The 57,671-nt window shown below is 49.4% G+C and carries 52 protein-coding genes and 1 pseudogene (1 of these 53 only partly in view); 21 read left to right on the top strand and 32 right to left on the bottom strand.

The genetic code is table 11. From position 1 onward, the window contains the following. The 4 genes from EL645_RS05420 to EL645_RS05405 all read left to right on the top strand — a co-directional run. Window positions 1-647, top strand: partial view of an LON peptidase substrate-binding domain-containing protein gene (locus EL645_RS05420; RefSeq protein WP_161977139.1) — the 3' portion only. It extends 7 nt beyond the left edge of the window; the window shows 647 of its 654 coding nt (coding positions 8-654); its start codon lies beyond the left edge, outside the window; the stop codon is at window positions 645-647. Window positions 648-759: 112 nt separating this feature from the next. Next, window positions 760-1,128, top strand: coding sequence for a hypothetical protein (locus tag EL645_RS05415; RefSeq protein WP_126549077.1), 369 nt, complete (start codon window positions 760-762; stop codon window positions 1,126-1,128). Window positions 1,129-1,412: 284 nt separating this feature from the next. Continuing rightward, the gene (locus tag EL645_RS05410; protein WP_126549076.1) at window positions 1,413-3,404 is read left to right on the top strand and encodes an aldo/keto reductase; all 1,992 of its coding nucleotides are present in this window, start codon (window positions 1,413-1,415) and stop codon (window positions 3,402-3,404) included. 219 nt (window positions 3,405-3,623) lie between these two features. Continuing rightward, window positions 3,624-4,877: an MFS transporter gene (locus EL645_RS05405; protein ID WP_246035283.1), complete on the top strand. Its 1,254-nt coding sequence runs from the start codon at window positions 3,624-3,626 to the stop codon at window positions 4,875-4,877. A 78-nt stretch (window positions 4,878-4,955) separates the two neighbouring features. On the opposite strand, the gene fusA is transcribed toward EL645_RS05405, so the two are convergent. After that, window positions 4,956-7,016, bottom strand: a complete 2,061-nt coding sequence (gene fusA, locus EL645_RS05400; RefSeq protein WP_126549074.1) for an elongation factor G — start codon at window positions 7,014-7,016, stop codon at window positions 4,956-4,958. 649 nt (window positions 7,017-7,665) lie between these two features. Between fusA and EL645_RS40705 the strand changes: the two genes are divergently transcribed. The 3 genes from EL645_RS40705 to EL645_RS05390 all read left to right on the top strand — a co-directional run bounded on the left by EL645_RS40705 (window position 7,666) and on the right by EL645_RS05390 (window position 11,020). Next, window positions 7,666-7,911: a hypothetical protein gene (locus EL645_RS40705; protein WP_218031744.1), complete on the top strand. Its 246-nt coding sequence runs from the start codon at window positions 7,666-7,668 to the stop codon at window positions 7,909-7,911. Continuing rightward, a complete protein-coding gene (glyA, locus tag EL645_RS05395) occupies window positions 7,872-8,960 on the top strand; it encodes a serine hydroxymethyltransferase (RefSeq protein WP_218032041.1) in 1,089 nt (362 codons plus the stop codon). Before EL645_RS40705 ends, glyA begins: the two co-directional genes overlap by 40 nt. 263 nt (window positions 8,961-9,223) lie before the next feature. Then, window positions 9,224-11,020 carry a serine/threonine protein kinase gene (locus EL645_RS05390; protein WP_126549073.1) on the top strand — a complete coding sequence of 599 codons (1,797 nt, stop codon included), beginning with the start codon at window positions 9,224-9,226 and terminating at the stop codon, window positions 11,018-11,020. Window positions 11,021-11,081: 61 nt separating this feature from the next. Here EL645_RS05390 and ligA read toward each other — a convergent pair whose 3' ends face one another. The 6 genes from ligA to EL645_RS05360 all read right to left on the bottom strand — a co-directional run bounded on the left by ligA (window position 11,082) and on the right by EL645_RS05360 (window position 21,164). Continuing rightward, on the bottom strand, window positions 11,082-13,169 hold the full coding sequence (gene ligA / locus EL645_RS05385; RefSeq protein ID WP_126549072.1) for an NAD-dependent DNA ligase LigA: 2,088 nt from the start codon (window positions 13,167-13,169) through the stop codon (window positions 11,082-11,084). A gap of 55 nt (window positions 13,170-13,224) precedes the next feature. Beyond that, complete coding sequence (locus tag EL645_RS05380; RefSeq protein WP_126549071.1) at window positions 13,225-13,515, bottom strand: putative quinol monooxygenase; 291 nt, start codon at window positions 13,513-13,515, stop codon at window positions 13,225-13,227. Between the two features lie 226 nt (window positions 13,516-13,741). Further along, window positions 13,742-14,833 (bottom strand): phospholipase D-like domain-containing protein, encoded by a 1,092-nt coding sequence (locus EL645_RS05375; protein ID WP_126549070.1) that lies wholly within the window; start codon window positions 14,831-14,833, stop codon window positions 13,742-13,744. 228 nt (window positions 14,834-15,061) lie between these two features. Continuing rightward, the gene (locus EL645_RS05370) at window positions 15,062-17,320 is read right to left on the bottom strand and encodes a sodium-translocating pyrophosphatase (RefSeq protein WP_126549069.1); all 2,259 of its coding nucleotides are present in this window, start codon (window positions 17,318-17,320) and stop codon (window positions 15,062-15,064) included. 253 nt (window positions 17,321-17,573) lie between these two features. Continuing rightward, window positions 17,574-19,226 (bottom strand): putative manganese-dependent inorganic diphosphatase, encoded by a 1,653-nt coding sequence (locus EL645_RS05365; RefSeq protein ID WP_126549068.1) that lies wholly within the window; start codon window positions 19,224-19,226, stop codon window positions 17,574-17,576. A gap of 393 nt (window positions 19,227-19,619) precedes the next feature. Beyond that, window positions 19,620-21,164 carry a M28 family peptidase gene (locus EL645_RS05360; protein ID WP_161977138.1) on the bottom strand — a complete coding sequence of 515 codons (1,545 nt, stop codon included), beginning with the start codon at window positions 21,162-21,164 and terminating at the stop codon, window positions 19,620-19,622. A 213-nt stretch (window positions 21,165-21,377) separates the two neighbouring features. On the opposite strand from EL645_RS05360, the gene EL645_RS05355 reads away from it, so the two are divergent. Further along, complete coding sequence (locus EL645_RS05355) at window positions 21,378-22,211, top strand: EsaB/YukD family protein (RefSeq protein ID WP_161977137.1); 834 nt, start codon at window positions 21,378-21,380, stop codon at window positions 22,209-22,211. Continuing rightward, window positions 22,139-22,798 (top strand): WD40 repeat domain-containing protein, encoded by a 660-nt coding sequence (locus EL645_RS05350; RefSeq protein ID WP_161977136.1) that lies wholly within the window; start codon window positions 22,139-22,141, stop codon window positions 22,796-22,798. Before EL645_RS05355 ends, EL645_RS05350 begins: the two co-directional genes overlap by 73 nt. A 163-nt stretch (window positions 22,799-22,961) precedes the next feature. On the opposite strand, the gene EL645_RS05345 is transcribed toward EL645_RS05350, so the two are convergent. Next, window positions 22,962-24,080 (bottom strand): polyprenyl synthetase family protein, encoded by a 1,119-nt coding sequence (locus EL645_RS05345; protein ID WP_126549064.1) that lies wholly within the window; start codon window positions 24,078-24,080, stop codon window positions 22,962-22,964. Window positions 24,081-24,156: 76 nt separating this feature from the next. Beyond that, window positions 24,157-24,651: a hypothetical protein gene (locus EL645_RS05340; RefSeq protein ID WP_126549063.1), complete on the bottom strand. Its 495-nt coding sequence runs from the start codon at window positions 24,649-24,651 to the stop codon at window positions 24,157-24,159. A gap of 310 nt (window positions 24,652-24,961) precedes the next feature. Here EL645_RS05340 and folP point away from each other — a divergent pair, with 310 nt between their 5' ends. Both folP and EL645_RS05330 read left to right on the top strand, forming a co-directional pair. After that, a complete protein-coding gene (folP, locus tag EL645_RS05335; RefSeq protein WP_126549062.1) occupies window positions 24,962-25,840 on the top strand; it encodes a dihydropteroate synthase in 879 nt (292 codons plus the stop codon). Window positions 25,841-25,855: 15 nt separating this feature from the next. Then, window positions 25,856-27,274: a bifunctional folylpolyglutamate synthase/dihydrofolate synthase gene (locus tag EL645_RS05330; RefSeq protein ID WP_161977135.1), complete on the top strand. Its 1,419-nt coding sequence runs from the start codon at window positions 25,856-25,858 to the stop codon at window positions 27,272-27,274. 58 nt (window positions 27,275-27,332) lie between these two features. Here EL645_RS05330 and EL645_RS39080 read toward each other — a convergent pair whose 3' ends face one another. The 3 genes from EL645_RS39080 to EL645_RS05320 form a co-directional block, all read right to left on the bottom strand. Continuing rightward, window positions 27,333-27,509, bottom strand: a complete 177-nt coding sequence (locus EL645_RS39080; RefSeq protein WP_161977134.1) for a hypothetical protein — start codon at window positions 27,507-27,509, stop codon at window positions 27,333-27,335. A gap of 17 nt (window positions 27,510-27,526) precedes the next feature. Then, on the bottom strand, window positions 27,527-28,930 hold the full coding sequence (locus tag EL645_RS05325; RefSeq protein WP_126549060.1) for an asparagine synthase-related protein: 1,404 nt from the start codon (window positions 28,928-28,930) through the stop codon (window positions 27,527-27,529). A gap of 64 nt (window positions 28,931-28,994) precedes the next feature. Then, window positions 28,995-29,267 (bottom strand): hypothetical protein, encoded by a 273-nt coding sequence (locus tag EL645_RS05320; RefSeq protein WP_126549059.1) that lies wholly within the window; start codon window positions 29,265-29,267, stop codon window positions 28,995-28,997. Window positions 29,268-29,827: 560 nt separating this feature from the next. Here EL645_RS05320 and EL645_RS05315 point away from each other — a divergent pair. After that, window positions 29,828-30,886: a C39 family peptidase gene (locus EL645_RS05315; protein WP_126549058.1), complete on the top strand. Its 1,059-nt coding sequence runs from the start codon at window positions 29,828-29,830 to the stop codon at window positions 30,884-30,886. 347 nt (window positions 30,887-31,233) lie between these two features. Here the strand turns inward: EL645_RS05315 and EL645_RS05310 are convergent, their stop codons facing one another. From EL645_RS05310 to EL645_RS05300, 3 genes are all read right to left on the bottom strand, one after another. Further along, window positions 31,234-32,073 (bottom strand): PIG-L deacetylase family protein, encoded by an 840-nt coding sequence (locus EL645_RS05310; protein ID WP_126549057.1) that lies wholly within the window; start codon window positions 32,071-32,073, stop codon window positions 31,234-31,236. Window positions 32,074-32,100: 27 nt separating this feature from the next. Then, on the bottom strand, window positions 32,101-32,886 hold the full coding sequence (locus tag EL645_RS05305) for a lipoate--protein ligase family protein (protein ID WP_126549056.1): 786 nt from the start codon (window positions 32,884-32,886) through the stop codon (window positions 32,101-32,103). 295 nt (window positions 32,887-33,181) lie between these two features. Further along, window positions 33,182-33,652, bottom strand: a complete 471-nt coding sequence (locus EL645_RS05300; protein WP_126549055.1) for a MerR family transcriptional regulator — start codon at window positions 33,650-33,652, stop codon at window positions 33,182-33,184. Between the two features lie 651 nt (window positions 33,653-34,303). Between EL645_RS05300 and EL645_RS05295 the strand changes: the two genes are divergently transcribed. The 4 genes from EL645_RS05295 to efp all read left to right on the top strand — a co-directional run bounded on the left by EL645_RS05295 (window position 34,304) and on the right by efp (window position 37,167). Next, window positions 34,304-34,819 carry a hypothetical protein gene (locus EL645_RS05295; protein ID WP_126549054.1) on the top strand — a complete coding sequence of 172 codons (516 nt, stop codon included), beginning with the start codon at window positions 34,304-34,306 and terminating at the stop codon, window positions 34,817-34,819. Window positions 34,820-34,869: 50 nt separating this feature from the next. Further along, complete coding sequence (locus EL645_RS05290; protein WP_136625169.1) at window positions 34,870-35,100, top strand: hypothetical protein; 231 nt, start codon at window positions 34,870-34,872, stop codon at window positions 35,098-35,100. A gap of 309 nt (window positions 35,101-35,409) precedes the next feature. After that, window positions 35,410-36,462, top strand: coding sequence for a THUMP domain-containing class I SAM-dependent methyltransferase (locus EL645_RS05285; protein ID WP_126549052.1), 1,053 nt, complete (start codon window positions 35,410-35,412; stop codon window positions 36,460-36,462). Window positions 36,463-36,600: 138 nt separating this feature from the next. Then, complete coding sequence (gene efp, locus EL645_RS05280) at window positions 36,601-37,167, top strand: elongation factor P (RefSeq protein WP_126549051.1); 567 nt, start codon at window positions 36,601-36,603, stop codon at window positions 37,165-37,167. A gap of 135 nt (window positions 37,168-37,302) precedes the next feature. Here the strand turns inward: efp and EL645_RS05275 are convergent, their stop codons facing one another. The 10 genes from EL645_RS05275 to gltX all read right to left on the bottom strand — a co-directional run bounded on the left by EL645_RS05275 (window position 37,303) and on the right by gltX (window position 45,485). Then, window positions 37,303-37,533, bottom strand: a complete 231-nt coding sequence (locus EL645_RS05275; protein ID WP_126549050.1) for a hypothetical protein — start codon at window positions 37,531-37,533, stop codon at window positions 37,303-37,305. A 76-nt stretch (window positions 37,534-37,609) separates the two neighbouring features. Continuing rightward, window positions 37,610-38,038, bottom strand: coding sequence for a diacylglycerol kinase family protein (locus tag EL645_RS05270; protein WP_126549049.1), 429 nt, complete (start codon window positions 38,036-38,038; stop codon window positions 37,610-37,612). After that, on the bottom strand, window positions 38,035-38,271 hold the full coding sequence (gene ybeY / locus EL645_RS43945; RefSeq protein WP_218031743.1) for an rRNA maturation RNase YbeY: 237 nt from the start codon (window positions 38,269-38,271) through the stop codon (window positions 38,035-38,037). Before ybeY (EL645_RS43945) ends, EL645_RS05270 begins: the two co-directional genes overlap by 4 nt. Beyond that, window positions 38,268-38,606: an rRNA maturation RNase YbeY gene (ybeY, locus tag EL645_RS43940; RefSeq protein WP_126549047.1), complete on the bottom strand. Its 339-nt coding sequence runs from the start codon at window positions 38,604-38,606 to the stop codon at window positions 38,268-38,270. The genes ybeY (EL645_RS43945) and ybeY (EL645_RS43940) overlap by 4 nt, the downstream gene beginning before the upstream one ends. A gap of 197 nt (window positions 38,607-38,803) precedes the next feature. Next, window positions 38,804-38,986: a 30S ribosomal protein S21 gene (gene rpsU / locus EL645_RS05255; RefSeq protein ID WP_126549046.1), complete on the bottom strand. Its 183-nt coding sequence runs from the start codon at window positions 38,984-38,986 to the stop codon at window positions 38,804-38,806. 197 nt (window positions 38,987-39,183) lie between these two features. After that, window positions 39,184-40,362: a lysylphosphatidylglycerol synthase transmembrane domain-containing protein gene (locus EL645_RS05250; RefSeq protein ID WP_161977133.1), complete on the bottom strand. Its 1,179-nt coding sequence runs from the start codon at window positions 40,360-40,362 to the stop codon at window positions 39,184-39,186. 551 nt (window positions 40,363-40,913) lie between these two features. Then, window positions 40,914-41,864, bottom strand: coding sequence for a UDP-glucuronic acid decarboxylase family protein (locus tag EL645_RS05245; RefSeq protein ID WP_126549044.1), 951 nt, complete (start codon window positions 41,862-41,864; stop codon window positions 40,914-40,916). Between the two features lie 352 nt (window positions 41,865-42,216). Beyond that, a complete protein-coding gene (locus tag EL645_RS05240; RefSeq protein WP_161977132.1) occupies window positions 42,217-42,855 on the bottom strand; it encodes a CPBP family intramembrane glutamic endopeptidase in 639 nt (212 codons plus the stop codon). Window positions 42,856-43,022: 167 nt separating this feature from the next. Beyond that, complete coding sequence (locus tag EL645_RS05235; protein WP_126549042.1) at window positions 43,023-43,679, bottom strand: DUF6483 family protein; 657 nt, start codon at window positions 43,677-43,679, stop codon at window positions 43,023-43,025. A 282-nt stretch (window positions 43,680-43,961) separates the two neighbouring features. After that, window positions 43,962-45,485 carry a glutamate--tRNA ligase gene (gene gltX, locus EL645_RS05230; RefSeq protein ID WP_126549041.1) on the bottom strand — a complete coding sequence of 508 codons (1,524 nt, stop codon included), beginning with the start codon at window positions 45,483-45,485 and terminating at the stop codon, window positions 43,962-43,964. Between the two features lie 119 nt (window positions 45,486-45,604). Here gltX and lysA point away from each other — a divergent pair, with 119 nt between their 5' ends. Together lysA and EL645_RS05220 are read left to right on the top strand one after the other, a co-directional pair. Next, window positions 45,605-46,933, top strand: coding sequence for a diaminopimelate decarboxylase (gene lysA / locus EL645_RS05225; protein WP_161977131.1), 1,329 nt, complete (start codon window positions 45,605-45,607; stop codon window positions 46,931-46,933). A 56-nt stretch (window positions 46,934-46,989) separates the two neighbouring features. After that, window positions 46,990-47,625, top strand: a complete 636-nt coding sequence (locus EL645_RS05220; protein WP_126549039.1) for a hypothetical protein — start codon at window positions 46,990-46,992, stop codon at window positions 47,623-47,625. Here the strand turns inward: EL645_RS05220 and EL645_RS05215 are convergent. Further along, window positions 47,622-48,158 (bottom strand): bifunctional nuclease family protein, encoded by a 537-nt coding sequence (locus tag EL645_RS05215; protein WP_126549038.1) that lies wholly within the window; start codon window positions 48,156-48,158, stop codon window positions 47,622-47,624. The two genes, EL645_RS05220 and EL645_RS05215, sit on opposite strands and share 4 nt — an antisense overlap. 345 nt (window positions 48,159-48,503) lie before the next feature. Between EL645_RS05215 and lexA the strand changes: the two genes are divergently transcribed. The 3 genes from lexA (at window position 48,504) to EL645_RS05200 (ending at window position 51,467) form a co-directional block, all read left to right on the top strand. After that, entirely contained in the window at window positions 48,504-49,148 is a 645-nt protein-coding gene (gene lexA / locus EL645_RS05210; RefSeq protein ID WP_126549037.1) for a transcriptional repressor LexA, read from the top strand. Between the two features lie 344 nt (window positions 49,149-49,492). Then, a complete protein-coding gene (locus EL645_RS05205) occupies window positions 49,493-50,530 on the top strand; it encodes a hypothetical protein (RefSeq protein WP_126549036.1) in 1,038 nt (345 codons plus the stop codon). Between the two features lie 97 nt (window positions 50,531-50,627). Further along, window positions 50,628-51,467, top strand: coding sequence for a DedA family protein (locus EL645_RS05200; protein ID WP_246035282.1), 840 nt, complete (start codon window positions 50,628-50,630; stop codon window positions 51,465-51,467). Window positions 51,468-51,587: 120 nt separating this feature from the next. Here the strand turns inward: EL645_RS05200 and EL645_RS05195 are convergent, their stop codons facing one another. From EL645_RS05195 to EL645_RS05165, 6 genes and pseudogenes are all read right to left on the bottom strand, one after another. Next, window positions 51,588-52,460, bottom strand: coding sequence for an aldo/keto reductase (locus tag EL645_RS05195; protein WP_126549034.1), 873 nt, complete (start codon window positions 52,458-52,460; stop codon window positions 51,588-51,590). 234 nt (window positions 52,461-52,694) lie between these two features. Further along, window positions 52,695-53,150, bottom strand: coding sequence for a hypothetical protein (locus EL645_RS05190; RefSeq protein ID WP_136625168.1), 456 nt, complete (start codon window positions 53,148-53,150; stop codon window positions 52,695-52,697). Between the two features lie 156 nt (window positions 53,151-53,306). Continuing rightward, entirely contained in the window at window positions 53,307-54,485 is a 1,179-nt protein-coding gene (locus EL645_RS05185) for an AI-2E family transporter (RefSeq protein WP_126549032.1), read from the bottom strand. A gap of 488 nt (window positions 54,486-54,973) precedes the next feature. Further along, window positions 54,974-55,174: a hypothetical protein gene (locus EL645_RS05180; RefSeq protein WP_126549031.1), complete on the bottom strand. Its 201-nt coding sequence runs from the start codon at window positions 55,172-55,174 to the stop codon at window positions 54,974-54,976. Between the two features lie 770 nt (window positions 55,175-55,944). Beyond that, window positions 55,945-57,224 (bottom strand): annotated as a pseudogene (locus EL645_RS05175) (MFS transporter). Then, a complete protein-coding gene (locus tag EL645_RS05165) occupies window positions 57,221-57,514 on the bottom strand; it encodes a hypothetical protein (protein ID WP_126549028.1) in 294 nt (97 codons plus the stop codon). Before EL645_RS05165 ends, EL645_RS05175 begins: the two are co-directional and overlap by 4 nt. Window positions 57,515-57,671 lie beyond the last annotated feature (157 nt).

Below are 57,671 nucleotides of genomic sequence, written 5' to 3'. Positions count from 1 at the left end.
CAACCGCAATTGAATTGCCTTTATTTCCTTTGAATGTAGTTCTCTTCCCTGGTACGGTCCTACCATTACATATTTTTGAGCCTCGGTATCGACAGATGGTGATGGATTGTCAAAAGGAAGATAAGCCGTTTGGTGTGGTGCTGGTAAAAGCTGGTAGCGAGTTTATGCGGGAAGAAGCTTATGAAATTGGAACTCTGGCTGAAATCCACAATCTCCGTTCACTTGAAGATGGTGGCTATGATCTGATGGCCGTTGGCATTCGACGTTTCCGTATTGTCAGCCAGCATCGTGAAAAGCCATATTTATCAGGTCTGGTTGAGCCGTATGAGGATGAGTACGAGCCGGAAGAGAATCTGGCGCATGCGGTTCAGCAAGTCCGTAGCTTGTTTGAAACCTACCTGGATATGCTCTTGAATTCACCTGATGAGAGCGATCTACACGCCAATCTCCCCGAGGCGCCTGAAGAGCTTTCGCATTTCATCGCTTACTTTCTAGAAATTGAAGATGCTAAGAAGCAGCACTATCTGGAACTTACCTCAACTCAACAACGTCTGAATGAAGAGATTACAGCCCTGCGTCGCGAGGTTCCATTTATGCGCCAGTTGCTTTTCAAACAGCCCGATGACGATCGCACTATGCTAAACTAAGACAGGACCAGCGATGTAAATGATATGTATGGTGTATAGTTGCTTGTGAGGTGAAGCGGTCTCTTTCTATTAGCAGAGTGAGCGCACTGACATGAAAGTGAGTAGACGAAGTATGACTGAATATAATCAATTTCGGCAACGGTTGGATGTTGTTTTGCGCACATTAGATGTTACTAAAGTGCGAGAATTTTTGACGGCGGAAGGCCATTGGGGTGATAGCGCACCTGCCGATCCCGAGTTCGCGATGTGGATGATGATTGCGGGCGGCCCGACCCTCAAAGATTTGCATCCCCGGGCGAAAGAATGGTTAATGACGCATGGACATAGCAGTGAGGCGGAGGCAGTCTTTGGTAAAGGACCATCCTCGCGCAAAGGAAATCAAGGAGCGCGCAGCTCAAAGGGTGGTAGTAATGCTAAGCGCCCGCCTCAGTATAAAAGCAAGCGTTCGGATTCCCCGTCCCGCTCATCACATCAAAAATAGAGCCTATTCTTTGCTACATACAATTTGACGCACAGACTGATTTCGTGATATAACCATCCAAAACAAGTCAAAAGCCGAATATTTCATTCGGAATAGGTAGTGAAAGTAAAATGCATAGATCAAGGTTGATCCTGTATTTTTGCCTGTTTGACTTGATCATACTGTGGTGTAACCAGGATTGGTGCAGATTGGGATATGTATTTGTGTTGATTGGAGTGGATGCCACAGATATGACGAGATTGACACATTGATCATCAGGGTTCACATTGGTTTGGAGGATTATCATGAGTCAAACGCTAACCTGGGGTATCCTTGGCGCTGGACGCATTGCGGGCATCTTTGCGCAAGGCCTGGCAAGCTCAAAGACAGGAACACTTCTGGCCGTTGGAAGCCGTACCCAGGAAGCCGCCGATCGTTTTGGAGACAAATGGAATGTGTCTCGGCGTTATGGTAGCTATGAAGACTTGCTTGCCGATAGTGATGTGCAAGCTATTTATATTTCAACTCCTCATCCGATGCATGCTGAATGGGCGATTAAGGCCACTGAGGCCGGGAAACATGTGTTATGTGAAAAGCCTATCGCTCTCAATCATGCCGATGCTATGGCAATTATTGAATCAGCACAGCGCAATGATGTTTTTTTGATGGAAGCCTTTATGTATCGTGGTCATCCCCAGATTGCTAAGGTGGTGGAATTGATTCGTGGTGGGGCGATTGGGGATGTGCGGGTCATTCAGGCAACCTTTGCTTTTAATGCTGGCAATAATCTGGAAGGTCGCCTGTTAAATGATAAACTTGGTGGCGGCGGTATTTTAGATGTTGGCTGCTATTGTGCCTCCATCGCTCGCCTGGTGGCTGGGGCTGCTATTGGCAAACCGTTCGCTGATCCAACGCGCGTTACCGCTACTGGCCATATTGGCGAAGCCAGCCATGTGGATGAATATACTGTAGCCTCGCTCGCCTTTCCTGGCGGTATTGTAGCCCAACTTATGACCGGTGTACGCGTTAATGCCGAGAATGAAGTGCGCATCTATGGTTCAGAGGGTTCGATCACTTTGCCAACACCCTGGAATCCGGGGGCAGGCCAGACTACCAAAGTTATTGTGAAGCATAACGGTGAGGTGACCGAGCATAGCTTTGAAACCCAGGATCTCTATGGAGCGGAAGCTGATACGGTGGCGGCACATCTGGCCGAGCGTCAATCGCCAACCATGAGTTGGGAAGATACGCTGGGCAATATACGTACCCTGGATCAGTGGCGCGCTGCGCTTGGCCTGAGCTATCCATCCGAACAGCCACAGGGACCCGATCAACAACTCCCGGTTCATAAACGAGCTCTGGCTGTGCGGCCACAGCATATTATGAAATATGGCAGTATTGCTGGCGTAGAGAAGCCTGTGTCGCGCCTGGTGATGGGCGTGGATAACCAGACCAGTTGGCCGCATGCCTCCGTGATGTTCGATGATTTCTTTGAGCAGGGTGGCAATTGTTTCGACAGCGCCTACATTTATGGTGGTGGCCTGTGTGAAAAGATGCTGGGACAATGGATCAAAAATCGTGGCCTGCGCGATCAGGTGGTGATACTGGACAAAGGGGCGCATACACCTCATTGTAATCCTCAGGCCCTTACCTCTCAATTCTTGCAGAGCCTGGATCGCTTGCAGACCGATTATGTCGATGTCTACATGATGCATCGTGACAACACTGACATTCCGGTGGGCGAGTTTATCACTGTTCTCAATGAGCACAAGAACGCTGGACGCATGCGTGCGTTTGGCGCCTCTAACTGGTCGATTGAGCGTTTGCAAGAGGCCAATGATTGGGCAGCAGCCCACGGCTTAAGTGGTTTCTCCGCCATGAGCAATAACTTTAGCCTGGCACGTATGGTTGATCCTGTCTGGGCTGGCTGTATTGCCGCCTCCGATGCGAAATCGCGTGCCTGGTTAGAGCAGACCCAGATGCCGATCATGCCCTGGTCGAGCCAGGCCCGTGGCTTCTTTACCGGTCGAGCGCATCCAGATGATCATTCAGATGCCGAACTGGTGCGTTGCTGGTATAGCGAAGACAACTTCAAGCGCCTGGAGCGTGTGAATCAAATGGCACAGGAGCGCGGGGTCTTGCCAATTAATATTGCCCTCGCCTATGTCCTGAACCAACCATTCCCCACATTCCCCTTGATTGGCCCACGCCTACTGTCTGAGACGCGCACTTCACTGCCTGCTTTGACTGTGGAGTTGACACCAGAAGAGCTACGCTGGCTGAATCTAGAGGATTAGAAATCCACTGCATAGCTATTAGCTTGATCCCATGTGTCATCCAGAAGAACAACTGGATGATGCATGGGATTAATTGCAACTTATATCTAAAAAGGCTCGGGTGCTGGCACGCCTGAGCCTTTTTGGCCCTCTAAGTTGGAAGAGATGCAATAAAATGGGGTCTTTTTTTTGTTGTATTGAAGTTGATGGATGTTGCATATTGAGGAAGGAATTTATGGCTTGGATAAAGAGCTAATCGACGTAAGAAGTCCTGATGTGGCTGAAGAGTCGCAGGAGCGCGCGCCTGCGACAGTTATGAATAGAAAATTAGTATTGATTATGGCGGCTGCCTGCGCAGCCTCGGTCGCTAATCTATATTATATACAACCATTACTGGCAAATATGGGCCGTGAGTTCGCTGTCTCGGCCAATCAAATGGGAATTATTGCAACGATGAGTCAGGTTGGTTATGCCTGTGGTCTGTTATTTATTATTCCATTGGGAGATAAATATAATCAGCGGAAGTTGATCGTAGGCATGTTGATTGCGGTCACCCTGGCTTTAATTGTCATGGCCAGTGCTCCATCAATCTTGCTAGTAGGGGTTGCCAGTTTCCTGGTTGGTGTGACTACCGTAGTCCCGCAATTAATTATCCCTTATTCAGCCAGCCTGGCTCCCGTAAAGGCTCGTGGACAGGTTGTTGGCACCGTCATGAGCGGCCTGTTGATAGGTATCTTGCTGGCACGTACTGTCAGTGGTCTGGTGGCAGCCCATTTTGGCTGGCGTGCTATGTATTGGATCGCGGCAATCATGATGATCCTGCTTGCCGTGCTTATGCGTGTCCTTTTGCCAGATGACCGTGCGCAGAAAGGCTCTATGAGCTATCCACAATTGCTGCGTTCATTGTGGGGACTGGTGCGAGACGAGCCGGTGTTGCGCGAGACAATGTTCTTTGGTGCATTGGCCTTTGCTGCATTCAGTGTCTTCTGGGTTGCGCTCTCATTCTTCCTGGCGACCCCGCCCTATCACTTTGGGAGTGAAGTCGCTGGCTTGTTTGGATTGGTGGGAGTGGCCGGAGCGTTGGCAGCTTCATTTGTCGGAAAGTTTGCCGATCGCCGCGATCCACGCCTGGCCAATGGTATGGGTCTGGTAATTATTCTTGTCTCTTTTGTGATCATGTGGCTGACCGGGCAGTGGCTCTTTGGTTTGATTGTAGGCACCATTTTGCTCGACCTGGGTACCCAATCCAATCAGATCTCCAGCCAGGCGCGCGTCTACAGTTTACAGCCCGAGGCACGCAACCGTTTGAATACCGTCTATATGTTTGTCTACTTTATCGGTGGTTCATTAGGTTCTATTCTGGGCACCGTTGGCTGGAGTATGGCGCAATGGAATGGTGTGTGCGCAGTGGCCTGCCTGCTGATCCTGATCGCCCTTGCTTTTTATGTACTCAATACACGTAGTATGCGTCAACATCTGCGTAGCGTGCGCTAAAGATGGAAATGCCGCATAGGAAGCGAGAACGGTACTTTCTCCAACTAAAGAAAGTACCGTTCTCGCTTCCGAGACTAATTATTTGTGGGCTGCCTCTTCTTGTTTCTTGTGCTGTGCGAGTATATCCTGCTGGACGTTTGCCGGCACCTCGGCATATTGGGCAAACTCCATGCTAAAGGAGCCGCGTCCCTGGGTAATAGAGCGCAGATCGGTGGCATAATGCAGCATCTCCGCCTGTGGAACGGCGGCCGTGATACGCTGCATCCCATTTTCAAGCGATTCCATGCCCATGACATGGCCACGTTTGGTGTTTATGTCGCTCATAACATCGCCCATATTTTGTTCCGGCACCTCAATGGTCACATTCATGATTGGTTCAAGGAGCACAGGATTAGCCTGAGGCACGGCCTCTTGCATCCCCAGTGAGGCCGCAACCTCAAAGGACTGTGCAGACGAGTCAACTGGATGGTATTTGCCATCTACCAGGGCCACCTTGACATAAACCATTGGATTTCCGGATAGAAAGCCACGCTTGAGCGATTCGCGAATGCCTTTTTCGACGCCAGGAATAAATTGACCGGGCACCACACCACCTACGATCTTATCCTCAAACACAAATGTGTGCTCACTATCGCGTGGCAAAGGCTCGATCTCCAGCCACACATCGCCAAATTGTCCATGTCCACCACTCTGACGCTTATGGCGGCCGTTAGCGCGGGCCTTTTTACGAATGGTCTCACGATACGAGATTCGTTGATCATGTGTCAGAAGGTCGACCGCGTATTTACGTTTCATGCTTTCGACCAGGATTTGAATATGGGTTTCGCCCATACCGGAAAGCAGTACTTCAGCGGTCTCGGGATCGCGTGAGACGCGGATGGTGCGATCTTCCTCAACGATGCGCCCCAGGGCATTACTCATTTTATCCAGATCAGCCTGGCTATGCGGCACAACCGCAACTGTATAGCAGGGCAGTGGTAGGTTAATGGGGTCCAGGGATTTTGTGGTCTCTTTACTACTGGTTAGCGTATCACCGGTATGGCTATTTGACAGCTTGGCGACCGCGCCAAAGTCTCCGGCAGGAACTTCTGTCGCAGGCTCTTGTGTCTTCCCATGTTGGATGACCAGCTGGCTCATACGCTCATCAGCTTTGGTCTGTGCATTGGTGAGGTGCATATCCGATTTGAGCGTCCCGCTAAAGACGCGGAAAGAAGAAATAGTACCTACCTGAGCATTGGCGGTTTTGAAGACAAAGGCGGAGACATTGTTACCAAAGGCGGCTGTGTCTTCAGCCACCACATCCAGGGGACTGGGAACATAATTCACTATGGTATCCAGTAACGTCTGGACACCAATATTTTTGCCAGCCGAGCCACATAAGACTGGAATAATCGTGCCGGTATGGGTGCCTTTCTTAATGACAGAATTGATTTCTTCAGTGCTGAGTGTGGCGCCATCCAAAAATTTCTCCATGATGGCGTCATCGCTCTCCACAGCAGCCTCGATTAATTGGTCGCGATACGCTGTGATTTGCGCATCTAGTTCAGCGGGAACTGGAATTTCTTGTACTTGATTGCCACCCTCAAATGTATAGCCTTTGCGTGTTACCAGATCAACCACGCCTCTAAAAGTTGCCTGCTCTCCAATGGGGATTTGTAGTGCAACAACCTTCATGCCAAATTGATCGCGCAGCGAAGCCAGGGCCTGTTCAAAATAGGTATTCTCGCGGTCGAGTTTATTGACCAGGACGATACGAGGAAGTTGGCGTTCATCGGCATAGTGCCAGGTAAGTTCGGTACCTACTTCGACCCCTTTTTCTGCAGTGACCACCATCAGGGCCGCGTCGGCAACGCGCAGGCCCGCCTTCACCTCACCAACGAAATCGGGGTAGCCGGGAGTGTCAATAAAATTGATCTTATGATCTTTCCACTCAACTGGCAAGACTTTAACCTGCAAGGACATGCGTCGTTTCATTTCTTCGGGATCATAGTCGACGACGGATGTCCCCTCATCTACTTTGCCCTGGCGAGTCACTGCACCACTATCAAATAATGCAGCATCAATGAGGGAGGTTTTGCCAGCTCCAACGTGAGAAATGAGCGCTACGTTGCGAATATGTTCCGCCTGATAAACCTTCATAAAACCCAATCCTCCTGAGTTTCTACGCAGCAATGGCCTGGATTAGACGAATGCGGAGGAGGTCTGCCATAGACCAGACCACCGGTGCGATGCGGCCACGCGAATGGCTGTTTGCGGTACAGAGAAAAAGTTGTGCACTTATCCCTTCTCATTTCGTAGGTGTAGACCTAGTATATCAAAATTATGCAACATGTTCAACTGCACATCAAATCACAGTATCGTGATATATCTGCCGTTATTTTCTGTGTTTTTACTTATTTGCTGTACAGTTTATTTTATGGGCATGTGCAACAGCCCTGACTTTGCCTCTGGGCAAGGTAGCCGACCTGTATTTCTACTGGCACAACGTCCTATGCTTTATATATCAAGGAATATTCGTATTTTGATAGATCTACTAATTTATCAAAACGAGAAATATATGCCTATGATCTTCTCCATCCATTGTATATATTTGTACCTTGTTTTTAATATCATCGGCAGGCTCTCTTTAACTATTTAATGGTCGAGTGAGTGGCGTTGACGATGGCTTTTAAGTAGTCTGTTAGAGGGCCTGTTATTGTCGTCTGTAATGGTATTTTTTCATGAAAATGGTGTGCTATACTGAAAACATATTTGTTCGATGTGGTTAGCAGAAGGGAGTTTTTATATCATGACAATTGACATACATGACATTGAGGCTATTATTCAACAACAGGATACATGGCGTCAGACGCTGGCAATCAATTTAATTGCCAGCGAAAATACTCCGAGCGAGGCGGTGCGGCGGGTACAGACCTCTGATTTTATGGGGCGCTATGCAGAGGTCATCCTAATGAGGGTGATCAGGTCAATCGCTATTATCAGGGCACGCGCTATATCGATCAAATTGAGCGCATGGCCGAGCAGGAATTGCTGACACTGTTTGGTGCCAGGCAAGCGGACGTGCGTCCGATCAGTGGTAACGCGGCAAATACCGCCCTGGCCCTGAGCATCCTGCGTGGTGGCGATACCGTCATTGCTAATTCGACCGACGCAGGTGGACATATCAGTCATGGCGCGGTGGGTGTGTTTGGACGTCGTATCCAGAGCCGTGGCCAATCGCTCAAAGTCGGTGGTGAGCATTCCATTCAGCTCCATTATCTACCGTTGACCGAAGATCGCTATCACGTAGATGCTCAGAAGACGATTGAGCTGATCGATCAGCTCAATCCACAACTGGTCATTCTAGGAAAGAGCCTGTTCTTATTTCCAGAACCGGTCTCAGAGATAGCAGCTTTCTGTAAAACAAAAGATATACCAGTCCTCTATGATGGAGCCCACGTGCTGGGATTAATTGCTGGCGGTCAGTTTCAGTCGCCATTACAAGAGGGTGCAACCTGGATGACCGGAAGTACTCATAAAACCTTTCCAGGTCCTCAGCGTGGTATTATTTTGTCAAACCTGAGTGATGCCGCCGCCATCAAAAAATACTGGCAGCCCGCCGACCGAGGCGTTTTCCCAGGTTCATCGAGCAACCACCATCTGCATACGCTTCCCGCCTTACTGGTCGCGACCCGTGAGATGCAGCGTTATGGACGTGAATATGCCGCCCAGATCGTGCGTAATGCACAGGCCCTGGGTCGTAGCCTGGATGAATTAGGCACACCGGTTGAAGCCCGTGAATTTGGTTATACCCAGAGCCATATGATCGCGGTCAATGTCGCTCAATGGGGTGGAGGAGTCGCCGTAGCCAAACGCCTTGAGGAGAGCGATATCATCCTGAATTATAATATGATCCCTGGTGATGCTGATCCACGTAATCCTTCGGGTCTGCGGATCGGAGTTCCCGAGATGACGCGCTTTGGCATGGATGAGCGGGCGATGGGTGAGCTAGCCCAATTGATTCACGAGAGTGTACGCGGCAAAAATGTCAAAGAACAGGTCAATGCGTTGCGTGCCCGCTACGTTGAAATGAAATACGTCTGATTCAGTAACTTACAGACAAGCGATAAGGCAGGCGAAATACCCGCGGTGCTTGAGTATGGAGTGAGCAGGCAACTAAGTCACCTGCTCACTCCATATACAGAGGCGAATTCGTTAACCCGCCGGGTTATTATATTCAGATACTTGATTGGCAGGCAAATAATAGCTAGATACTGCGTCTATGGAGGTAAGAGGGTAGCAGGTGAGGATACCAGTAGTTTGTATGTGTTAGCAGATAGAACAAGTCAAAGAAGTGGATATTTTTCATGGAAAGTAGTGATCACCTCATCGGTAAACAGCTCGGGACCTGTGTGCTGGAGCGTGTAATTGGCTCTGGTGGGATGGGGATGGTCTATCTTGCTCACCAGACACGTCCAGTACGTGATGTAGCAGTCAAAGTTTTAAGATCAGGAGCTGGCATATATTCTGAAGCCCACCAGGAATTTCTGGCGCGTTTTCGCCGTGAAGCCAATGTTATTGCTCAGCTTGATCATGTGAACATTCTGCCGATCTATGAGTATGCAGAGCAAGATGGATTAGCCTATCTCGTGATGCCGTATCTTAAGGGCGGCAGTCTACGTACGTTACTGGAGGAGAAGGGCCGTCTATCCCCTTTAGAGGCATTTAAGTATATCGAGCAGGCAGGCTCCGCCCTGCAATATGCCCATGAGCATAAAATTGTGCATCGCGATATTAAGCCAGGCAATATGCTCTTTCATGCGGATGGCCGCCTGGTGCTGGTTGATTTTGGTATTGCGCGCATTACGCGGGATAGTAGCGTTAGCGACCTTTCAGATCCCTCTTTGACGGCGGTTGGCCAATTCCTGGGTTCCGTTGAATATATGGCGCCTGAAATGGTACAGGGACGTAATGTTGATTATCGTGCTGATATCTACGAATTAGGGATCGTGCTTTTCCAGATGCTCACTGGCCGAGTCCCTTTTCAGGGTGGCTCTCCTCTCTTTATTGCCGCCATGCATATCAACGATCAGCCCCCATCCCTGTTACAATTGGACCCTACTATTTCGCCGGCTCTTAATGCCGTGGTCCAGAAAGCTATCGCTAAGGACCCGGCGGCTCGCTATCAATCCGCACGTGAGATGGTAGAGGCCTTGCGCCAGGTCCTTGGCATCTCTAATGCCCTGTCGCAGGGATTATATACAGAACTGTCGACTCCAACCTCGCGCCCCCTCTCTGGTGCAGGTAACTCTTATCCAAATAATTATCCTGTCTCGACCTCGCTACCCCCTGGTTCAAATTATGCTCCTGCTAATGTGCAACGGCCGGGTTACTCGCTCAATACCCCTTATAATAGCCTACCCAATGAGGCGGCATCTTATCAATCCAATAACCTTCAAGGTGGTGCTGTCTACACGCAGCCTGCTGGACCAGGGCAAACTCCCCATGGTAATCTCTCTTACCCCGTCGCCTCCAATGCATATGATCAATTCCAGAGAGGGCAGCACTATGAGCCGCAGGAAGTCGATACGGCTTTCCATCAGTACCTGGAGCCACGTAAGCCTTCGGCCTGGCCAGGCTGGTTGCTGGCGATCTTTATTGTCGTAGCACTATGTGTGGTTGGTGTTATCTTTGGTCCACGCGTTATTGCGAGCTTGTCCGGGCAGGCCTCTCAGCCAGTGGTGACCCAAACGCCAGCGCCTACGAATACTCCAGCGCCTTCACCCACCCCCCAGCCAACTGCTACCCCTACTGCGGCAACTGTGACCGCCGATAACGCCAGGAATTTGGTAACGAGCTATTTTGATGACATTAATCAAAGCAATTATCAGGATGCTTATAATCATTGGACAAAAGCCTATCAAGATGCTCACCCATATGACCAATTTTCTGCTGGTTTTACACAGACCCAACATGATGATGTCACCATTACTGATGTCTCTCCAATCGATAATGGCAATTATAAGGTGAGTGTTATCATGAATAGCACCGAGGTAGATAGTAGCGGTGCAACGGTGGTGAAGAAATTTCAGGGTGCCTATGTGGTAGGACTGGAGCAGGGCGCGCCTCACTTCTTGCCCGCATCTCGCTTGTTACCAGCCTGAATAATCATCAAAAGTAAAAGGAGGGATGCGGCCCGGACGGCCGCATCCCTCCTTTTTGTGCTTAAGCTTCAGCATGCTCGTTGAGTAGATTAACCAACCACTCCTCATCGTGAATGGCGACGCCAGATTTTTGTGCTTTTGCCAGTTTAGAACCTGGATCCTCGCCAACGATCAGGTGGGTGAGTGATTTACTGACGCCGGTCGCGATCTTGCCACCCAGACGTATGAGTGCCTCTTCCGCCGCTCCGCGCGTCATCGCCTGGAGGCGTCCGGTCAGCAAAAATGACTGGCCTACCAGGGGTCCAGTGATCTCAACTCGCTCTTCTTCCAGCGTGAGGCCTGCGGCACGCAGCCGTTCTATCAGGGCCAGGTTATCAGTATCTTGTAACCAGCTATAGACGCTCTGACCGATCTCAGGCCCAACGCCGGGCACTTTAATGATCTCTTCAGCACTGGCTTGCTTCAAGGCATCAATGTTGCCAAAAGCACTGGCCAGCAACTGGGCCGATTTCTCGCCGATATAGCGAATATTCAGACCGAAGAGGACGCGCCAGAAAGGTCGTTTTTTACTGGCCTCAATGGCGGTAAGCATATTGTCCGCGCTCTTCTTTTTCACGCCCTCAAGGGCTAGAAGTTGCTCCTCGGTCAGGTGATAGAAGTCCGAGAGGGTTTTAATGTAACCGGCATTGACAAGCTGCTCAGACATCTTCTCGCCGATTGATTCGATATCCATCGCGCCCTTGGAGACAAAGTGTATCACGCTTTGCAGAATGCGTTCTGGACATTCTTTATTGGGGCAGTAGGCCATAGCCTGATCTGGAATACGAATAATGGGTGTGTCACAGAAAGGACAGCGCTCAGGCAAATGATAGACCTCTTCCTGCCCGGTGCGCCGTTCTACAACTGGTTTGACGACCTGGGGAATGACCTCACCAGCGCGTTGGACCAATACCCAGTCGCCGATACGTAAGTCCTTGCGCTGGATATCGCCCTCATTATGTAGCGATGCCCGCGAGACCGTCACGCCGCGGATATTGATTGGTTCCAGCACTGCCCAGGGGTTGAGCGAGCCAGTGCGACCAACGTTCACGCGGATGTCCAGGAGTTTTGTTGCTACCTGGATGGGTGGATATTTAAAGGCGATCGCCCAGCGTGGGTCACGGGCAACGGTTCCCAGTTCTTCCTGGTGGGATAGATCATTGATCTTAATAACCACACCATCGATTTCATAGGGCAGATTAAAGCGCTCTTTCTCCCATTTATTGCAATACGCCATAACATCTTCTAGATTATGGACTAATTGCACATTTGGATTGACGGGGAAGCCCCATTCTTTAAGCAGCTCTAGCGTCTCCCAGTGGCTATTGATGCGCATCCCCTCAACGTAGCCAATCTGATAGCCAAAGAAGCTCAGGTTGCGCGTGGCGGTAATGCGTGGATCTTTCTGGCGTAGTGAACCGGCCGCAGCGTTGCGGGGATTCGCAAATAAACGCGTATCACTCATGTCTTCATTGAGCTGTTCAAAGCTCTTGATTGGCATATAAATCTCGCCACGCACCTCAACTTTAGGCGGCACGCGCTTGCCGCGCAATTTATGGGTGATAGTGCGGATAGTACGCACATTGGGCGTCCAATCCTCACCAATCAGGCCATCGCCACGCGAAGCGCCGGTTACCAGTCGTCCCTGCTCATAGGTCAGGGCCATCGCCAGGCCATCGATTTTTAGCTCACAGACATAACTAAAAGTCGCATTAGGCAAAATATTTTGTGCTCGCCTGTGCCAATCCAGGAGCTCCCGTTCACTACGTGCATTTGCCAGGCTGAGCATTGGTACAGGATGTAAATGTTGGGGAACATCCTGGACGGGACCTGCACCCACACGCTGCGTGGGGGAGTCAGGTGTCTGTAGCTCAGGATTTTCACGTTCGATTCGTTGGAGCTCAATCATCAATTGATCGTACTCGGCATCTGTCAACACTGGATTGTCATTGACGAAATATTGATAATTCGCCTCTTCAATCCGATGTCGCAGCTCCGCTACGTGGGCTTCTAGCTGTTCCTCCTCATCCTTCCCCTCCGCTGGTTCCAACGAATGCGCAGCATATTCTATCTGCTCGTTCTCTGCTCGCCCATCATGGACATCTGACATACTCTTTTCTCCTGCCAAAAGTTTTTGTATCGTGCCTTGTCTATACTAATTCTTTTTAGTAAGCTTGATAGTGGTAAACTTCTGGATTTTCTTCAAACAGGCCGCTAATAGGGGCGCGCCACTGTGCGAACAGGGGGCCATTGCGAAAATCGTTGACGTGGGCTTCAAGTGAAGACCAGACAACGCTAAGCATATAGCGTCCTGGTTTTTCAACGCAACGGGTCGCGTTGGCTGAAATGCATTCTGGATGTTGTCGAATAAACTCGATGCCCTGGATAATACCTTGACCTAGCTCTTCTTCTTTGCCGGAAAGTGCGGTAAAAACAGCGACTTCAGTAACCATCATAAAACTCCTTGCACTAAGAATGTTGGAGCAGATTTTTGCTCCAAACCGCTAAAATTTTGTGTGAAGTGTGTTATCAAGCTATTAGTAGCTGACATCCTGGTTGCTGGATGTATCCTATCATGATCTATAAGATCATGTCCATTATAATTATGGCTATAACAGGGCTCTCCGCTTCACTTCTTTTGCTACCCACGGCGCTCAAACATTGATATTTATGGTGTAGTGATCAGGCTGCTTGAGATGTGGACCAGTCGGTTTGAAATGTGCGGCCTAAAGCCATGAGGACTGCTGCGTCTGAGACAACAATGCCGAGCTCACGATTTTTATCAAGGGAAGCTGTAGAGATATTCTCCGAGCCAACAAAGGCCTTTTGCTGATCGATAATAATGATTTTCGCGTGCATATAGAGACGCTGATCCTGCTTTACCTGTACCCCAGCTTGCTTGATAATAGAGATGCCTTCACTATTGCTATCGCTGGAAGACGAAGCGGGTAGAATTACCTGAATATGAACACCGTGGCTGGCAGCTGTGGTCAAGGCCTGCTCTACCTGACTATCCTGCATTTCTTCAGCTTCAATGGCGAGAGATTTTTTTGCGCCGCGGATCAGCGCCAGGAAGGTCGCATGCGAGTTTAGTGGACTGACGACCAGGCGTGGATTATTTAGTTTAAACGGTTGGCGATTCCAGTCAGCCGTAAAGATATCCTGTACCGTCTTTACATCCTGGGCATTGGTATCGATGATGCCGTATTCACGATTGAGGGTATATTTGCTGTTACCCAGGGCCGCGTTGGTAAAATTGCTGGTCATAATAAAGGCCGTCTGCCCATCGATAATCATCCCTTTTTCATGGGTTAAAGCGAAATCCGGGCTGGTAGCCTGCGTTTTAATGCCGGCCGCCTGTAATTGATCCATGGTCTGTGTCGGCGAAACCGAGCCGCTCCCATAGGGATGCGTCTCTAATATAACGCGCACATCAAGCTGACGGTGGGCCGCATTTTCCAGGGCATTGATAACTTTTTTATCTGTCAACAGATACATTTCTAGCCAGACCGACTTCTGTGCGCCATTAATAGCCGTGGTGATGACCTGTTCTCCTGCATCAGGTTCAATATACAGCTTAACGCCCTGCGCTCCTGATTTAGCATTAGAGCTGCTTATAGCGGTCACATTCGAGTTTGTCTGGGTGGCAGTCCCACCGATACTTATGGTAACCGACTGTGATGTACAGCCTGCCAGTGTCAGACAAAGTAGCAGACATAAAAAGAGCCACCGGGGTTGATATGTCTTCTGCTGGAACAATGAATGATCCATCATTCCTCCTTTTTATATTTCGTATATTGCCTCAATGATTTATATGCCGGGGCGGATGTACAAAGCGGAAAATATAGTGATTTGTCTCGTAAAAAAGGAGAGGCCCTGACCTCTCTTTACATGAGTTAACGAATTGGGGGAATTTTTCGCTGCAAATCAGGCAAAATAAAGGCGTTCCTGGTGCTCTTTTCTGAGCATCAGGAACGTCTCATGAAGCGATTGAGGTTAGGATTAAGGGTGGAGCGCGATAAACAACGGTGCGAGTACCAGGGTAATAGTGCTTAAAAGCTTGATTAGCACGTGTAGCGAAGGACCGGCTGTATCCTTGAAAGGATCACCGACCGTATCGCCAACCACGCTGGCTTTATGGGCTTCACTATTCTTACCTAATACCGTGCCACTGGGATCATTGCGATCTACCATCTCGCCATCTGCATTCACACGCAAATAGCCAGCCTCGATATATTTTTTCGCATTATCCCAGGCGCCGCCGCCATTGTTAAGGACCAGTGCCAGCACGACACCGCCCATCGTCCCTACCATTAGTAAGCCCGCCTCTGCCTGAGGACCTAGAATAACGCCAATCAGAACAGGCGTGAAGACAGCCACAATACCTGGTAGAATCATGGCCTTTAGAGCACCACGCGTACTGATATCGACACAACGGGCATAGTCAGGATCGACCCGATCCTCTACCCGTTCCGCCATGATTTTAGGATTCTCGCGGAACTGTCGACGCACCTCCTCGATCATGCGTTTGGCCGCATCTCCTACAGCGCGAATAGCCAGGGAGCTGAAGAAGAAGATCAAGGTCAGGCCGATGAGGGCCGCAATGAAGACCTCAATATTGGCGAGGTCAACGCGGTACACCGACGGTGATTTCTTATAGGAGTAGAGTACATCCAGATATGCACTGAAGAGCAGGAAGGCTGCCAGGGCGGCCGAACCAATGCCATAACCTTTGGTCAGGGCTTTGGTCGTATTGCCCACGCCATCCAGTGCATCAGTGATATCGCGGACCGACTCTGCTTCACCACCCATCTCGGTAATGCCACCGGCATTATCGGTGATGGGGCCAAAGGTATCCATGGAAAGGATATAGGCACAACTCATCAGCATGCCCATCGTCGCCACAGCTGTTCCGAAAATACCGCCAACGTTGATGACGCCAGGGTTGATCGCGGTACTGATAGGAATAGTTACCTGGCTGCCGCAGAAGAATGAGAGTCCCAGCGCAGCCGCGATGGCCAGAACTGGTAATGCGGTACACTCAAAAGCGACCGCCATGCCAGTAATGATGGTTGTAGCTGGTCCGGTTAGTGTAGAACCGGCAATCTCACGTACTGGACGCCAGGTGCCAGCGGTGTAATACTGGGTAATATAAACAAAAGCAATACTCAGAAGGATACCAACGGTACCGGCCAGGCCAAACCAGACCCAGGCAGGCAGCGTGTTAGAGTGTACTGCTTGACCGCCGAGCATCAAGTAGCTGCCCAGGAAGACTCCAATCACCGAGATCGCACAGGTGATATAGTAGCCGATATTGAGCTGCTTCATCGCGATTTCGCCAGGATCGCGCCCGGCCGCTTTGTCTGGTTCAATTACTACAGCTGGTCTGATGTAGAGGAGACCAATCGCGGAAGCAATCAAGCCAAAGGCACGTACCACCAGGGGGAAGAGAATCCAGCCAGGATTCTTGGTGGCCAGGTAGAGTGCGACACCCAGGATCATCGCACCAATATTTTCGGCCGCCGTCGACTCGAAGAGATCGGCTCCACGACCGGCACAGTCACCAACGTTATCGCCCACCAGGTCGGCGATGACCGCTGGATTGCGCGGATCATCCTCCGGGATGCCCGCTTCGACTTTACCTACCAGATCGGCTCCTACATCGGCCGCTTTGGTATAAATTCCACCACCCAGCTGCGCGAAAAGCGCCACAAAGCTAGCCCCAAAACCAAAGCCAACGATCAGGGAAGGCACCTTATCGATGCTATTGCCGATACTGTAGAGCAAAAAGATGAAGGATACACCCAGTAGAGAGAGGGCCACTACCAGGAAACCCGAGACTGCACCTCCACGTAGCGAAACCATCAAGGCTTCGCCCAGGCTGCGGGTGGCGGCACTGGCCGTGCGGCTATTAGATTTTACCGCAACATACATGCCAATGTAACCAGCAACGCCTGAACAGAGTGCGCCGATTAGAAATGCTATCGCCGTGCGCCATGCAAGATCAAACTTCGTGGCAGCGTCTCCATTACTGAGGAGGTAGAGAACAGCTGCGACGACTACCGCGGCCACCAGTGAAAGAAGAGCGATGGTGCGATACTGACGGTTAAGAAACGCCATGGCCCCTTTAAAAATGGCGTTTGCTACCTTTTGCATGGCAGGGGTACCTGTATCTTTGCGCAATACATAACTGGCCAGATAGCCAGCGAAGACCACAGCAAGAACCCCTACTACGATTGGAACCCAGATATAGTTGCTCACGACAAAAATGTCCTCCTTATAACAAGGTAAGAAGTTCGTTGCGTATCAACGTTGATAGCAGGGACATCGTGACCGAACCATGGTAGAAGTAAACTATTGGATTCTAACTACAAAACGTAACTTACTGAGTACTGCGGTGTTGTTTGTTAAATTTTAGCAAATAGTTACTTCTACCTAACAAGGAGTATCCAAGTCGTATCATAGTGTAACATAGCCGATGTCACATGGCAAGAGTACAAGCTTTATAAGTTAATTAACGCACGTTTGTTGTTTCCGTGAGTAGTGATTCAATGCGGGTAAGCTGGGGCACTACCTGTTTCTTGCGCGATACCAGACCTTCGACTACAATAGACCCGCCGTCAGGCTCTAGAGGTCGATTGAAAGCTTCGGCTACCGCCTGTTCACCACCACTGATCAACAAATGACAACGCATATTAATAATGTCGACAATCATAAAGAGAAATGAAACGTAGCTCCGCTCTTGCGCGATATGCTTCATCGTTTCTTTGAGCTCATCCATGCGCGACTCAATGCTGGCCGGGCTAGCGGTCTCAACGGTACCAACTGCGAATTTATGATCATGGACCGTGAATTCTTTGAAGTCTGAGGTAATCAAAGCCTCCGCAGGCTTCTCGGTCAGATCCTGAGCAGCGGCGGCAAAGATCTCTTGCCCATACTTCTCGATATCTTCACCGGCGATGGCAGCCAGTTCGGCCGCGACCCGCTCATCGCGCGCGGTGCAGGTGGGAGAACGCAGAATCAGGGTGTCGTAAAGCAAGCCAGCCAATAACAGGCCCGCCACATCTTTTGGTATCTCGACATCGGCCTCATGATAGAGACCAACAATAATCGTACCCGTACAACCGACCGGTTCAGCACGGAAAAGAATTGGTTTACTGGTATGTACATCAGCGATCCGGTGATGATCGATAATACCGAGCAATTCAGCCTCTTCGATACCATCGACAGCCTGTGACTGTTCATTATGATCGACCAGGTAAACGCGTTTTGGGCGCGCCTTAATTAAATCTGTACGCGAGATATAACCTACCAGTTTACCCTGATTATCCACGACCGGCATAGAGCGCAAGCGTGCCAGCGTTGGCTGGACATCACTCATATGATCGTCGGGATGGCAAAATGTAAACTCGCGATTCATAATCTCTTGTGTTCTAATACTCAGATTGATCAAGCGAATGGCGGTAAAAGTATGGTGGGCTGTACTGATGACCATTACCCCATGCTGACGTGCTGTATGCAGTGTGCGCTCCGAGACCAGTAAATCACCGGTAATCACCAGGGCGGCCGCGCCCGACTCAATGGCCATAATCTGAGCATCTTCCCGGTCACCAATAATTACCAGGCAGCCAGGCTCAACATAATCGACCATGGTCTCGGCTTCCATTGCCCCCACCAGGACACGATTGCCCAGCTGGCGACGACCCTCAACCAGTACGCGGCCTTTAAGTACACGTACCAGGTTATCGCGGATTAGCGGAATGCGATTGAGGGACAACGGGTCCAGATCATTGAAGAACAATTTGGCCAGGTCATCATGCGCAATCATACCTTTAACATAATTATTTTCATCAACGACAGGCATGGATCCCCGATTGTGTTCCTGGAGCAATTGTCCGGCCTCAAACACTGGCTGATCGACATACACAGAAATAATGCCGCGCCGCATAACGTCACGTACCTGCAAATTGACATCTTCAAGTGCTTCTGGTGCTTCCACATGGAAGCGATCAAGTACAAAGCGAATTTCGGGCTTCAGGTCGCCGTGGCGTGCTGGAATGGCTTGCTCTTCTCCCTGGGCGCGTAACAGATACGCATAAGCATAGGCAGAAGCGACAGAATCCATATCAGAATTTTTATGTCCCATTACATAAATTGGTTTTGTCATACAGTAGATCTCCGGCTTAGGGTCGAGTTGCTTTTCGTTATTTTTTTGCGGGCAATTTCAGGTGACCTTATGGTCAACCTACGTCTATTATGAATAGCGTCGTCAAGCTTTCCTGTGTATTTCATCCATACCTCTCAATGTTGTTGCCTACGTTTGAGCAAGACGACGCTACCAATGATACCAGGAATTAGCAAAAGCACCAAGGCGATTGCCAGTAAGAGGGAAGGTTCAGGTATCATAGACTCTTTTTTTCCTGATGGCAAGGGGCTGTGACTGTCGGCGGTGCTTGATTTTTCTCCGCACTTGTTGGCCCAGCCGTCAAAGCCGCCGACCAGAGCGAATCTGGTGTTAGCTGTACCTTATCTGATAACGTTGCATCTGGTACTGGCAGTTTCACCAGTGTATTCGTGGGGGAATGCCCGTTGCATAATAACGATCATACTGGTTTGGATAGATTGGATTATGGGTGCCCACAATAAGGTTTTTGGTTATACGTTGAACGATATGATCCGAGGTAACAGTCAGGCCAAGCGTATAGTTACCGTTGGTAGTGTAGGTATGATGTACAACCAGGCCACTTGCGTTCTTGCCATCGCCAAAGTCCCAGTTATAGGTAAGGGACGCATTTTTCGTGCTCAACTGATTGGTCTGGGCTGAGAACAGAAGCTCCTGTCCAGTCTGAATCCTATTAATATCACTGATAGCTATCAGTGGGTTCTCATTGCTGGCAGTTTCCCCCAGCATAGATGGCTGCTGCAACATCCAGGTTGTGAGCATAGTCGGTAGCGCCAACGCTAACGTCAGGGCGGCGGACTTCGTTGAATTGCCCGAGGCAAAGGTATTCATTAGTTGAATGGTGTCAGTGGGCTGATCATAGGGATAAGAAGCTGTAGGAGCATCGGGATCATAATATGTTGAGTTTCCCACAAAGGTTGCGCAGGGAATGCCTGCCTGGGTGAAAGGGACCTGGTCACTGGAACCGACCTGGTCATCCTCCTGTTTAACGTTGCTCAGCTGATCAGGTGTAAAGACAGGTTGTGCTACATCCTGTTTATTCCGGTCATGGTAGGTCAGGCTTTGTAAGCCTAGAGCACGTATTTGTTGGAAAACGGCCGGTACGGCCCTGGCCATCAACGCCCTGAATTGCTTGATCTGCTCACGTTGGGGACCCGCGATAGGCGATAGCTCGATATAGAATGGCATCAATGCATTTTGCAGTTGCCCCAGGTAACGTAGAGGATAGGCAATCCCGTTTTGCTCCTCATTGAACATCGCTACAATGTTTTTGATATCCCCATTTACGGTAGCATTAACATAATGATAAGAGCCGTAGAGTCCCTGCTCTTCGGTATCAAACAATACAAAGCGCAAGGTACGTTGAGGCGCGACATGTTGTTGCTGCCAGTAGGCTCCCATAGCTTTAGCGATGCCCAGCTCAATAGCGCAACCACTGGCATCATCGTTAGCCGATTGTGTAGAGGTGGCCATACCATCATAATGACAACCAATAATAATTACCTGCTCTGGATGGACTGCTCCGGGGACCGTGACTTCGATGTTGGCGGCTGGCGTCGTGCTGGGACGGTCACGCCAGCCACGAATATGAAAGTTATCGCGATAGGCCGTGCTCCCAAAGCCCTGTAAGTCGTGTAAAATCTCCTGTGACCAATAGTTGGCGAACTCATCGTGTCCATTGGTGCTGGTTGAGAGTTGCTTGTCATAGCCAGATTCACGATGCTGGAAGCGCGTGGCCATGGTGTAAAGTTGGTTGTAAATATAATCAGGCTCTACCAGTGGCAGTGCCTGGTTGGTGGATTGTATTAATTGTTGGCCTGCTAAATTATGGGCATAGACCAGATTACTATTTACCGTTGCAGATAATGTGCCGCCGAGAAGGAGTATGGTACAGATAAAAGCCTGTAGAACCCGGTAGCTCATGCAATGTCTCCTGATTAAGTATATTTGAGAATGTGTATCCTTATCATACCACAGAAGCCGACCACTATTTCCGCACGTTTGCTTCATCTTTCTTACTGTTGAGATGCCTGATGTCCACTTCAAGCTCCACTAGCCCTTTTTACTTATAAAGGTGAAAAACGAAGAATGACCATGATACACTGTTATAAGAGAAAGATGGATCGGGGTATAGAGATGCAAAAATCTGAGATTCTAATAGAGCAAGATACGTTAGGCACTGCACGCCCGGTAGTAGTGGCGATGGATGTTCCTATATCTATGCTGCTACCGAAATTGGTTGAAATTTTAAAATTGCCGCAGTCTGACCTCTTTGGTAAGCCGCTTATCTACACTTTACGTCACGCGGCCAGTGGCCGTATCCTTGCTAAGGATAAAACATTGACGGAAGTGGGAATTCTTTCTGGCATGCGTTTGATGTTGGATTCTTCGATAACTGAGAGTATCCCGGTGCCCATTGCCCCGGTGGCTTCTAATCTGAAGCCAAGGCCAGCTTCGCCTTTTAATCCCATTGATCCCTCTTTGCATACCTCAGATACACTCTCTGATAATGCTCTTACCCCAGCCTTAACGCGTAACCAGACAGGCCATACACCCGATACCGGGTCTATCAAGAAGCGCAGCAATCTTTCCAGGCGAACATTTCTGGCCGCCTTTGGAACCTTGTGTGGAGTGGGTGGTATAGGGGTTGGCTATGCCGCGTATCGCGGTGTGTTTAATTCTGCTCCTGCATCAAAAACCACCACTACCACACATATTGTAAAGCATACTGCAGCAGCCCCCAAAGCTCCTGTGGTGCATACTACAACCCTGAAGGAGCGCCTGACTTTTAATAAGCATCAGCAAACTGTCCGCACTGTAGCCTGGGCCCCAACCGGGAACATGCTGGCCAGTGGCTCCGATGATACCCATGTTTTTCTCTGGATATGCAGGGTAACGTGCAGCAGGATATTAATCATCCTGCTGCAGTTAAAGCCCTCGCCTGGTCGCCAGACGGTGTTCACCTGGTGACAGGAGCCAATACGCAGGTAGCTTTTTGGAATGCCACTAATGGGAAGCAGTTGGCCCGCTCAACGCATCGCCATGCCCAGATGGTTACCGGCCTGGCCTGGTCCGCTCAGAATCCCATGCAGGTAGTCTCTGTAGGCGCTGATAAACGTGCTGTGGTCTGGGATGGCCAGCAGTATCGCGCGCTTCTGACTTACCAGGCCCATACCAATGCCATTGCGGCTGTCTCCTGGAGTACTGACGGTAAAACGGTCGCCACATCCTCTGATGGGGGGGCTGTGCGCATCTGGGATGCAATGAAGGGTATGGATATCCATGGGTATTATTACGATGCTCAAATTCCGATGCGCACGCTGGCCTTCGCTCCTGATGGTGTCCAATTGGCAGTAGGTGGGGATGATGGTATTGTCCGCATCTGGCATGCTCTGACCTGTACTAATAATAATGGGCAGATATGCCAGGACGTTCCGCAGCGTCTCCATCTGGCCAATGTCCCTATCCGGTCGGTTGCCTGGTCGCCAGATGCGCGTTTCCTGCGGTCGGCACAAATGATGGTACGTTTACCTTGCTGCAAGCCACGCAGGGTATGAAGCAGATCTTCCAGAAGAAATTAGCGAATACCGTGCATAGTATTACCTGGGCACCTACCAGTAAGCAGGTCGTCACAGCCACTGGCAATCAAGTCATACTCTGGGATGTCATATAACACCCTGATTGAGGTATCTATCGATGTTATACGACATCCAGATTTTTTTAGTGGGCTACTGTCTCGACAAATTGCACCATTGTGCGCATATCTTCAATGGCGCGTGTAGCAACTGAGCTACTGATGGGTGGAATATTATTGAGAGCCTCGTAAGCGGCATCGCAATATTTTTGTAAAAAGGTACGGCAATAGGCCTGGGTCTGCGTGCGCTCGAAGATAGCCAGTACCTGTGCTACTTGCTCACTGCCAACGGGATCTGTTTGCTGATAAATAGCCTGCAGGGTCTGAAGATCCTGTGGATTGGCATGTTCGAGGGCATGGAGGATAGGGAGACTCTTCTTACGTCGATAGATATCACCGGCCTGAGTTTTTCCCAACTCGGCCGCCGAAGCCCAGACGCCCAGCAGATCGTCTCGTACCTGGAACGCGACCCCAATTGCCTGACCAAAGCTGGCCAGTCGTTGAATCGTCCCTTTATCACGGGTACCAATCATCGCACCCATCTCAGCTGAACAGCGCATCAAGGCAGCGGTTTTACGACTGATCATATCGATATACATCGAGACCGAAATATCCTGCCGTTGCTCAAAGCTAATATCCAGGTATTGTCCTTCGGCGATCTCTAATACTGTGCGATCCAGGATGGCGCCTAGGTGGGCCGCAATGTCGCCTTCCACACCATTTTCCAGTACACCCCACAGGGCGAAGCGGGCCAGGCCAAACATGCCATCGCCTGTATTAATAGCCTGAGGAACGCCCCAGATTGTCCACATGGTGGGACGATGACGGCGTTCGGTATCTCCATCTTCGATATCATCGTGAATGAGAGAAAAATTATGGGTTAGCTCAACCGAGACCGCTGCGGCCAGAGCGCGTTGTAAATAGCTATCGTCGGTTATGGTTGTGCCATCGGTTAAGCCCCAGGCGCCAGCGGCCTCATAGGCCAGTAAGAGCAGGGTTGGCCGCAATAGCTTACCAGGATTGCTCCTGGTGGGGGTTAGCTGAGCATCTACCCAGCCCAGATGGTAGCGCATTTGCCCATAATAAGCATCCAGGGCCGCGACCCCGGATTCACTCGCGACTTTGTTCAGTGTCGCTCGCAATGCTGCATCAATCGAACGCTGATGCCTGAGCAGCGTAGACTGTAGAGTTGTCGATAAGACCATGAATATGATGATACGAGATGGTATAGCGCGTATTCGCTATGCGCCCTCGTCCCCTTTCTCTCCTCAGAATTTGTATTTATGGGTGCAAATAGAAGAAAACCCCAGCAGCTATTGTGCCAACCACCACAACTGCACGAGTTAAGCCTCGAATGCCCCCGATGCGACTGAGCGGTGAGCACATATCGCAGTAACGATTGATATATTGATAGCGGTGTCCCCGCAATCCTTCGCGTGAGATAATGACATCCTCATCTTTGCTCTGTGTATGCAGGTCGTCGCAGATGTAGCGACCGCAGCCACGGCAAGTAGATTGATCCACATAGTGGGTAGTTTTAGATAGAGACCACTGATCTGGATAAACCTGTGTACCACAAACATAACAAACCTGCGTTTGTGATAATTTCATCTGCTTTTCAGCACAGGGAGAATGCTGTTGTTTTGGGAAATGTTCCTGACAGAAGCACATATGACAATCTGGACAGCGTCCAAGCGCCTCTTCACTGCATTCATGACAACGGCGGGCGGCGTTCACGCTTCTCTGATATTGTTTGGCTTCATTGGCTTTTGGCATACTTTTTTCTTCTTCCCATGTCGCTATTATATGATCACGTGGTGGTGGTGATCGATATCTGTACAATAAGATGCCTGAATTTGTGCATATAGGTAGTATAGCACTGGTCGATCTGTGTGATATAACGAATCAGATGGCTAACTCGTTGCCGACAAGCCTGAAAGACCTATAGATGTCGTTTCATGGCTGCCACTATCTCCTGTTTTTATTTATCGTATGCTGATGGATTTTGATAGAGTGTTGCCCTCTACTTGAGAGACAGAGTATGATGGTGAAAGTTTTTTGACAGCACAAAAGGATGGTTTCACCGATGGCTATTTCGACAACTGCAGTTTTTCCTCCAACGCAGTGGGCCAGCCATAGTATTATCTGGGGACAACAGACCTATGTAATGGGTATCGTGAATGTAACTCCAGATTCTTTTTCTGGCGATGGCTTGCATCAAGGTGGGGATTGGATTGAACGGGCTGTAGCACAAGCTCAACAATTTGTGGCCCAGGGGGCACTAGTTATAGATGTCGGTGGTGAATCAACGCGCCCCCATGCGGATACAGTGACTACGGAACAGGAAATCGCGCGCGTGCTCCCGGTTATCCAGGCCTTACGCGCGCAATTGCCAGACCAGATTATTATTTCAATTGATACCTATAAAGCTAAGGTGGCGGCCAGGGCCCTGGAGGCAGGCGCTAACCTTATCAATGACATCTGGGGACTCAAGCATGATCCTGCGATAGCTGACGTGGCACGTTCACACGGCGTGCCGGTGGTCCTGATGGCGAATATGCGCGGTTACCAGAAGCACGAGATTGTTAGTGACGTGACGCGTTTTCTGGCCGCCGCTATAGATCGTGCGCTGCAGGCTGGTATTCCCTGGGAACATATTATTATTGATCCCGGCATTGGCTTTGGCACCACCCCGGAGGAAAATCTGACCTTATTGCGTCGTCTGGGTGAATTGCGTGCCCTGGGGCGACCGCTCTTATTGGGCACATCGCGTAAATCCACTATCGGTCAGGTGCTGGGTGGATTGCCACCTGAAGAGCGTCTGGAGGGGACCGCGGCCACGGTTGCGCTGGGTATCGCTCAGGGAGCAGATATTGTACGGGTGCATGATGTGCACGAAATGATGCGGGTCGTGAAAATGAGCGATGCTATTATACGTGGCACATTTCAGCGGCCGGAGGCATAAATTGGGAGGATTATTGTGAATTATAAAGAGGCCTTGAATTATATTTATAGCTTTACTGATTATGAGCGTAGTGGCAAATATACCAGAGATCGTAATGAAAATATCCTGCGCGAAGTTGAACTGTTAAAGAGGCTGGGGAATCCTCACTTACAGTATACTAACACCTTGATCGCTGGCACAAAAGGCAAAGGTTCAACGGCTGCATATATTGAGCGTGTCTTACGCGAAGCCGGTCTGCGTACTGGCCTCTATACACAACCAGACCTGCATACCTTTCGTGAGCGCTCACAGACGAATGGCCGCCTGATAAGTGAACAGGAACTGGCGGACCTGGTACCAGAGATACGGGCCGCGGTTGAGCAGATCGAAGCCAGCCAGGAGTATGGTCCTTTTATTACCTACGAGATTGGTACCGCGCTGGCCCTGTTATATTTTGCCCGCCAGCAGGTTCAGCATGCCGTGGTTGAGGTGGGTCTGGGTGGACGCCTGGATGCAACCAATGTCACACAGCCTCTCGTGTCCGTAATTACTTCTATTAGTTATGACCACATGAGTATCCTGGGTGATACATTGACCAAAATTGCCACCGAGAAAGCTGGCATTATCAAACCCAACGGCCTGGTGGTCACTTCGGCCCAGGCTCCAGAAGCTCTGGTTGCTATTACCGCCATCGCACGTCAGCGTAACGCACGTATCGTACGCATTGGTGCTGTGGGCGAAGATCCTGCCCAGGTTGAGGTGGCGGCTGGTAGCGTTCCAGGGCTCGATTACCGCTATCAAATTCACGAGCAGCGTGAGAATGGGCAGCGCTTCTCCATTCAAACGCCTGCAGGAGTTTATCGCGACCTGGAAACGCCACTGGTTGGAGAACACCAGGTGGAAAACGCTACCGTGGCGGTGGCGACCCTGGAAGAATTGCGCAAAAAAGGTATTGAGTGGGATGAGCAAGCCTTGCGTAAGGGTCTGGCCGCCGTTCACTGGCCCGCCCGCATTCAAATAGTGGGGCATGAGCCCACCATAGTTGTTGATGGGGCGCATAATGCCGATTCTATGCATAAATTGTTGCTTGCTTTGCGCTCAACTTTTGAGCCTCATCGCCTGATCTGCGTGCTGGGTGTGAATAAAGATAAAGATATCGCGCATATGTTACAAGAACTGGCCGAGGTGGATGCTATAATCTTGACCCATGCGGATAATCCGCGTGCAATGCGGCCAGAGGAATTGCAGACTTTATTGCTTCAATATGCGCCCAATGTGCCTGTACACCTGGCCGAGACCTGTGAGCAGGCTTTAGATCTGGCCACTGACCTGGCTGAAACATCGGACCTGATCTGTGCGACCGGTTCGCTGTATCTGGCCGGTGAAGCCCTGCGCTGGGCCGCTGAGCATGGTGATGCTCGGGCTGCGTCAGAGATTGAAGGGAGAGATCATTAGTTATAATATGCAGGAAATGTTTTTGTCATTTCCTGCATATTATAACTAAAAATATTTCTTATGCCCAGGAATCGATGTTGAAGAGCTGGCTGAGCAGCTGGGTGGTAAAGATGAAGATGAGGGCTCGCGCCGCGGCTGGCTCTTTTGCTGCGCGCTGCTGGATGCTCTGCACGAGCTCAGGTTCGAAGAGTCCAAGCTGCTGGACGGCGGCTGGAGCAAGGGTATGGGCAAACAACTCACCATCGCTATCTATCAGGTGTGTAAGGGACGTAGTTGGATAGTGAGTGGTAGTGTATGTGGCTTGTCTGGTAAACCAGGCACATAACGTTGCAATAAGGTATCTATAGCCGTCGTGGTGACTGGATTGTTGGTAAGCAAGGGGGAGATATTGATCAGGGATGTCATGACCCGTGCGTTTAAATAAGGTGAACGTAGCGCCATGCGTTCCTGAATTGCCAGCTGGTGAAATGGATATACCAGCACATCCGCCAGCTTCAACTGCAGGTCCAGATAATATAGGCCTTGAACAGCATTATTGTATTGCTGGGCTTTCCGTTGTAGCTTGCGGGCGCGCAAGGTATCTTCCCAATGCTCAGTTTGCTGCAGCAACTGACTGGCTGCCGGTGACCATAGCTGCTTGCCGATGGCTTGTTGATGTGGATTTTGTTGTTGACGATAACTGGCCAGCAGATCTTCTGGGATAAGAGGCGCTAGCTGACTGGCGGTTAATCCCAGTAGCGTTTGAGCGCCGCTGCCACTGATCGCGACGCGGGCCCCCGTTTCTATCGCGGTGGTGTGTAATAGTTGATGAATAGCCAGGGAACGACTATCGCAACAGGGTGCTTCCAACCCCAATAGCATAGCCTGCCAGAAGGCGGGTTGATCTACCCCGGTGATTGCCAGTAACGACAAGTCGTACTTATCGGCAACACTTTGTACCTCTTTCCACCCTTTGCCCGTCATAGAGCGGCTAGTGTTCAATGTAGTGCTGGCAAATCCATGCCTTTTCTGCCGGGCACTCAGTGCTGTTGCAAGCGCAGAAGCTCGGCTTCCACTGAGCAAGGCCACCACTTCTTCATGGGATGGTAAAAGGTCCTGACTGCTCTGGTTGAGCAAGGCATCCAGTTGTTCCAGGGAGTCGGAAGCAGCATCGGGCGTCTCAAAAGAGAAATCACTGGCGCTATTGACGACAGTTTTGGCGTGTTGCCAGCGTAGGATTGAACCCGCCGGTACCATATGAATATCTTTAAACGCCGTCCATGGGGCGGGAATCGAGCCATATTGCCACAGCGCTTCCAGGGCCGCGACATGCAAGCGTCTGGGTGCTCCAACCGCAAGCAGTGCTTTTATCTCGCTGGCAAAGAGTAAATTGCCCTCTGCGGGCCAATTCTCAATATAAAAAAGTGGATGCATGCCCGAGAGTGGTCGGCGATAAACCAGTGTACGTCGATCGGGTACCCAATCCAGCACTGGTGACTCTTTTGACTGCTGCGCATAGGCAGTATCGGCAAATGCGATCAATCCCGCGCCAGGATGGATAGTATAGGCTGGCTCACCACCATGGTGTGCCAGCACTTCTCCCATCGCTGTGAGCGTCTGCTCAATCACCTCTTGTGGTACCTGTTCGCCAGTTAACCAGCCTGCGAGTACGGGCATAGCTTGCTTGCCTCTCTTTCTCTACGCGCTCGTTGTATTAAGTTTTCCCGGGCAGGAATGCTGCTTAGCGAGTATTGGTCAATGGAATATCTGAGCGACGTATCCATTTTTTGTTAAAATAGACATAGGTATCGTCGCGATCATAATACTCATTGGTTAGATCGCACTCGGTCCACTCGCCTTTGGTACCTTCATTGGCCAGTTTTTTTACCACCTCATTAATGACCTCTGGACCCTCTGTGCGGTCCACATTGGGGAACTGCTCATCATTTACTTCGCCATCAAGCTCGATCGCCTGTTTATTCTGGGTTCCACGCAGAATATAGTATACGTACATGGTCTTTCCCTCTCTTCTCTCAACCTCTGGTGAACTTGCGGTTTCAGCCATTAAGATTTTTTGTAACTACAACTTGCTCGCGCAAACTGATCGCAGATAAATATATCCGCGTCATCATATCATGATCTTACGCTGCTGTTAAGATAAAGTCCGGACGTTTTTTCAATCAGATTATTGAGATAGCATGCGATTGCTATACTCTGCAGTAATGATTTGCCCGCTAAATATTTACCAGGATATTAATATTTTTTAATATAGATCTCCGCATTTTGTTGTAATTCTGATAGCATACACGCGTTTTGTATGTTATAATATTAGAGCTTTACATCGATTTAAAGCCAGTAGCGAGGCGGCTTCGGACAATAGCTGAGGTGTTGACTTACATCCGGGCTATTCAGGTTGAACGTAATACATTTATCATATAGGGTAGTACATTTAGACATGCCGAAAAAGATATGATATGGCGTTTCATTCTATAGCATGTCTGATATCGTCGCTGTCTCAAAAATTGTACATCGTGCTTTTCAATTGCATACATTTTTACACTTAGGGAGCTGTTAATGATTATTGTCCTGCTCACGCTGTTGGCTATTGCTCTTACGCTAGTAGTTGCAGGATTATTCCTCTCACCAAGAACTAATGCCGTTGAGCGAAACGGGGTCTCCTCATATGCTTCTCGGGAAGCGACGCGGGCGCGCATGTCTCGCCGCAGCAATAGCAGCCAGGCTTATGGGGTTGATAGCGGTCTAAAGCGGTCACAGCCGCGCCGGGCCGCACGTTTAGCACAGCCCCAGGTGCGTATGAATTACGGAGCCTATGAGATGGTTGAGCCTGTTGCTCCTGTGGCAGGTGGTTGGACCCAGATTTTTGCTTTACTGAATGTAAAGCAGCTGATCCAGTCCCGCCGTGGAGAACCGACTCCCTGGTTAGGTATCTGTTTGATTCTGATCGCATTATTTGGCGTTGGCATGATAGCGATACGGCCACTGTTGTTTGCACCCTCAAGTACCATTCCTTCTATTTGGAGCGTGATTACCTCTGAGTCCTCAACCGCGCCAAAGCCCAATGCTGTTTCAAAGCCAGCTAATCCAGCCCAGCCATTATTTGTAGGTGTGGTGGGGGCTTCAAAGGCCCTGGTGCGCGTCAATCAAATGTCGGTCGACCAGTATCAGTCGCAAAGTGAATTTGATCAATGGGGTGCGGCGGCCTGTTCAGCGGCTGCTATGACTGAAGTAATAAATGCATATAGTGGCCATAATTTCCGTGTCACCGATATCTTGAAAGTCGAAGCCAATCTCCACCAGATCACGCCAGACGAGGGGTTGTTACAGGCCAGTGGTATTGATGTTACGGTAGATAAATTTGGTTTTAATGCCACCCATCTGGATAATCCATCATTGGATGATGTTGTGAAGATTGCCAATCAGGGGCGCCCTGTCATTGTCAGTTTTCCGCCTTCTCAGATTGTACCTGGTGGACACATTCTGGTCTTACGTGGTGGTCAGGGGAACCTGGTCTATCTTGCAGACTCCTCGATTCTCGATCAGACCTCGATGTCCCGGGCAAAGTTCTTATCTCTCTGGCGCGGTTTCGCTGTAGTTGTGACTCCCAAAAAATAGTTGGAGATCAATAACGCTCCTTTATAGGGAGCGTTATGTGGTGCGAAAAGAAGTGCGGACGCCAGCGTCCGCACTTCTTTTTAAATTAAGGGATGCAACAAAGGCGTGTGCCGCGCACACGCCTTTGTTGCATCCCTTAATTTAAATCCATTTTTTAGTGTTTGCAAGAATAAAATGTTTTGTGCGCATTTTCTGCACGCAAGAATAAAATGTTTTGTGCGCATTTTCTGCACGCAAGAATAAAATGCTTTGTTTATAAGGATGCTGAAATTGGGCTACAGCCCAATTTCAGCATCCTTATAAACACGCTCGGGCGCGGATGCGCACGTAAGCAAGCACCGCGCTACTTACTCTTCACTACCGGGAAGAGCAGTCTCCTCTTTGGGTGCAGGCGGAATATGCAGCTTCATGCGGCGGAATGACTCCGCATAACGCATCTCCAACCCCTTTTTCTCTTTGGCCTCTTTGGCGACCGTAGCGGCGCGCTCGCGCATCCGCTCAGCCATCCGCTCGTTATCTTCAGGGTTGAACTGAGTGGCGTGGCACATCAAGCCCTGGCCCTTTTTATCGATGCTCTCTGTGACATCGACATAAGTGTTTATCTGTGTGCTACCAAAGAAATATACTTCGTGCACACGATAGGGCTGAAGTCCCTCAGCCAGCAGTTCGCGGAAAGAGCGAGGATTGCCCGCAAACGGGAAGATGGAATCTACCACGATATTGCCAGTTGCCCGGTGATCTGGATGGTTGAGGTAACCAGTTGCATCTGGTTTCTCATCTGGATCTGGAGCCATGATATGGGATGTGGGATCATGGGTAAAGATGACGCGAGGGCGATATTTGCGAATTAACTTGACGACATTGCGGCGTACATCTTCGGTATTCACCAGATGTCCATCGCGATTGCGGAGGAACTCGACTGCTTGAACACCGTAGACCTCGGCGGCAGCCCGCTGTTCCTGCTCACGGGTAAGCATCAATTCTTCATCGCTCTGGCTGGGAATCTCGCTTCCTTCTGTGCCATCGGTCATAACCACCCAGACAATCTTTTTTCCCTGGCTGGCCCATAGGGCGCATGTCGCCGCAGTTCCAAAATCATTATCATCTGGATGCGCTCCAATTACCATTGCCTCATAATCAGGCTCAGTTAACATTTCAACTGCGCCTGGAGCAGTTCGATCTCCCATTGTATAAACAAACCTTTCATTGCAGTTTTAGAAAGAGGATAGAGGATCAATCACTAAGCGTTGTCGTTCATCGCTAATGATGACACGCTCAAATGCATTGATCACCTCATCACAAGTAATAACACGTCCAAGCAGGCTGTCTAATCCCACTGCACGGTCGGGCAACCCTTTTTGTAAGAGTTCTTGTTCTTCTGGCGTATGGCCCAACAGATGTGCCAGCGTCTGGCTATCCCATTGCAAGAGCACTCCTGCCTGAAGCAGGCTACCGGTGCGCCTACGAATCATGTCAAAGCCAACCACCTTGCGTTGACCAACCACGACCTCATAGGGTGAGAGTGAGCCATAGCAGGCGCGATTCATCAATGTCTCATACGCTCGTGTTGCCGGTTCTTTGCGCAAGGCACGCTGGGCGTGTGCCTCCGCTGGTGTAACTGTGCGGCTCTGGACTCCCAACTGGGCCAGCGCGGAGACCCAGGCCTCACCAAACCAGCGATAAGATTCTACCAGGTCCGGCAATTGCAATGGATGATCGACTGGCAATACTACATCTAAGCTGAGCAGTGTTGAGCCGACCAGCACCGCGGTCCCACCGGCGCGCCGGTGGTAGATAGGAAATGATCCAGCCGTAAGCGCAGCTGGATTAATGATACTTTCTTTTTGTGAAAATCCAAGCACCAGTCCAGCAGGTTGAGCCAGCGACCAATAGAGAGTAGCTGGATCGTCAGGCTGGACTGTATGCAAAAGTTGTTCACTATGCTCAATGTGTTGTTGCTGGTCCGCAATCGTGAGTGGATAGATGAGCCAGTTACGCATAGACGCTTATATACTTTTCTTTTATACTTTTGCTGATCTATTCAGTGCCTTTGACATCAGAGATAGATCAGAATAAAAATATCGTTCTGGCTAGAAGAGCCATCCTGAACACCAGGGACATTTCCAACGTCAGATAACCATATGGTTCCCTGAGGTCGTATTGGAAAAGTTGCTGGTGTTGACATTCATCACATTTTATCACGCCCATGGTTCAGTGTCACATGAAGCTGTATCTTTGCAGCATTATCAATGGCGTTATTTAACCTGTCGAGCTCGCTTTTTTAGGAGCAGGGAGTTAAGAATCTTTTAGTTGTTGCCGTTTGCGTGCATGTTTTTCCAGGCGTTCATGTAACTGCTTGCGCATACCCTGCAGGCCATTCATTTTTTGTTCGATGAGGGCCAGTTGCTCCTGGATAAGCTCATCCGATCTATCCAGATGGGTGAGCTTCTGTTGTACGTCTGAACCCTGACGAAACGCTGTCCTCTCCACTTCACGCTCATCTTCGGCCTGCAGAAACTTGCGAATCTCGCTGAGCGAAAATCCCATTAGTTCGCGTAGCGACTTGATATATAGAATACGTTGCAGGTCCTCTTCTGTATAGCGCCGATAGTTACCTTCGGTGCGCTCAGCCTGTGGCAGTAATTCCATCTCTTCATAATAGCGCAGCGTGCGTTTAGTCAACTGGGCGCGCGTCGCTACCTGTTCAATAGAATAATACACCTGGGTCGCTGTGTTTTGATCAACATCATCGTCTGGATGTTCCATATCATTAAGCTCTCTTCAATTTGCTGTCAGGAGCCAGCAAAATCTCTAACATTTATATAGCCAAAATACCATAGAATAGTCGCCTGGAAAAGCGTGAATATGCCAATAGCTAAAACCTTATCGTTATATTATCTCATGTCATTAACGTTCACGTCAATGTTAAAGTATATAAAGCAGGGCTTTTTTATGTTCTTCGTTGGCGCCTGCGGCGCCGGGCTGGGAGTGTAGAGTGTGGTGGTGGGCGGCTGCGGCCGCCCACCACCACACTCTACACCTGAAAGAATGGGCATCGTAGCGCTTGCTTGTGATCACCATGTTTGCAGGAGGAAGGAGGCTGCGGCCGCCCACCACCACACTCTACACCTGAAAGAATGGGCATCGTAGCGCTTGCTTGTGATCTCTGGACGAGCATTAAAAAGCCCAGTATATAAAGTGTAGATATAGAAAAAGAAGGATGCCAGAAATTGCCAGCTGTATGGTAAAATGGTGAGTATAGAATTATGCTGTTTTTGTCAGTGCTAGTGGTGTGGCATGCGAATAGGGAGGTTGGACGATGCACGCGACAAAGATACTTCTAAAGGTGTTGAGTAGTACAGGTAGACCTAGTCGAACCAGAGCCATTGTTGTTGTTTTGATGCAAGGATAATTGATATGCACGACACCTTATCCTCTCTGGTTGAGAGAGCTATCACCGGGCATCATCGCCCACTTGAGTTTTATTTGCGTGAGCATAGCCGTCTTCCTGGACCACGAGCCAACCTTGAACTGGCCAATGACTTTGCCTATTTATTAGCCTCAGCTAGCACAAAGCATCCCGACAATGTCCTTTCTCTCATCCATGCGTTTTCCAATGGCAATCGAAAACTGGTTGAGAACGATACGCCGGCAGAGTTTATTATGTTCTGTGGGGTAGTCGCGGCTGGAGCCTGTGCCGCTGTACGTAGCGAGTGGCGTGAACAGGTTATTGATATGCTCAGTCATTACGCCTGCAATGACTCATGGCGCGTCCGGGAAGCCGTAGCAACAGCCTTTCAGCACTTACTAAGCGCAGATCCCAGGCGATCCTGCCCTACCTGTCACAGCTGGCGATCAGTGCTAACTTCTTACAACAACGCGCAGCTGTCGCGGCCGTTGCCGAGCCACGCCTGCTGTACGGTCCTGAATTGATAGAGGGCGCATTACATCTACAGCGCACAGTGCTAGAGCATGTCTCTCATGTGTTGCCATTGGATCGCAAGTGTGAGGATTTTCGTACCCTGCGGCGGACCCTGGGTTATACCTTGAGCGTCGTTACTGCCGCCTTGCCCGAAAAAGGTTTTGCCTTTATGTGTGAATGTGCGTTATGGAATGATACCGATATCAACTGGATCTTACGTGAAAACCTCAAGAAGAAGCGCCTGGCCAAATTTCCACAGCAAATCGCCACGGTGACCGAGCTTCTTACATGAAAATCTTGTTGCGGTATGATTGCGCTGATAGATGCGTATCAGGCGGCCGTGAGGGATTGCGAGATCACCTCGTCTATGATATCATGACACGCTGATGGGCAACAGAAAGCAATCCTAGTAAATGTGCGGTGGAGTTTCTTTGCTCTCTTCTTTCCCTCGAATTGTTGGGGTGTGCGTATAAGGACGCTGTCTGCGCTGTGCACACGAATGTTTGTGTTGCCTGCAATTCTGATGCGTTTTCTATCAGAGTGTTGCACTGGCTATGTGCGTTGAAGATGAAGCGTAGTGGCTGGAAGAAAATTGGAATACATGTCAGATCTTTTCTATGCAATGACCATGCCAGGTCTGGAAACACTGGCCTTTAGCGAGATTCGTGCCACTATACCTGAGACCGAACTTGTCAAATTTATGCGTGGGATCGCGCTTTTCCGTACCTCTACACTACCAGAGAACTTGTTGGACCTACATACTACCGAGGATGTTTTTGCTACCCTGGCTCATATCAAAGGCCTGCGCCGTGGCCCTGACGCGTTGCGTGTCTTACATAGTGCGACCTTGAATGCCGATCTCAGTAGTGCGGTAGCGAGTTGGCGGCGTGGACACCATGGAGCGCGCCCGCGTACATGGCGTGTGGTAAGCCAGATGACCGGTTCATATGATTTTCGCCGTATGGATGCTGGCCAGGCTGTAACCGATGCGTTGCGCAAAAGTATGCCGCGCAGCATGCGCCTGGTTGAAGATGATGCTGATCTAGAGATCTGGCTCTGGCTGGGTGGTGGCGATGTCTTGATTGGTGTACGTCTCAGCGACGCTACCATGCGCCATCGACAATATAAGCGTGAACATATCCCGGCCTCCCTGCGACCCACTGTAGCCGCCTCTATGGGCTGGCTGGCCCGTCCAACCGCTGAAGATATCGTCCTGGACCCTCTGTGTGGTGCCGGTACGATCCTGATCGAGCGCGCACTACTTGGACCGGTGCAACAGGAGTTGGGTGGTGACCTGAATAGCCAGACCGTAAATCTCGCCAGGCGGAACGCCCGTTCAGCCGAAGTTGACATCAGCTTGAAAACCTGGGATGCGCGATCCCTCCCTCTGGAAGCCTCCAGTGTGACACGGATTATTACTAACCTGCCCTTTGGCAAACAAATTGGCACACGTGAAGAGAACGAAGCGTTGTATACTGCATTGATACGAGAGTTTGACCGCGTGCTGGCTCCTAAGGGATTAATGGTCTCGTTGACCAGTGAGGATCGTTTATGGGATCGTATTCTACAAGAAAACGGTTGGCGCACGCAGAAAAAAGTTGTCTTTGTGGTCCTTGGTCAACCAGCCAGTATTTTTGTGTCGGAACGAGCATAATCTTCGTATGCAAAGATAGAGTCAAATATTCCCGTGGTTAACTAATGCCATGTGCAGGTGCTTGACCTGAAGTCTTGCGCCTGCGGTTTTTGCCCGGGAAGAGAAGAATAGAAAGTATTGAGAGAGGAGACTACTCCATTGGCTAATGCAACTACTGCCGATTTTAGAAATGGCATGGTTATTCGCTATAATAATGATCTCTGGACAATTACAGAGTTCCACCACGTCAGTCCTGGTAACTGGCGCGCCTTCGTGCGTACGCGCTTAAAAAACCTCAAAAACGGTCGCGTGATTGAGCAGCGCTTTCGTGCCGGTGAAGAGGTTGATGAGGTACGCGTTGAGCATCAAAACTGGCAATTCTTATACATAGATGGCGATGATTATGTTTTCATGAATACCGAGACCTTTGATCAGCAGCCAATTATGAAAGAGATGCTGGGCGACTCTATCAAATTCCTGAAAGAGCAGGATATAGTTGAGATGCTGGTTGATGGCGATAACATTATTGCGGTACAGTTGCCAAACTTCCTGGAACTAACTGTGGAGAGTGCCGAGCCGGGTGTCCGTGGTGATACCGCCAACAACGTCACCAAGCCTGCCACGCTTGAGAGCGGCGCTGTGGTCAACGTCCCCCTGTTCGTCAATCCTGGTGACCGCGTCCGTATCGATACCCGTACCGGCCAGTATGTTGAGCGTGTCAAGTAAGCATTGCCGCTGCCACACGTTTCTGCATATTCAGTGGTCAGCAGCACAACGGGCTAGCAATCAGCTAGCCCGTTTTTATTTCTTGTATCCATTGGAAAAGCAGCCAGTCTGCTTTTAAGTTAAGAGTGGTCCGCCTCAATGTTTATGTACTATCAGCCCATGCATATAGGCAAAGATGCCGGGGAAAAAGAAAATAAGCATCATGATGACCACAAAGCCCAGAATAGTAGGAATGGTCTCCAGTGTTACCTGGCGTCGCCTCTCCTGAGGAGTGCGGAAGATGCGGATTAAAATAATCAGGGCGAAGAGAATAACAACGGCAGTCCAAAGGATGAGTGTGAAAAGGGGATTGGAGAGAAAAGACATATCTAAAAAACAACTTTCTACGTTAACGATGGCTTCATCATCTCATAGTTACGAGGGGGCTGGTTTCTAACGTTGCCTATCGATTATGGATGAGCAGAGCCCATAGGTGTGGTCCGAAGATGAAGAGGCCAATGATAATTGACAAAATGGCATTTACTAATACTGCCCCTGCCGCAACATCTTTAGCTATCTTGGCTAGAGGATGATAGGCGGGCGATGCCAGATCAACACAGAGCTCAATTGCCGTATTTATCATTTCAGCAATAAAGACGCCGCTGATGGCGATAAAGACCAGTGCAAATTCAACGGCAGAAATATGTAACGCTATGCCCAGTAGAATCGCTAGCAGCGTCATGGTTAGATGCACCCGCACATTGCGCTGGGTGCGAATTGCATACCAGAGTCCTTGAAAGGCGAAACCAAAGCCTGCCAGGAACTTGGCGAACTCATTTCTGGAGGTCTGTTTATGTAATGGTGGCCTGGGTATTTTTGCCGGCTCTTTCATGAACGATACGCCTTTTGTCCCAATTTTTGTAGCACTGTTTGTTGAATCGTAACCATTGCTTGATAGCCAGCTTCAGTATGATCATCATAACCAATCAAGTGTAGTATACCATGGGAAAAAAGGTAGATGAATTCTGTGCTTGCTTCATGACCGGCTTCCAGGGCCTGGCGCTGCATAGTTGGCCAGGAAATCACAATGTCTCCAAGATTGGTAATCATACCAGGAGGTGTCACAAAAATCGGATTAGCCTCTGTTGCTGTTCCCCCTCCTCTACCTGTGGAGTCCATAACTGATCGGCTGGTGCCTCTACAATGGGTTGTTCCAGCAATGGGAAAGATAGCACATCGGTCGCTTTATCCTGGTCGCGATACTGTTTGTTCATTTCGTGGATGCCAGCATCATCAGTAATCAGTAAGGTCAACATGGCTGGTTGTGTGATTGAGGCGGCCTGTAGTGTATAGTTAGCCACACTATTTAGGTCAATAGCTGCCAGGGTTTGTTCTGCCTGGGTATTGAGTACTTCGTCACTGAGATTGACGTATAGTTCTATGGATGGCTGTTCCTGCATGAAAAAAATCCTCAAAATAGAATAGCACTAGTATTGAGGGTGTAGAAGATAGGATAGTTGAAAAAAAGAGAAGCTCAAAAGTAGATTAGATGCACCTTCTTTTGAGAGATACGAGGGGTAAGCGAGCACTTCCCTCAAGGTATCTCTCAAGCGAAACTTGCTGTCGCATTGGCTCAACAAGCAGGCGTCGTTAGTAACTAACCTTTACGAGCGGTTTTACGTCGTCGTGCAGCTTCTTTTCTTTTACGCTTTATGCTCGGTTTTTCATAATGCTCGCGGCGGCGTGCCTCAGCGAGGATACCATCCTGCTGAATTTTGCGATTGAAGCGTTTCAAAGCCGTCTCAAACATCTCGTTATCGCCGATTCTTACTTCCGACACCAGATCCCCCCTCTCATGGCCTGTTTTAAAAGTAGCGACAAGAGCATTAAGATGCCCCAGCTACTTCGTGGACCTGCGCCAAAATTATAGTGTAGGTGTTTCATTGTGTCAAGGTGTTGTTCCCGCAGAACTGCTACACCCTCAACCTGGTTCCAGGGCCCATTATCTCTCGTTTGACAGGGTCTGCCAGCCTGGGCTTATTTATTTTTTTTGCGGGCCGCTTTTCTGCCAAAGGCAATGATAAAAACGATAAAGCCGATTATCAGGATACTGAACAGGGTAATAATGCGATCGAGTAAAATTGCCGCCGCCGTCTGATTGACCAGGTCGGCACCTTTATAGAACAAAGCGATCATCGCCGCCATGCCACCTTCAACCAGTCCTACACCACCGCCTGTGGCGGGAACAACTGTCAGCAGGGCCTCTCCCAGTCCAATAAAGATCGATGCCGACAGGATGTGCGTGATATTGCCATCAATCAGATGGAGTGCCAGCGCGATGAAGAAAAAGCGCAGGGCTTCACAGCCCCAGACACCAATGGTCAGGACCGCCAGCTGAGGAAGTCGTCGAAATGAACCCAGCGTCCCCTCCTGGAAATGATAGTATTGTTCACGGAAGCGTGCTGGTACCAGTTTAGCGATAGGCTCACGGGCGTGGCGCAAGATAAACAATCCTGCGATACCGACTACCACACCCACCAGGAGAATCTGCATCCCCAGGGCAAGCTGTGGTGGCATATTTTGATGAAGGCTGATAAGGATGGCAGGGATGAACAGCATCAGCAATACAATCAAGTCCAGGAGCCGTTCGGCCAGCACCGTGCCAAAGCTGCGCGTGGTTGAGACATTGATCTCCTGGCGTAACAGGTAGGCACGATACAGATCTCCTAATTTAGCAGGCACCACCACATTAGCAAAGAACGAAATGTAGACAATCTCCACCAATTTTCGCAGGCGAGGCAAATGAATCCCATTCTCAGCTTTAAAGCCGACGTTCTCCAGCAACAGTTTCCAGCGCAATGCGCGCAGGCCAAAGGAGAGATAATAGATGGCAAAGGCGGCCAGGAAGAAGAAGAGGTTGGCATGCCTGATGGCGGCCCAGGTTTTTTGGGGATTGATATTTGCTTTGAGCGCTACAACGACCAGGGCAATGATAACCAGCGCCAGCGGCACCAATGTGCGCCAGTTCAAAAGGCGTTTGCCCAGCGCGAGTTGATCGGGCGTAATCTCCGCAATTTGAGTCTGTTCCTCTTCTATGCTGGCTTCGTTGGGAGGGGGACTATTTTTGTCTGAACTTCCATCCGTTGGCTGCGCTTTATTCTCACTATCTATGGCAATCTGGCTTGCACGCCGGGCCTCATCATTATCATGAACCAAGACATCCTCCACGTTGTTTGGACTTTACAGATACGCATTACATTCACTGTACAGGCCTGCATCAGGCAGCGCAGATACTGGTTAGCTGAATATATGCTCTATCTCTACCCAGTATACTGCACGGCCTAAAAAACGGTTTTGGAACTTCTGGTCCTCCATATCTATATGCCTGGAGGGAGGTAAGGGGACAAGGGACTGACGCCGGGTGCGGGAAAATATAGAGCTGCGTACGAGCGCATCTCTATATGTCTTGTCAGGGAGTCGCGGAGTGGAAATGTAGCATGCCCTTCTGGTGTCGCCATTGGCACCATCAGACAGGGAGGGCGTGTAATATATATACCTATGCCATATATGTAAGAGAATAGATAAACAAATAAGTGCAGCGATCATACACCCTGGGTTACAAACAACAAAGTGCGTTGTTGTTTCAGGCTGATGTGACCATAGTGCCTGTTGCCATACACGCCCCACACGCTCTACTATTCCAGCTCCGTAAATCTTCATATCCACTATCACATTTCTGGCTGAAACAGCCAAATGGGGATACGCATTTAGGAAACAGTTGAATACTGAGCAATTCGCTTGCTAAACCATTCAATGGTCTGGCGCAAACCATCTTCCATGCTGACCTTGCGTTGCCATCCCAGAATCTCCTGGGCTTTGCTTGCATTCGCGCGGCGGCGCTCAGGATCATCAACGCGACTGGTCTCAAAGAGAATTTCAGAGGAAGAATTGCAGAGACGGATAATCATCTGCGCATATTCTAGCACTGTATGCTCTTCAGAGCTTCCCAGGTTGAATACTTCACCCGCGGTATTGGGGCTGAACATTGCGCGCATCAGGCCATCAACCAGGTCACTGACATAGGTGATGCTGCGAGTCTTATTGCCATCGCCATAAATAGTGATCGGCGCATTTTTCAGGGCCTGTGTAATGAAATTCGGGATCATGCGACCATCTTCAATGGCGCTATTGGGGCCGTATGTATTGAAGATACGTACGATACGTACATTGGCCTGATACTGCCGATAGTATTCCATTACCAGGGTCTCACCCAGGCGTTTGCTCTCATCATAGCAAGCCCGTGGACCGATTGGATTAACATTGCCCCAGTAGTCTTCGCGCTGTGGATGAACCAGGGGATCTCCATAGATTTCAGAGGTCGAAGAGATCAGGAAGCGTGCATTATTTTTGCGGGCCAGTTCAAGCATACGATGCGTGCCGGTGCTATTGACCAGGATGGTCTCGATGGGATGTTCCAGATAGCCTACCGGGCTGGCAGGGCTGGCCAGGTGAAAGATAACTTCGGCATCATTTTCAAATGGCTGCGTCACATCGTGCTGCAGGAATGTGAAATTAGGATGATCAATGAATGCTTGAATATTTTCAATTGAGCCAGTAATAAAATTATCAACGCAAAAAACAGTATGTCCTTCGTCAAGTAAGCGTGCGCAGAGATTGGAGCCAATAAAGCCTGCTCCACCAGTAACTAGGATTTTCAATGAGAACCTCCAGACATAGATAATATCTTTTCATAGATATCTTGTACCTAATGGGTAGACGAACCGTACATAGGTTGGTAACAAGCATAGCACAAAGGGTGTAGTCCCGTTGCTGCCTTGCTGCTACGTGCTTTTACGTACACATTCCCACCCATGGATAATGGTTCCCCTGCACGTCTTCTTTGGGTTCAGGGCAATACTTCAGCATACGGCAGTAAACATTGCTTGCGTTGCTGACTTTTTCGCAACTCATCCAGTTGGGTAGCTGGCTAAGGATGGCTTTAGATGTTTATTCCTACAATCAATACGTTTTGGCTCTCAAATTCGTCACAGATTGAATGTTTATTAACTATTATAATGCTGTTTTTTCCTGCCTGCGCTTCCATCTCTGATAGAGTACTTCATCCCCCCAGCTAAGGAATCCACTGGTTGTAAAACCATGCACAATGATTACTGCTAAGAGTGAATGAGGACCGGGTAATGCGAGGTAGACCAGGCTAAAGACCAGGCCTGCCAGGCCGACTCCACCGACACTACGCCAGTTCCATTTGCCCAGTCGATGGTAGAGTGTATAAACCACGGTACTGACCAACCAGCCCAGGAAGAGAGAATGGGTCCATTGTGCGACAGCCGCTAGCATAAAACCACGGAAGAAAAGTTCTTCAACTGGTCCATTGATAAAGAGATAAAAGATTGTCTGGATGCATTGATCACTGAAGGTTGGCTTGCGGAACCAGGGTCCAACAATAAACATACGATAGGTAGCCGCAAACACCGCCATACCGATACCCACCAGAAGTCCAATTATGAGATGCAGTGGTATATTGGTCAAGGTCAATCCCAAAAAATCAAGCGGCAGATGAAAAATGGCGATATAGCCAAGTGGTACCAGGCTCATGGGAATGATGCGCATAAGAATATCAGGCCACATCCAGCGCCATGTGTTGGCTACTGTAGAGTATACAAGTTGCGATGATTTTTCTGAAGACACACTCTTACCTCTCCTGGGCAAAAAGACAGTATTTGCATGGGTTGATGCCATTGGTTACACAAACTTTCTATTGTTGTTGATTAAGGGATTGTTAATAGATGTTAAGTAAGTGTAAACAATGGAGGCGTTATTTGTCCAGGGGATAGGTCAAAGGCCCTGGATGCGGATTAGCTCTCAAACTGTTGTATTTGTTCGATACCTTCCTGTGCCTCCTCACGCGAAAAATTGCCTAGCTGGAGATCGGTGCTACTTTTCTTTAGCAAGCGTTGATAAAATTCACGTCCCGCTTCTAGGAGCGCCGGTGAAGACTGTTTTTCCAGTGCATCGAAGAGCGTGTTCTCTGCTTGGGCATACATACCCCTCTGCTCATAGTAGCGAAACAATTTTTGCGTTATATGGGCAGGTAATTCGTAGCCAGATAGTTTCTCGATTAACTGGTTCGCTTCCTCGTAGAGCCCTGAATCTGAGGCTACATGCTCTTGATAGAGCAATTCGAGGAACAGATAGAGCGATTTAGTATAGCGATAATAACTTTCGTTACTATTATCGAGTCCCTCATAGGCTTCACCCTCTTCTTTAAGCAGCGAGGCGATCCATAAGCCAGCATCTACATTCATTTTGCCTAAGGGCGACAAACTTTGTAGTAGTAGTTCGTCAGAGAGGGAATTGATGAAGCGTGAGGTCATACCTGTATATTTCAGCAGGAGGTTGTCAATGGTTAGTAGCTCGTCTTGATAGCGATTACGTTTGCGCAACCCGACCAGGATAGATAATTCGTAGCCGATCTGTTCCGCCAGGCGGAGGATATAATCTTTGTTAATCATTAAAGTCCTCAAATCTTATAAGAGGGCGTTTCGACTCCCATGGTTATGGGAGTCGGGTTGCTCTCTTGCGGACGTGCGCTGACGCGCCCGAGCTGTTTTATGTGTATGTTGCCACAAGTTCACACTGCGAACTTGTGGCAACACACACATAAAAATTTTATGAGCACTGATGATGTCTGAATTTTATGAGCACTGATGATGTCTGACACTTTCAAAGACTATGTAGAAGATTAGTTGGGGCACCCATGATGAGTGCCCCGCTTTGTAAGTGTTTCTGGTTAGCTATGCCACTTTGGCAATGGCCTGGTCGATACGTTTCATACAGACCTCACGGCCAAGGACCTCCATCATTTCAAACAATGGGGGAGTGGCTGTGCGACCGCTGACAGCGGTACGGATCGTACCAAAGAGCTGTCCGGCTTTGAGTCCTAGTTTGGTGACCAGTTCACGCAACTTTTCCTCCAGGACGGTGTGCTCCCAGGTATCCAGACTGTTTAACAGGTCACGTGTCTCTACCAGGGCTGCGTGGGTACTAACAGCATCCATCTTTTTCTGGATCAGGATGTCCAGCCCGTAATCGATCTCTTTCTCATAGAAGAAAGAAACTACATAGGAGGCCTCGCCTAATGTTTTCAGGCGCTCATGTTCCAGGGCCAGCACACGCGTTGTATACTCACGATCCAGAGGACGCTGTACGCTATCGGGTAGTCCACCTTCGGCCTCTGGACGCTCCATATACGGAAGTGTCCGCTCTACCAGCTCTTGCAGGCTCAGCTTACGAATATAGACACCATTCATCCAGAGCAATTTTTCGGGATCGTAGATACCCGACGAGATGCCAATTTTCTCCAGGGTAAAGGCTTTGATCAATTCTTCTCTAGTGAAGAGTTCAGTCTGATCGTCATAGGCCCAACCCAATAAGGCCAGAAAGTTAAAGACGGCCTCTGGCAGGTAGCCTTCTTTTTTATAGTCCGACCACGATGGTGCGTTACGGCGTTTGCTCAGTTTCTTTTTATCTTTACCCAATACATTAGGTACATGATAGAACAGGGGTGGCTCCCAGCCTAGAGCCTGATAGATCTGTACGTGACGAGGGGCGCTCGAGATCCACTCTTCACCACGTAACACATGGGTAATTCCCATCAAATGATCATCAACCAGGTGAGCCAGGTGATAGGGTGCCAGGCCATTGGTTTTCAGAATAACGGTATCATCCAGATCAGTATTCTTAAACACCATATCGCCATGTAGCATATCATGCACGACCGTCTGGCCCTCTAATGGCATGGCGAAACGCACAGTCCAGGTCTCGCCCGCTGCCTCGTGCGCCGCGCGCTCCTCAGCTGTCAGATAGCGACAACGCCGATCATAGCGGGGAGGCAACTTATTGGCAATCTGCTCTTTGCGCATCTCATCCAGGCGCTCAGGTGTGCAATAGCAACGGTAGGCCTGTCCCGACTCGAGTAACTGGCTGGCATACTGCTGATAGAGTGCTTTCCGTTGTACCTGATAATATGGGCCAAAGGGTCCGCCAATAGTTGGACCCTCATCAACGTCCATCCCCAACCATTCCAGCCCGTTGGTAAAATCTTCAACCGCTCCTTCTACCGTGCGTGCCAGGTCTGTATCTTCAATGCGCAGGATAAACTTGCCACCACTATGGCGGGCAAAAAGCCAGCTAAAAAGGGCGGTGCGAAATGCACCAATGTGTAGAAATCCGGTAGGGCTAGGTGCGAAACGCAGCCGAGGAGTTGTGGTTGGCTCCGGCTGTAGTTGCCCCTGTGTACGGTTGTCAATTTGTGTCATACGAAGAATGGTTCTCCTTCAACTTCTTTACTACATCTCCGATCTATTGTAACATAGCATAACTGTGCTGGGTAGCATCCCATATCCTATCGTTATCCCGGATGAAAGGTTTGTCGTTTATGTCATCGCATCTACTCGCTACTGAACTACTCCCTGATACGGCTACTATTTCTGCGCAGGGAGAGTTGTTGATCGCGGGAAGGAACCTGAGCGAGTTGGCGCGCAGTTATGGTACTCCCCTGTATATTTTTGATCGAGCGACGATTATCAATGCGTGCACCCATTACAAGCAGGCTTTTTCTACTTATTATAATGCATCCACAGTGCGTATCCTCTATGCCTCCAAGGCCTACATTTCACCAATGCTGGCGCGATTGTTAGCTGAGCAGGATCTGGGTCTGGATGTTGTTTCAGGTGGTGAGATGCTGGTGGCGCAGCGCGTCGCTTTTCCGATGGAACGTGTTTCATTTCATGGTAACAATAAATCAGAAGCTGAGCTACGCCTGGCACTGGAATTGGGTGTGGGGCGTATCGTACTGGATAATTGGAGTGAGTTAGAGCGTTTGACGCGCCTTGCACGGGAGACCGGAATGCGCCCGGCCGTACTGGTACGGGTGGCACCTGATATAGATACAGATACACATAAATACTTGCAGACCGGTCATGCCTCGGCCAAGTTTGGTTTTCCCCTCAGTTCTGGTGAGGCTCGGGCCGCCCTCTTGCGTATCCTGCAAGATGATCAATTGGAACTGGTAGGTATCCATGCCCATAGCGGGACCCTTTTGCGCGAGACGCGTCCTTATGAAGAATGTATCGAACGCTTGCTGACCTTAGCCTGTGAGATTCATCAAGAGACTGGCTGGTGGCCTGAAGAAGTCAGCCCTGGTGGTGGCTGGGGAATTGAAACCGTTGAAGCTCGTGCGATGCCTGAGATTGCCATGCTTGCCCGGGCCTTGCAACGTACCGTTGAACTCCTACAGCCGCGCCTGCCCGCGGAGATGCCGACCCTGGTATTGGAGCCTGGCCGCTCGATTATCGCGCGCGCAGGACTGGCGATTTATCGTATTGGAGCCACCAAATCGACTCCGGGGGGCGTAAACTATCTATTTGTTGATGGTGGCATGGCTGATAATATTCGGCCAGCCCTCTATGGTTCCCTGTATACCGCCCTGGCACCGGAGCATCTACTGAAACCAGCCGAGCAGACCTATTGCCTCTCAGGTCGCTATTGTGAGTCAGGCGATATGTTGATCGACCAGGTTGTCTTACCCACTTTACAGGAAGGTGATCTAATCTGCTTACCTACGGCGGGTGCCTATTGTCTACCCATGGCCAGTAACTATAACCTTGTTCCACGTCCGGCCGTAATTATGATTGATGAAGAACGGATAGATGTCATGGAACGACGTGAAACATATGCTGACGTGCTCGGGAGATATAATAACTAATATGTTATAGCGGGCTGTTAGAAGTCATAGCGGGTTACTAGAGGAGCTACATACGTATGGGAATCTGGACATTAAAGAAGAAACTGCCTGAGGTTGACGAACACGATCAGCCTACGGAACCAGTATCCCGACCTGGGATACCGGGTTCTGCGTTCCCTCCTGTACCAAATCCTTTCGGTGCCTATGATACTATCCCGGCTCCTCATGCCACAAACCACACCATCTACCCCACATTGCCGCCGTCGGTAGATAATGTTCCTGTCCTGGTAGAGCAGCCGAAAGGAGAGCCAGTTTATACAGGATGGCGCTGGAAAATAATGCCAGCTCTGATGGCTCTTCCACTGCGTCTACTCCCGTTAGAAGTAGGCCTGTGTTTTGTTGGCCTCCAACTGCTCCTCCTCGCGCGCTTTGTCTGCAAAATATGGAATTTGGCACCAGGATATGGATGGGTGGATGTGGTGTATGGAAGTAGCAACGTTGCGCTACTGCCCATCCAATTACTACTTCCCCCATTACACCAGGCTCTTTTTACACGGGTTGAGCCTTACACGCTCCTGGCAATTGTGCTATATGGTCTTTGTTCGCGCATCCTGGTCCATATTTTAAAAATGATGGTTAACGCGCATATACAGATAGATAGGCGCCCTACCCAGAATCTTAGCACAAGTAAAACGGCGGGTGGGATTGACTAATCTTTACCGAATTCGTCAAGGACATCAAGACTATTGATGAAATCACGATAGGCGTCCAGATTTTCATCCTCCTCGGCCTCCTCGTCGTGCTTTGTATCGGATCTCAATATAGGGGGTTGTGGCTCTTCATTCTGTTCAGGAACAACGCCAGCACGCTCCAACACACTTTCCTCAACATAGATGGGCGTCTTCGCCCGTACGGCTAGCGCAATTGCATCGCTGGGCCGAGAATCGATCTCTACATGTCGACCGTCTACATCAAGTACAATGCGAGCATAGTAGATTTCATCGATCAAATCAGAGATTACGATGCTTACGATTTTTGCGTTTAGCTCTTCAATGACATTTTTAAGGAGGTCGTGTGTCAGTGGCCGTGGCGAGGTGGTTCCTTGCAGCTCGACGGCAATAGCATATGCTTCGGCATACGCTATCCAGATGAAGAGATAGCGCTCTTGCTTCGTAGCTTTTAAGATGACCACTCGCTGCTGCGTAGCCAGGTTTATGCGCACGCTCTCAACTGTCATCTCTACCATAGTTTTTCTGACTCTCTCTTTCGTGCGTGGATCCGTCGAATACCCAATGCATCTATTGTACACCTAGCGAAGTATTGGACGCAAATCATTGCGCATCTTTTGATAGCTTAGCGTATCTCAATGTTCCTTTGCAATGGAGTATAACAAAACCTGCTGTCACTGCCAAGTCCCTGATACGGCCCAGGTCCTGGATATAGATGAGTACGAATTCCTGTTTGAAAAATACGTTCAAAAAAAGCTTGTATTGCCTATTCTGTTGTGGTATTATCATCTGGAATAGTCGTTCTAGTTTTTGGCTGTGTGGGGAAGTTAGCTGAGGTGTTCAGAAAGGCAGGAGACCATACTATGTCGTTGGAGCAAGCCAGCGAAATACAGCGCCGCATGTATGATTTCATCGTAAATTACATGAAATCTGAGGGGATGCCCCCCACAAATCGCGAGATTGGCCGCGAACTTAATATTGCCAGCACTGGCCACGTTGACTATCATCTCACAATGCTGGAAAAAAAGGGCTTGATCTCTCGTCAGGCGAAGAAGAGTCGTGGAATCAAACTGACGAAGCAGACTCAAGACGGTATCCCTGTCATGGGCACAATCGCAGCTGGAGAGCCCCTGGATATATTCGAAGGGGCCACTGATTCAGTCGATGTGGGCCATAACTTTACGGATACCGAGAATACCTATGCCCTTGTTGTACGTGGGCGTTCCATGATTGAAGATCACATTTGTGATGGGGATTACGTGGTGATTAAACGCCAGGCAACCTGTCAGAATGGGGATATCGTGGTGGCGGTTCACATGCAAGAAGGGGTGAGCGGGAGCGCTACCTTGAAGCGTTTTTTCCAGGAAAAGGATCACGATCGTGTCCGCCTGCAACCCGCGAACTCAGAGCTGGATCCTATTATGATCCCCAAAAGTATCTGGGATCGTGAGTGGCAGATTCAAGGAAAGGTCGTCGCGATCTTCCGGCAGTGTATCACCGCTGCCTGAGCTTCTGATTGCCTGACAGTTCAGCTGTTAGACTGGTAGTTCCCCGCTGCCAATTTTAGCGTGCTCGATTTTATAAATAGACGGGAACTAAAGATCTCTGGTGTCTATGCAAGACCTACCATATTAGATCTTTCTCCCGTCTTTGTGTGTTTTGCTATATAACTAGATATAAAATGCACTTTTATGTATACTCCCGCTTGTTCTTGTCGGTTAAACCCTTCCTGAATGACCTATACTCTTGTACTCTTCTCTCTATTTTGGTATACTTCTACTAGTTTGATAGTAGGGATTTGTTATGTTGTGAGCCTCAGATTTTTGTGAAAGCTCAGAAAGGAAGCGGGCCTTTGTTAAAGGCTGTTGCTGCAGCACTTGTACTTATTATAGGAGCCGCAGTTGTTCTTTGGTATGCGAACACCCTTAATTCCTGGGTATTAGGTGGTTTAATAGGTGGATTGGCAGCGCTACTTCTGAGTATTCCGATCTCTTTAACACTTTTCTCGTATCTGGCCCGCCAGCATGAAGAGCGGGAACGTACCCGAGTGGAAGAGGAAGAGTATCCAGAAGATCCTCGATCTGTAATGTATGAATATCGACAGGTACCTGAGCGCGTGGCCAGGACCATTTATATAGAGGAAGAGGATGAGTACTTTCCCCATGATCGTAGTGTATGGGGGGAAGAATATACAGAGGAGCCTCGTTACCTACCAGCTCCTCCCAGGCGGCAATTACCCCCCCCTGCATCACATCGCTCTGATTCCGCAGCATATCCTGTGTATCGATCGCCATCGACGCAGCGTGGCAGACCTACACCACGGCAATTAGCCCCGAATGATGCAGATACTCCCAGCCGTCGTAGTACGACACGCCGCTTGCAAAATCCTGGTTTTCCAGGTTATCAAGCGGATATGACACGTAGCCAGTTTCAATCGCAAGCTTTGCGTATTGCGCGTCAGGAGGCTTCGCAGCGCGCGGATCGAGGCGATCGCCATGATCAGGGGCGTCCTCGTAAGCCGCCAACCTCACATGGTTACCGTCAAGCACCACGGTCACTGCAGGACTCCGAGCAAGAAAGCTATCCTTCCACCAACAACTATCCACGGCGTGGAAAGCGTATCATTGATGCCAATCCTTCACCCAATAGTCCTTATCGCTCTCTATCAGAAACTGAAGGACCAGCATCCCAAAAGTACCGGTATAGAGATCCAGAAACCGAGATAATTCAGCAGGATTTTTCGACCGCAGATCTCAAAAGGCCGTTACAGCGCCGCGCACCTTATATGTATGATGATGACGCACTGAAAGATGAGCTGGCACAGCAGATAGAGCCACCCATAACGCGCCGTTCCTCGCGAAATTTAACTACAAGGCATGATGAAGAATAGGCAATTCTACGTCTTTTTTAGGTACTGTCGGTCCTAGCCTCTTTCGATAAAATGTGCTAGTATGAGGCAAAATGCAAGCTCTACGAAGGAGGCAGACGTGGCCCAAATCACGGATCTCTTAACAAATTTTATTACAAATCTGTATATCTCGACTGGCCTGCTGGGTATCATACTGGCGATGGCAATTGAGAGCTGTTGTATTCCTTTGCCCAGTGAAATTGTTATGCCTGTCGCAGGCCTTTTATTAGCACAGCACAGAATCCTCCCGGGTGTAAGTACACCTGTGGGTATTATTCTGCTGGGTCTGGCTGGTTCTCTTGGTTGCCTGATCGGTTCAAGCGTTGCCTATTGGATTGGTTATAAAGGTGGTCGTCCGTTGATGTTGAAGTATGGACGCTACGTCTTAATTTCGCAGCATGATGCCGATATGGCGGATCGCTTTTTCCAGCGCTGGGGTAGCGCGACCGCGTTTTTCTCGCGTTTGCTCCCCGTGGTTCGCACATACATTTCTTTGCCTGCCGGTATTACCGAGATGTCTTTTACAAAGTTCTGCATCTACTCTTTTATCGGCTCCTTCCCCTGGTGTGTACTACTGGCCTATGCTGGTGTTGTACTAAACGGCAATATGACGACTATTGAGCCTTATTATAAGAGTTTCGAGTATGTGATTATTGCGCTTATCGTCGTCCTGGTAGTTCTGTATATCTGGCGTCACATACGCAACGATCGCCGTGCCCGTGCTGAACATGCCGCTGCCGCCGCCGCTGAAATGAACCAGCCTGTCAATAATTCACAGTTCCAGCAGTCGCAGCAGTCCTGGAATCAGCCAGGCAATAACCCCCAGTTCCAGCAGCCACAGCAGCCCTGGAATCAGCCGAGCAATAATCCACAGTTCCAGCAGCCGCAGCAACCAACCCGTCCCCAGCCTCCTCGTTAGTTATAAAAGATCCTTGTATTGTCAGAAAAAGGGCGCCTATTCCGTAGGGAATAGGCGTCCTTTTTCTGATAAGACATTGGTCCTGTTTTTTTCAGGATGATTCCAGGCATTGCCAATGGATTATTTACTGACCTGATTCAGGGTATCAAATTCTTCCTGGCTCAGTTTAATGGTAGCTCCCAGCACATTCTCTTCTAGATGTTGCACAGATGCTGTTCCTGGAATTGGCAGGATAGTGCTGGAACGCTGTAGGAGCCAGGCCAGTGCAATCTGACTGGGTTTGGCCTTATGTTGTTGCGCGATACGTTCAAGTGGACTACCAGGCTGCTCTAGATCGCCTCCTGTAAGTGGGGCCCAGGGAATAAAGCCGATGCCCTCACGCTCACAGATGTTAACCAGCTCTTCAGAGGAGCGATCAGTCAGGTTATAGCGATTTTGTACCGTCACAATGGGAACAATCTTACGGGCCTGTGCGAGTTGCTGGGCATCAACATTGGAGAGACCCACATGACGAATTTTGCCCTCGGCCTGCATTTTCGCAATCTCACCAACTGAATCCTCGAAAGGAACCTTGGGATCGGGAACATGGAACTGGTAAAGATCGATCGTATTGACACGCAAGCGACGCAGGCTACCTTCCAGAGCTTCGCGCAGATGGGTGGGATGTCCACTTGGGACCCAGTTATCGGGTCCTGGTCGTACCCAGCCGCCCTTGGTGGCGATAACCACATTTTGAGGATAAGGATAGAGTGCTTCGGCAATCAGGTTTTCACTTACCTCCGGCCCATATGAGTCAGCGGTATCAATCAGATTGATGCCCAGTTCTAAGGCACGACGCAGTACCACAATGCTCTCTTGTTTGTCCGCTGGAGGTCCCCAGACCCCTTTACCGGTGATACGCATGGCGCCGAAACCCAGGCGGTAAACCTTCAAATCGCCGCCGATCGCAAATGTGCCGCTAGCCGTTGCAGGTTGTTGATGTGTCTGTTGCATACAAATTCTCCTTATCTCCGTGAGCAAGGCTCATAAGTGGTTGTGGAAATGGTCAGGAGGGGAATGAACGGAGGCTTCTCGCTATTGCGAAGGATTTCACCTTCAGGCAGGTGAAGAGCGAAGAGTCGCCACCCCTTATCTAGAGAACGATTTCTCTGTATCAGAGGTTTCAATTGTTAACCAATATATGTCTCTTTGCCGGTATAATGGAGCATGCAATCAAGCCCAATAGGCTTAAAATAATGTGTTCTGGATCGGGGCGTTTCGTGCCGGTGGAGGGGTAATTATGAAGACCGGTATCCCTGTCTTGCGTGCGCTTGAGATTGAAGTGCTGATCTCCTGGCTGTTTCCATCCCCAAACGCCACCACTACAGAGGTAGTTTGGATCAAGGCATTATTTTTCTCGTTAGTTGCCTCGTCTCCATCGTGTTCTCCTGCGGGTGCATGTTCTTCGAAGTTATAGCCATAGCGACGTGCATCTGCTAACGCTTGCTGCTCGACTTTATTGGCATTATTAGCCACAACCACACAACTCGCTGGCAGGTGTGCTATCAAAGAAGTAACCAGCGATAGTGGTGTAAATGTGTGCGAGCCAATCACTGCCACGCGCAGTTCCTGGGGCGACTGCTGAATCGCAAGGACAGAAATTGCGTGTAAAGCGGATGCCAATTGAGCAACATTGGAAGTCACTATATGTCCCTCCACCAGACGATCAATACTGCTGAAATTATACATCTCAGCGCCAGCAAGAAGCTCTCCTGTTTCTGTTATCAATCAGCAAAAAGTTATTGTTTGTCCAGATGTATTGATAAAAGTTAGCGTTTTGAGAACTATCCAACGTGCTGGTCAGGTAGGCTCTACCCCTGGCGAGATGCCGGATGGATTGGTCATTGGACCCGTTGTCTGGCCATCAAATTTTTCTGGAAATTCTTCAGGATGCTGTTTTACCCAGGAATGCCAGTAAGCCAGCACAAAAATCTGAATGATGCCCGCGATGGGTGCCGCAAAGAGTGCTCCTAGCAGCCCGAACAGCTCTGCCCCAATCAGTAACGCGGTAATTGAGATAATCGGGTGAATGCCGACCGCGTGCCCCAGGATACGAGGAGCAAGCACCTGGCCATCCAGTCCACCCTGCACGATACTAGAGAAAGCTATAACGATTAAGCCAGTCTGCCAGCCCTTGGTGATAAAGGTTAGCAGGATTGCAATGCTGATCGAAATGTAGGAGCCAATTTGCGGAATGAATTCGAACACAAAAATGATGATAGCGAGCAACATCGCGTAGGGCACGCCAATGATTGTGTAGCCGATCCACATGATGGTGCTAATGATCGCTGCTAGCGTAATCTGTCCCCGTACAAAGCCACCCATGGTATTGTTTAAGGTATCCAGAAAAAAGTTCATTTTGCCGCGCCAGTGAAGCGGTGTGCCTTCACGTAGCCAGTCGACGGTCTTATTGCCCACCATTAAAAAATAGACGCTCAGAGAGGTAATGATAATGATATTAATGATCAACACAAAGATACTACTAACTATGGGAACAACATTACCAACAACTGATAAAGCATAATTAAGCACCTGCTCACCTGAGGTCAAGATCTGATTGGGAGAAATGTTGACACTACTCAGTTTATTGATGAATGGTTGGAGGCGCTCTAGCAGATCTGGTAAGCTTTTTTGAATGGACACTATCAAAGTGGCTAACTGGCCGATAGCGGTTAATACCACAAAATAGACCAGTAAAATCAGGAGGACCAGCACTCCAAGATAGACGATGAGGATCGCCAGGGGCCGTGGGATAAGGCGTTCAAGTAATCTAACTAATGGGTAGATGACGTAGGCGATCAGGGCGGATATACCCAGTGTGATCAGCGGTCCTAGAATCTTGTTTAAAACCATCCCAACGCCTGCCAGGATAATCATCCAGGCTACGATGGTCAACGCGATCAGAAACCGCCTGGTCCATACTGTATTAGGTGTTTTATTATCCCTTGGTAGCGCATTGGAATCAGATAAAGAGGACATCAAATTTCTCCTCTCTTTCCCAGATCCACTATCTTTGTTCAAGTCTGGATAGGAAATGAGTAAGCCATTCAATAGACTAAGAGCCGTAGCCGTCTGATCAGCATTGTACTGATTGCAATGATAATGGATGATTGCTTTTCAACCTGCTGTGTAATAGCTGGTATTTAAGAACATAGCAAAAGAGCCTGCACATTGCGTCAACCAAAAGATGTAATAAAAAGATGTAATAAAAAAAGATCAATGTGAAGATGGATTTTCTTTGAGCCAGCAGGTATGGGGATCTATGAATCATCCCAGATTTTTGAAAAATCCGAAAAACGGGTTTCGCGCTCCCAATGCGGGAGGTGCAGGAGGGCGGCGAGGCCCCTGCACTCCCAGTTTTGGGAACTTTTTTAAAAGTCAGGGATGACTCATACACTGATCGTAAAGGTGAGATTACCTATTTGACCGAGGGAAATAATTAAAGATTGATATTGTACAGCTCTCTTTTATGAACGATTCTTTTCTGTCGATGTCTGTGGTTCGACTGCCCCGGTATTCATCTTACCTGCGTACATATATGCATCATGACGCACGCTAAAAGAACGTACGATAGGATCATTGGGGCCAGGGCCACCACTGGTTGATGTGCGTTCACGGATCAAGTAGACCTGCTCGGTCAAAGGTTGGACATAGTAACGATTTTTCATGGTGAGATACCTCCGCTGAAAATCCCATTAAAGGGTTTACATTGTGTTGTAGCCGCCATCCAGGCGGTTGCGCCCATCTATAAGTACAGTAGCTGTGTAAACATCCCTGTAATGGGTTACTATGTTGTAGCCCGTGGCAGAGCGCTAAATTGAGATTAAACAGAATGTTCAATATGCTGCATTTTCGATGGTCAAACGATTGAACATTCAGCAGAAAAGTGCCTTAGCAAGTGGAAATAAACGCACGCTGGAATTCGTCGAAAATACACATTCGCTGTGTGTTTACACAATGACGCTTCCATGCAAAGGAATCTAATCTCCTTCGATCGAGTGAGCGTTACCGCTTGAATAGCAGGTACGTCCCTCAATGACTGATCAGCTTGCAACTACTGAGAGGTGGCGGAGCTGGCCGCGAGCGAGCGGCATTGGCAAAACGCTGATTACAGCTTGCCACTTAGAATACGCGAATGCCAGTAATATCGCAGCGCTCATTGGAAGAATTGACTCAGAACGCCGTTTTGTATGAGGACATGGTTCGCGAGAGCAACTGTAAGACCCTTAGAGTATAGCCTACTTTCACTCAAAAGACAACATTTTTGGCTACAGATTAGCGGATTAAAGAGATTGTTGGCTGCAAGTAGAGCTGTTTGCAAGGCCACTGCCATTCCTGTGGGGTTGATAAATAAGATGAGCGATAAAAATCTTTTCCGGGATTTATACAGAGAAGATAAAGAATGTGCCAGCTCGTATCAACAAGCTGGCATTATGACTTATTTAGCTGCCTCAGCAGCCGTGCCTTTACCGCGTGCCAGGGCGGTAAAGATACCCAGGGCCGCAAAGACGGCGCAGCCCATCAGAGCCGCATGGAAGCCGCTCATAAACACTTGCTGCAGCGCGCTAACTTTTGCCGTAGACAGTGGATGTGTCTGGTTGGCCAGCACATTTCCTGCCACTGAGCCGCCGAAGCTAGCGAAGATGGTACCGATTAAGGCCACGCTTAATGCCTGGCCAATGACGCGTCCCGTGGCCAGCAGGCCAGAAGCTTCACCCTGCGCATTGCGCGGAGCAGCTCCCATCATCGTTCGTGTGTTAGGTGATTGGAAAATGCCCTGTCCAATACCAATAACAAGCAAGCGCCAGACGATATCCCAGATCGTACTTTGAGCACCGACATCAGAAAGCAGGTAGAGTCCAAAGCAAGCTATAGCCAGTCCAATAGGAGAGAGCCAGCGCGAGCCGATATGATCGGCCAGAGCCCCACTTAAAGGTGCCAGAACTGCCATCGTGAGCGGCAATGGTGTCAATAACAGTCCGGTCTGCTCGGTGGAAAAGTGGCGCAGTTGTTCAAAGTAAAACGGCATCAGAAAACCGGGCGCAAACAGGGCCATCATGCAGAGCATGAACGTTATATTCGCAAAAGCAAATGTACGATTGCGGATCAAGTTCAGGTCTAAAATGGGATGAGACATGCGGCTCTCTACATAGACTGCTGTGGCCAGCGCTATTACACCAATAGCGACCGCACTGAGCAATCCTGTCGACAACCAGCCCCACTCTTCTCCAAAGGAGAGTCCCAGGGTTAGCGAGGCAAAACCAATTGCCAGCAAGATCGCACCCAGTGGATCAAAGCGACCGCTCTGTCCTTTGGCTGGCCGCAACTCGTGATAGACATAAAAACCAGCCGCCAGCACTATCAGGCCTAGAGGAACGTTGACATAGAAGATCCAACGCCAGGTCAAATATTGAGTGATCAGTCCCCCAATAGTTGGCCCGCGCTGACGCCCAGGGATACCACAACAGCATTTAAACCCAGTGCCAGTCCTCGTTCGTTGCTAGGAAATGCGCTGGTAATCATGGCAATATTGACCGCGAAGATCATTGCGCCACCGATGCCCTGGAAGATACGAGCCATGATCAGTATGAGGAGCGAGGGTGCCATACCACATAAAGCTGAACCGGCAATAAAAACTGCCAGGCCCGTTAAAAAGATCGGTTTACGTCCGATCATATCAGCCAGGCGGCCAAAGGTTAATAAAACGGCTGCAATCACAACCAGGTAACCAATAATAATCCACTCAATGGCCCCACTAACCCCACATGGAAGGTATTTGAGATGGCAGGCAGGCCAATATTTACAATAGAACTATCTAAGGTCGTCAAAAAACCGCTTGAAGCGGCCAATATAAGGACTGCCCATTTGTTGATAGCCGGTGCCACCTGTCCTGGCGGATGAGTAATGGACTTAGAGGCAGCTGGTTTCTCTACCCTCACCGCTTGTAAATTGCCCTGTGTGGCTGTTTCAAACTTTCCATAAGCTACTTTTTTGTGCTCATCATGCATGCTTGGATCTCCCGGGGAAAAAAAGATAACGTTTTCTACTCTAGTTATAACAAAAAAAATGTGGAATGTCTTCCTTTTTTTAGTTAAATTTGCCTATATTACTGTTCATATTGAAGATTAGATACAGTTCAAAAACAAAAAATGAGGCACTTCCAGT

This window comes from Dictyobacter kobayashii, assembly GCF_003967555.1.
Taxonomy (GTDB): Bacteria; Chloroflexota; Ktedonobacteria; order Ktedonobacterales; family Ktedonobacteraceae; genus Dictyobacter; species Dictyobacter kobayashii.
This window is presented reverse-complemented; position numbering and strand designations above follow the sequence as displayed.

Excerpts from the sequence above, each read along its gene's own strand:
- EL645_RS05355 (WP_161977137.1), top strand. The coding sequence starts at position 21,378 with ATGCAAAAATCTGAGATTCTAATAGAGCAAGATACGTTAGGCACTGCA.
- EL645_RS05390 (WP_126549073.1), top strand. The coding sequence starts at position 9,224 with ATGGAAAGTAGTGATCACCTCATCGGTAAACAGCTCGGGACCTGTGTG.
- EL645_RS05235 (WP_126549042.1), bottom strand. The coding sequence starts at position 43,679 with ATGATTAACAAAGATTATATCCTCCGCCTGGCGGAACAGATCGGCTAC.
- EL645_RS05415 (WP_126549077.1), top strand. The coding sequence starts at position 760 with ATGACTGAATATAATCAATTTCGGCAACGGTTGGATGTTGTTTTGCGC.
- EL645_RS05220 (WP_126549039.1), top strand. The coding sequence starts at position 46,990 with ATGGGAATCTGGACATTAAAGAAGAAACTGCCTGAGGTTGACGAACAC.
- gltX (WP_126549041.1), bottom strand. The coding sequence starts at position 45,485 with ATGACACAAATTGACAACCGTACACAGGGGCAACTACAGCCGGAGCCA.
- EL645_RS05295 (WP_126549054.1), top strand. The coding sequence starts at position 34,304 with ATGCACGACACCTTATCCTCTCTGGTTGAGAGAGCTATCACCGGGCAT.
- EL645_RS05275 (WP_126549050.1), bottom strand. The coding sequence starts at position 37,533 with ATGTCTTTTCTCTCCAATCCCCTTTTCACACTCATCCTTTGGACTGCC.
- EL645_RS05270 (WP_126549049.1), bottom strand. The coding sequence starts at position 38,038 with ATGAAAGAGCCGGCAAAAATACCCAGGCCACCATTACATAAACAGACC.
- EL645_RS05165 (WP_126549028.1), bottom strand. The coding sequence starts at position 57,514 with ATGCATGATGAGCACAAAAAAGTAGCTTATGGAAAGTTTGAAACAGCC.
- EL645_RS05215 (WP_126549038.1), bottom strand. The coding sequence starts at position 48,158 with ATGGTAGAGATGACAGTTGAGAGCGTGCGCATAAACCTGGCTACGCAG.
- EL645_RS05180 (WP_126549031.1), bottom strand. The coding sequence starts at position 55,174 with ATGAAAAATCGTTACTATGTCCAACCTTTGACCGAGCAGGTCTACTTG.
- EL645_RS05315 (WP_126549058.1), top strand. The coding sequence starts at position 29,828 with ATGATTATTGTCCTGCTCACGCTGTTGGCTATTGCTCTTACGCTAGTA.
- EL645_RS05195 (WP_126549034.1), bottom strand. The coding sequence starts at position 52,460 with ATGCAACAGACACATCAACAACCTGCAACGGCTAGCGGCACATTTGCG.
- EL645_RS05325 (WP_126549060.1), bottom strand. The coding sequence starts at position 28,930 with ATGCCCGTACTCGCAGGCTGGTTAACTGGCGAACAGGTACCACAAGAG.
- ligA (WP_126549072.1), bottom strand. The coding sequence starts at position 13,169 with ATGTCAGATGTCCATGATGGGCGAGCAGAGAACGAGCAGATAGAATAT.
- folP (WP_126549062.1), top strand. The coding sequence starts at position 24,962 with ATGGCTATTTCGACAACTGCAGTTTTTCCTCCAACGCAGTGGGCCAGC.
- EL645_RS40705 (WP_218031744.1), top strand. The coding sequence starts at position 7,666 with ATGACAATTGACATACATGACATTGAGGCTATTATTCAACAACAGGAT.
- EL645_RS05360 (WP_161977138.1), bottom strand. The coding sequence starts at position 21,164 with ATGAGCTACCGGGTTCTACAGGCTTTTATCTGTACCATACTCCTTCTC.
- EL645_RS05410 (WP_126549076.1), top strand. The coding sequence starts at position 1,413 with ATGAGTCAAACGCTAACCTGGGGTATCCTTGGCGCTGGACGCATTGCG.
- EL645_RS05365 (WP_126549068.1), bottom strand. The coding sequence starts at position 19,226 with ATGACAAAACCAATTTATGTAATGGGACATAAAAATTCTGATATGGAT.
- fusA (WP_126549074.1), bottom strand. The coding sequence starts at position 7,016 with ATGAAGGTTTATCAGGCGGAACATATTCGCAACGTAGCGCTCATTTCT.
- EL645_RS05310 (WP_126549057.1), bottom strand. The coding sequence starts at position 32,073 with ATGGGAGATCGAACTGCTCCAGGCGCAGTTGAAATGTTAACTGAGCCT.
- EL645_RS05285 (WP_126549052.1), top strand. The coding sequence starts at position 35,410 with ATGTCAGATCTTTTCTATGCAATGACCATGCCAGGTCTGGAAACACTG.
- EL645_RS05375 (WP_126549070.1), bottom strand. The coding sequence starts at position 14,833 with ATGATGGATCATTCATTGTTCCAGCAGAAGACATATCAACCCCGGTGG.
- EL645_RS05320 (WP_126549059.1), bottom strand. The coding sequence starts at position 29,267 with ATGTACGTATACTATATTCTGCGTGGAACCCAGAATAAACAGGCGATC.
- EL645_RS05305 (WP_126549056.1), bottom strand. The coding sequence starts at position 32,886 with ATGCGTAACTGGCTCATCTATCCACTCACGATTGCGGACCAGCAACAA.
- EL645_RS05340 (WP_126549063.1), bottom strand. The coding sequence starts at position 24,651 with ATGCCAAAAGCCAATGAAGCCAAACAATATCAGAGAAGCGTGAACGCC.
- EL645_RS05345 (WP_126549064.1), bottom strand. The coding sequence starts at position 24,080 with ATGGTCTTATCGACAACTCTACAGTCTACGCTGCTCAGGCATCAGCGT.
- lexA (WP_126549037.1), top strand. The coding sequence starts at position 48,504 with ATGTCGTTGGAGCAAGCCAGCGAAATACAGCGCCGCATGTATGATTTC.
- ybeY (WP_126549047.1), bottom strand. The coding sequence starts at position 38,606 with ATGCAGGAACAGCCATCCATAGAACTATACGTCAATCTCAGTGACGAA.
- EL645_RS05185 (WP_126549032.1), bottom strand. The coding sequence starts at position 54,485 with ATGTCCTCTTTATCTGATTCCAATGCGCTACCAAGGGATAATAAAACA.
- EL645_RS05380 (WP_126549071.1), bottom strand. The coding sequence starts at position 13,515 with ATGATGGTTACTGAAGTCGCTGTTTTTACCGCACTTTCCGGCAAAGAA.
- lysA (WP_161977131.1), top strand. The coding sequence starts at position 45,605 with ATGTCATCGCATCTACTCGCTACTGAACTACTCCCTGATACGGCTACT.
- EL645_RS05300 (WP_126549055.1), bottom strand. The coding sequence starts at position 33,652 with ATGGAACATCCAGACGATGATGTTGATCAAAACACAGCGACCCAGGTG.